The following is a 46715-nucleotide window of genomic DNA, read 5'->3' as shown; positions in this document are numbered from 1 at the left end:
CTGGGCCAAGGATGGCCCATCGCGGCGGCCCACGGATTCAAGCCGGAGTGAGGGCACACCGAGCCTAGGCGAGGTGCCGAGTGTTGGGGCGAAGCGTTTTTGGTTACTTTTTGCGCTCTTCAAAAAGTGACCCGCTGTAAGAGCGGAACCAATCGCAGCCGTTACCGCAGCAACGGATATGTACCCAAAAACGCCCTACTCAATCCCCACCTGATTCCGCCCATTATGCTTAGCCGTATACAACCCCTTATCCGCCGCCAAGATCACCTGCCGGCAATCCGTCCCCTGCTGCGGCGTCATGGTCGACAACCCAATGCTAATCGTCAGACTCGACCCCTCAGTCGGCGCGTTATGCGGAATCTTCAGAGCAGCCACCGCCATGCGCAGCTTCTCGGCCACCAACCGCGCCCCGCCCGGCGAGGTATTAGGCAGCACCAGGGCAAACTCCTCACCCCCATAGCGTGCCGGCAAATCCGAAGGCCGACTGCTCGCCTCACGAATGGCCGCCGCCACCTTGCGCAACGCCTCATCCCCTTCAACATGCCCAAAGCTGTCGTTATAGGTCTTGAAGAAATCCACATCAATCATCAACAACGACAACTGAGTCTGATCACGCATGGCCCTACGCCACTCCAGCTCCAGGTATTCATCAAAGTGACGACGGTTGGACAACCCGGTCAGGCCATCGGAGTTCATCAACCGTTGCAGCACCAGGTTGGTGTCCAACAGCTGTTGCTGGCTGACCCGCAACGCGCGATAAGCCGCATCCCGCTGCAACAGGGTCATGTAGGACCGCGAGTGATAGCGAATGCGCGCCACCAATTCGATGTTATCCGGCAGCTTGACCAGATAATCATTGGCCCCGGCAGAAAAGGCCGCGCTCTTGATCAGCGGATCTTCTTTGGTGGACAGCACGATAATCGGGATGTTCGCAGTGGCCGGGTGATTGCGGTATTCACGCACCAGGGTCAGGCCATCAAGGCCCGGCATCACCAGATCCTGCAGGATGACCGTCGGCTTGATGCGGATCGCCTGGGCAATTGCCTGGTGCGGGTCGGCGCAGAAGTGGAAGTCGATATTTTCTTCATGGGCCAGGCCACGCCGCACGGCTTCGCCGATCATGGCTTGGTCGTCGACCAGCAACACCATGGCGGCATTTTCGTCGGTCTTGATGTCGTCGATCTGTAAATCATTCATGTGCAGTCACCTGAATTACTACCTGCCAGCCAGCACCGCGAGAAGTCTTGTTCATTTTGCAAAGACCTCCAGCAATCGGGGTGCAATTCTATCCAGTGGGCGAATTTCAACAGCAGCATCAATTGCCGCCGCCGCTTTGGGCATGCCATACACCGCCGAGCTTTGCTGATCCTGGGCGATGGTCAAATAACCTTGTTCACGCAGCAACTTGAGGCCCTGAGCCCCGTCGCGCCCCATGCCGGTCAGCAATACGCCGACCGCATCGCCATTCCAGTGGCTGGCCACGCTTTCGAAAAACACGTCGATCGAAGGCCGGTAGATCTCGTTCACCGGCTCCGCGGTATAGGCTAGCGTGCCATTTTTCAACAGACGAATGTGGTGATTGGTGCCGGCCAGCAGCACCACGCCACTTTGCGGGGGTTCGCCTTCACGGGCCAGGCGCACCGGCAGGCCGGAGGCGCTGCCCAGCCACTCGGCCATGCCGGCAGCGAACACCTGATCCACATGCTGCACCAGCACAATGGCGGCGGGAAAGTCCCGGGGCAAGCCCTTGAGCAGGATTTCCAGGGCCGCCGGGCCACCGGCCGACGAACCGATCGCCACCAGGCTCTGGCGTTTACCGGTGATTCGCGGCGCAACGGTTTCAGCACGTACGCGGCTACCCCGTTGGCCGATCAACCAGCCAATGTTGAGGATCTTGCGCAGCAACGGCGCCGCCGCATCCTTGGGGTTGCCCACGCCCAGGGGCGGTGTGTCCACCACGTCCAGAGCACCATGCCCCATGGCTTCGAACACCCGGCTCACGTTGGCCTGGCGGTCGACCGTCACGATGACGATAGCGCACGGGGTCTGCGCCATGATCCGTCGCGTGGCCTCCACGCCATCCATTACCGGCATGATCAAGTCCATCAGGATCAGGTCCGGCGTCAGTTCTGCACACTGCTGCACCGCCTCCAGGCCATTGGCAGCCACCCAGACGACTTGATGCGCAGGCTCGAAGCTCAAGGCACGGCGCAAGGCTTCCACCGCCAGGGGCATGTCATTGACGATCGCAATCCTCATGCCCTCGCGCCTCCGATCAGTTCCACCACGGCGTCCAGCAGGGCGTCATCGTGGAAACTGGCTTTGGCTAAATAATAGTCGGCGCCGGCGTCCAGTCCACGACGTCGGTCTTCTTCGCGATCCTTGTAGGACACCACCATCACCGGCAACGATTGCAGGCGACTGTCACGGCGCAAGAGTGTGACCAATTCAATACCGTCCATACGAGGCATATCAATATCAGTGATCAACAGGTCAAAGTCTTCGGAGCGCAAGGCGTTCCAACCGTCCATGCCATCGACCGCTACGGCCACTTCATAACCACGATTGAGTAACAATTTGCGTTGCAGTTCACGCACGGTCAGCGAGTCATCCACCACCAGCACCCGTTTGCGCGGCGTTTCGGTGGCCTGCTGGCTACGCCGTGCGATACGTTCCAGGCGGCCGGTGTTGAGCAGTTTGTCCACCGAGCGCAGCATGTCTTCGACATCGACGATCAACACCACCGAGCCGTCATCGAGCAACGCGCCTGCGGAAATATCCTGGACTTTGCCCAGGCGATCATCCAGCGGCAGCACCACCAGTGTACGCTCGCCGATGAAACGCTCCACGGCAATCCCATACACGGCATCGCGCTCGCGGATTACCACGACCTTCAAGGTGTCCGACGGACTCTGCCCTGCTGGCCTCTGCAGCAACTGGCTCGCGGCGACCAGGCCGACATGCCGGCCTTCGTGCCAGAAATGCTGGCGACCTTCCAGTTGCACGATATCGTCCGGCGCCAGGTCGCACATGCGCTCAATGTGGGCCAGTGGGAACGCGTAGGCTTCCTCGCCGACTTCCACCACCAGGCTGCGCACCACCGACAGGGTCAAGGGCACTTCCAGGTGGAAGCGACTGCCCTGCCCCGCCGTCTGCTCCAGCACCACCGCGCCACGCAGTTGGCGCACCATATGCTGCACCGCGTCCAGGCCGACGCCGCGCCCTGACACTTCGGTGACCTTGTCGCGCAGGCTGAACCCTGGCAGGAACAGGAACGTCAGCAACTCTTCTTCGCTCAGGCGCAGAGCGGTTTCCAGCGGCGAAAGATGCCGGTCGACGATGGTGCCGCGCAGGCGTTCCAGGTCGACGCCATTGCCGTCATCGCTCAATTCCAGTACCAGCAAGCCGGCCTGATGGGACGCGCGCAGGCGGATCAGGCCTTCAGCCGGCTTGCCTGCGAGCAGACGTTGCTCAGGCATTTCGATGCCGTGGTCGACCGCATTGCGCAACAAATGGGTGAGCGGCGCTTCGAGTTTTTCCAGCACGTCGCGGTCGACCTGGGTCTTTTCGCCCTCGATCTCCAGGCGCACCTGCTTGCCGAGGCTGCGGCCAAGGTCGCGCACCATGCGCACTTGCCCGGCCAGGACATCGGCAAACGGACGCATGCGGCAGGCCAGCGCCGTGTCATACAGCACCTGGGCGCGCTGCCCGGCCTGCCAGCCGAACTCATCCAGCTCGGCGGTTTTTTCCGCCAGCAGGGCCTGGGCTTCGCTGAGCAGGCGGCGGGTGTCAGCCAGTGCTTCCTGGGCTTCCAGGTTCAGATTCTGGGTCTTGAGTTGCCCGTCCAGCGTATCCAGGGCCCGCACGCTCTGGCTTTGAATACGTTTGAGGCGTTGCAGGCTGGCCAAATACGGCTTGAGCCGCTGGGTTTCCACCAGGGATTTGCTCGACAGGTCGAGCAGGCTGTTCAAGCGCTCAGCGGTTACCCGCAGCACGCGCTCGCCGCCTTCGGTCATGCGTTTGTTCTGCCGCGGCGGCTCAGCAGCCACTGGCGGTGCGGGCTCGGGCTCCGGCGGCTGCTCTTCAACGACAGCCGCCGGTTCTGGTGGCGGCGGCGCAGGCTTGACCGGCGCCTGGGATGGATCCAACAGGCGCTCCATCAACGCCACATAGGCTTCGATATCCGCCGGCCCCACGTCATTGCCGGGCGTAGCGATGCGCATCAACAGGTCGGTGCCTTGCAGCAACGCATCAATATGTTCAGGTTGCAGGTATAGGCGGCTTTCCTGGGCACTGACCAGGCAATCTTCCATCACATGGGAGACGCTGACCCCGGCGTCTACCCCGACGATACGCGCCGCGCCCTTGAGCGAGTGCGCAGCGCGCATGCAAGCCTCAAGCTGGTCGGCCTGGGTCGGGTTGCGTTCCAGGGCCAGCAGGCCCGCGCTCAGGACCTGGGTCTGCGCATCGGCTTCCAGGCTGAACAGTTCCAGCAGCGAGGCATCACGCATCTGGTCGGGGGTCATGTGAGGCTCCGGGTCACGGCGGACAACAATTGCGCCTCGTCCAGCCACCGCAGGCTGCGGCCTTTCCACTGCAACACGCCTTGGGTGTAGCGCGCGCTGGCCTGGGTGCCGGAGGCCGAAGCCGCCTTCAAGGTGCGCTCATCGATGGCGTGGATCCCGTCGACTTCATCCACCGGCACCACCACCGGGCCATCCTGCGCGGCGATGATCAGCATGCGCGGCATGATGCGGCCACCGCTGGCGCCGTTGCTGGTGACGTCCAGGCCGAGCAGTTCCACCAGCGACAGGCACGCCACCAGCGCTCCCCGCACATTGGCCACGCCGAGCAAGGCGCGCGAGCGTTGGTGCGGCAGGGAATGAATCGGTTGCAGCGGCGCCACCTCCACCAGGCAACGGGTGGCAATGCCCAGCCATTCTTCGCCGAGACGGAACATCAGCAAAGAGCGGGTGACCACATCTTCACCCAGCTCGACAGCCGCATGCGGGCGATGCGCGTCTTGCTGCAAGGCGTAGCGGTCCAGCAACCGCGTGGCTGCTGCCGAGTACACCGAGCAATTGCGGCAATGGATATGGTCCGCCAGCAACGGGCAGGATTTGTCGCCATGGATGCCGATGCGGTTCCAGCAGTCGTCGATGGCTTGGGTGTCGGCCAGGGTCAGGTCCAGGCCGGCGGTGTCGAGCGCCTCGGTGTTACTCATCGTTTGGACTCACTGTCAGCTCGCTCGCTACGGGCGGCCCGCGCCTGCAAGCGGCGCGCTCCCGCACTGTCGCCCTGGGATTCGAGCAACGCGGCCAGGTGCATCAAGGCCTGCGGGTGCTGGGGTTCCAGGTACAAGGCTTTTCGATAATAACCCTGGGCTTCCAGGGCGCTGCCGGCCACGTCGCTGAGCAGCCCGAGCCAGTAGAACACCTGGGCGGCCGGCGGGTGGTTGCTCAAATACTGCTCGCACGCGGCGCGGGCTTCAGCACTCTTGCCTTCATTGGCCAAGGTGGCGATGCGACTGAGCAGGTCACCCGCATCGGTGTGCGGCGCCTTGATCGGCACCACTTGGGCGCTGACCGTGCTGAACGGCCGTGGCTTACTTGGAATCGGCGCTGCACTGCGTTGCGGGATGGGCGCGGCGATCGGCACAAACACGGGCGCTGGTGTTACCGGTTCGGCATGCCGACTGAAGGCAAACGACTGCGGCACCCCAATCGAACGCATGCCGTGACGCCCCAACAGGCTGCCCTCAGCCGGGCCGATAAACAGCACGCCGTCCACATGGGTCAGGCCCTTGAGCACGTCGAACACTTGCTTCTGCGTCGGTTGGTCGAAGTAGATCAGCAGATTGCGACAGAACACGAAGTCGTAGCTCGCTTCATTGGCCAGCAAGCCCGGATCGAGCAGGTTGCCCACTTGCAGGCGCACCTGCTCGCGTACTCGGTCGGCAATGTGGTAACCATCGCCATACTCGGTGAAATGGCGGTCGCGAAAGGCGATATCGCCCCCACGAAACGAGTTCTTGCCATACACCCCGCGCCGCGCACGCTCCACCGACAGCGGGCTGACATCCAGGCCCAGCACCTTGAACTGGTGCGGCGCGAGGCGTGCGTCCAGTAATGCCATGGCAATCGAATAAGGTTCTTCACCGGTGGAGCACGGCAGGCTGAGGATGCGCAGGGCGCGCATCTGCTTGATTTCGATCAGGCGCGCCTTGGCCAGGCGGGCCAGGGTCGCAAACGATTCCGGATAACGGAAAAACCAGGTTTCCGGGACGATCACCGCTTCGATCAGCGCCTGCTGCTCATCCTCGGAACTTTGCAGGTGCTGCCAGTACTCGCCGGCCGTTTGCGCACTGACGGCCTGGCTGCGCTGGCGCACCGCGCGTTCGATGATGGCTTCGCCCACCGAGGCGACGTCCAGGCCGATGCGCTCTTTAAGGAAGGCAAAGAAACGCGGATCGCTGCTCATAGGCTCAGCTCGGCAGAAAACAGTACAGCGCGCACCTCATCGGTGAGCAGGTCTTTCACGCCAATCCATTGCATCAAGCCCAACGCGTCTTCGCGCACCGGCCCCAGATACGGCGCCTGGCGGTTGTCGAGGCCGTAGGGCTGAAACTCCGCCGGATCACAACGCAACGTGTCGGTGGCCTGCTCCAGGATCAGTCCGAGCCAGCGCGCTTCAATCCAGGGCTCGGGCTGGTAATTGACCAGTACCAGCCGCGTGCTGGTGCGCGCCTGGGCGGCGGTGCCGAAGGTCAAGGCACTGAGGTCGATTACGGGCACCAGCGCGCCACGGTGGGCAAAAATGCCTGCCACCCACAGCGGCGCATGGGCGATGGGTTTCAACGGCAGGCGCGGCAGCACCTCGGCCACTTCGGTGGCCTTGAGGGCGTAACGTTCGTTGCCGATGCGGAACACCAGGAACAACGCCTTTTTCGCTGCCGGGACGGCACCGCGTTTAGCCGCGAGGTCGCTCATCAGACTTTGAAACGCGACACGCCGCTGCGCAGACCGACCGCCACCTGGCTCAGCTCATCAATGGCAAAGCTGGCCTGGCGCAGGGACTCGACGGTCTGGCTGCTGGCATCCCCCAGTTGCACCAGGGCGTGGTTGATCTGCTCGGCGCCGGTGGCCTGGGCCTGCATGCCTTCATTGACCATCAACACGCGCGGTGCCAGGGCCTGCACCTGATGGATGATCTGCGACAACTGCTCGCCGACTTGCTGCACTTCGAACATGCCACGACGCACTTCTTCGGAGAACTTGTCCATGCCCATCACGCCGGCGGACACCGCCGACTGGATCTCGCGCACCATCTGCTCGATGTCGTAGGTAGCCACGGCAGTCTGGTCGGCCAGGCGGCGCACTTCGGTGGCGACCACGGCAAAACCGCGACCGTATTCACCAGCCTTTTCGGCCTCGATCGCGGCGTTGAGCGACAGCAGGTTGGTCTGGTCGGCGACCTTGACGATGGTCACCACCACCTGGTTGATGTTGCCGGCCTTCTCATTGAGGATCGCCAGCTTGGCGTTGACCAGATCCGCCGCGCCCATCACCGAGTGCATGGTTTCTTCCATGCGCGCCAGGCCTTGCTGGCCGGAACCGGCAGCCACCGAGGCCTGGTCGGCGGCGGTGGACACTTCAGTCATGGTGCGCACCAGGTCTTTGGACGTGGCGGCGATTTCGCGGGAGGTGGCGCCGATTTCGGTGGTAGTCGCAGCCGTTTCAGTGGCGGTGGCCTGTTGCTGCTTGGACGTGGCGGCAATCTCGGTGACCGAGGTAGTAACCTGCACCGAAGAACGCTGGGCCTGGGACACCAAGGCCGTCAGCTCGGTCATCATGTCGTTGAAGCCGGTTTCGACGGCGCCGAACTCATCCTTGCGCTCCAGGTTCAAGCGTTTGCTCAGGTCGCCGTCGCGCATGGTTTCGAGGATGTCGACGATGCGCTGCATCGGCGCCATGATCGCGCGCATCAGCAGCAGGCCGCACAGGCCGGCGGCGAGAATGGCGACGACCAGCGATACAAACATGCTGATTTTCGCGGCGGAAACTGCATCATCGATTGCGTTGGTCGCACGGTCGGCGACGTTTTTGTTCTCGGTGATGATGTCGTTGAGCTTCATGCGGCCTGCGGTCCAGGTCGGCGTCAACTGCGTATCGAACTCTTTGCGTGCGGTCGCCAGGTCACCGCGTTGCAGGCTGTCGAGCACCGTGGACAGGCTCTTGTTGTAGGCCTGGTGCAGGGCTTCGAATTTGTCGAACTCGGAACGGTCTTCACTGCCGGCAATGGTTTTATCGTAGTTGCTCATCTGCTGCAGGATGCGCGCTTCAAAGGACTTGAATTCCGCCCGATCAGCGTCACTCAGCTGCTTGTTCTCACGCAGGCCCAGCAATTCCAGGGTCTGCAGGTAGCTGTCGACCCACGCGCTGCGAATCATGGAACTGAGATAGACCCCCGGCACTGCATCATCGCGCACCGCGACTTCGCTGGTTTCGATCTTCAGCAACCGTGAATAGGAGACCACAACCATTAACAGCATGATGGCGATAATGACCGCAAAGCTTGCCAAGATCCGTTGGCGCAAGGTCCAGTTCTTCACAGTAATTCCTCGAAGGGCCGATCAAATGCGGGGGAGTATAGCTGAGCAGAAGCCCTCATTTATCAACGGGTTTTGATGTAGCGCTCACAGAATGCAAAAACACCCCGGGCCTTTAAGGCATCCGGGGTTTTTTCGATATAGCGATAGGGTCAGAGTGAGGCCTGGCGCACCTGTTTTTCCAGTTCCAGCTTCAAGCCTGGCTCCAGTTTCAGTTGGCGCGCCAGTTCATCGAGGTAGGCCTTTTCCATGAAGTTTTCCTCGTCCACCAGCATCACGCTGGCGATGTACATCTCGGCGGCCATTTCCGGCGTACCGGCCGCCCGCGCCACGTCAGCCGGGTCCAGGGGCTTGTTGAGCTCGGCGTGCAGCCAGCTTTGCAGCTCGCGGTCGTTGTCCAGCTTGGTGAATTCGCCTTCAATCAATTCGCGCTCGCGCTCATCCACATGGCCGTCGGCCTTGGCGGCGGCGACCAGCGCCTTGAGAATGCCTTGGCTGTGTAGCTCAACCTGGGCCGGTGGCAGGCGGTCAATGGTCTGCGGCTCACCTTTCGGGGCGTTGGCCTGTTGCGCCTGCCAGTTGCCATAGGCTTTGTAGGCAATGACACCCAACGCCGCCAGACCGCCGTAGGTCAGGGCCTTGCCGCCGAATTTGCGGGCTTTTTTGTTGCCCAGCAACAGGCCCATGGCGCCGGCTGCCAGGGCGCCGCCACCTGCGCCACCGAGCAGGCTGCCCAGGCCGCCTCCGCCGAGCAAACCGCCCAGTGCACCTTTGTCGTCCTGCTTACGCTGGCCGCCAGCCTTGTTCTGCAACATGTCCTGGCCAGACTTGAGCAACTGATCGAGCAATCCACGGGTATTCATTCGTAGCCTCCAGACACTAGGGTTCATAGGACCAATAGGCTCCCAGCGTAAAACTAAGTGCCAAAAAGCCTCGATCTAGAGTGCTTCCAGATGTAACGCGGTCGCCCTTCGCTTAAATCGATATACACTCGAACAAATCTATAAAAACACCCCACTGGTAATTCCAGCATGATGACCTTGCGTCAAATCCGGCATTTTATCGCCGTGGCCGAGACCGGCTCGATCTCCGCCGCCGCGCAGACGGCGTTCATTTCCCAGTCCACCCTGACCCTGGCGATCCAGCAACTGGAGCAGGAAATCGGCGTCAACCTGTTCAACCGTCACGCCAAGGGCATGACCCTGACCCACCAGGGCCATCAATTCCTGCGTCAGGCGCACCTGATCCTTGCCACCGTCGACAACGCCAAGCGCAGCCTGCAACAGAGCACCGACCAGGTCGCCGGGCAATTGATCATTGGCGTAACCAGCCTGGTGGCCGGCTATTACCTCGCGGACCTGCTGACGCGATTCCAGCGCGCCTACCCCAATGTGGAAATCCGTGTGATGGAAGATGAGCGCCCTTATATCGAGCATTTGCTGGTCAGCGGCGAAATCGATGTGGGCGTACTGATCCTCTCCAACCTTGAAGACCGCCACGCCTTGCAGACCGAAGTCCTCACCCACTCCCCGCATCGCTTGTGGCTACCGGCACAACATCCACTGTTGGAACACGACAGCATCAACCTGGCCGATGTGGCGCGTGAACCGCTGATTCAGCTGAATGTGGACGAAATGGGCCACAACGCCCAGCGCATGTGGACCGGCGCAGGCCTGCAACCGCGCGTGACGTTGCGTACCGCCTCCACCGAAGCCGTGCGCAGCCTAGTGGCCGCGGGCCTCGGCGTGTCGATCCAGCCGGACATGACCTACCGGCCTTGGTCGCTTGAAGGCGACATTATTGAAGCGCGGCCGATTGCCGACCTCAGCCAGACCCTCGACGTGGGCCTGGCCTGGCGCCGTGGCACCGCGCGCCCAGCGCTGGTGGACCCGTTCCTGACCGTCGCCCGCGAACAGCCGCACCCACGCAAGCCATCTATTTAATCGAATGCTGCATTCAGTATTTAGTATTTGTTGACCTCGCGCCTGACCTCTAGTCTCTGTGCATCCATAAGAGAAAGGTCAGGCCCTCGTAAGAGAACGCCCATGGCCACACAAGAAAAGAGATCGCGAAAAATGTCCGGCGCGCCCACCCCGCTGCTCACTGCGTTGCTGATCGACGGCGAACTGGTCCAGGGCCAGGGTTTTGCCGAGCCGATCCTCAACCCGGCCACCGGTGAAGTCCTCACCCAGATCGCCGAAGCCAGCACCGAGCAAGTCGAAAGCGCGATCCTCGCCGCCCACCGCGCCTTTGCCGGTTGGTCGCGGACCACGCCGCAACAGCGCTCGAACATCTTGCTCGGCATCGCTGACGCCATCGAAAAACAAGCCGATTACCTGGCCCGCCTGGAATCCCTGAACTGCGGCAAGCCGTTGCACCTGGCGCGTCAGGATGACTTGAGCGCCACCGTGGATGTGTTCCGCTTCTTCGCCGGTGCGGTGCGTTGCCAGACCGGCCAGCTCAGCGGCGAGTACCTGCCGGGCTACACCAGCATGGTGCGCCGCGATCCGATTGGTGTGGTCGCCTCGATTGCGCCGTGGAACTACCCGCTGATGATGGCCGCATGGAAAATCGCCCCGGCCCTGGCCGCCGGCAATACCCTGGTGTTCAAGCCTTCGGAACACACGCCGCTGTCGATCCTGGCCCTGGCGCCCGTGCTTAAAGAGCTGCTGCCACGTGGCGTGATCAACATTTTGTGTGGCGGCGGCGAAGGCGTCGGCAGTCACTTGGTCAGTCACGCCAAGGTACGCATGGTCTCGTTGACCGGCGATATCGTCACCGGGCAGAAAATCCTGCAAGCCGCCTCCAAGACGCTTAAGCGCACGCACCTGGAACTGGGCGGCAAGGCGCCGGTAATCGTCTGCAACGACGCCGACCTGCAAGCCGTGGTCGAAGGCGTGCGCGCCTACGGTTATTACAACGCCGGCCAGGATTGCACCGCCGCGTGCCGCATCTACGCCCAGGCCGGTATCCACGACAAACTGGTGGCTGAGCTGGGCGCAGCGGTCAGCAGCCTGCGTTTTGCCGGCAAACGCGATGCCGACAATGAACTCGGCCCGCTGATCAGCACGCGCCAGCGCGACCGCGTCGCCAGTTTTGTCGAGCGCGCCCTCGGCCAGCCGCATATTGAACGCATCACCGGCGCCGCCGTGCATTCCGGCGCGGGCTTCTATTACCAGCCCACCTTGCTCGCTGGCTGTAAACAGAACGATGAAATCGTGCAGCGCGAAGTGTTCGGCCCGGTGGTCACCGTGACCCGCTTCGACGAGCTGGAACAAGCAGTGGACTGGGCCAATGACTCCGAATACGGCCTGGCCTCCTCGGTGTGGACCCAGAACCTGGACAAGGCCATGCAGGTGGCGGCGCGCCTGCAATACGGCTGCACCTGGATCAACAGCCATTTCATGCTGGTCAGTGAAATGCCCCACGGCGGCTTGAAGCGCTCTGGGTATGGGAAGGATCTGTCCAGCGATTCGCTGCAGGACTACAGCGTGGTGCGCCACATCATGGCGCGCCACGGTCAGCATCTTTAAAACAACAACTAAGCTGTTGCGTTACCGGCTTCAAACACTGCCCCGACCATAATTAAAGAAGAGGGAACCCCCATGTCTGCGCACAAGACCGCACTGCTCAGTGCCCTGACTACCGCGCTGCTGGCCAGCGCCAGCCTCCAGGCCGCCGAACCGCTCAAAGCGGTGGGCGCCGGTGAAGGCCAGTTGGATATCGTCGCCTGGCCCGGTTATATCGAACGTGGCGAAAGCGACAAGGCCTACGACTGGGTCACCGGTTTCGAGAAGGAAACCGGCTGCAAGGTCAACGTGAAAACCGCCGCCACCTCGGACGAAATGGTCAGCCTGATGGCCAAGGGCGGGTATGACGTGGTGACCGCATCGGGCGATGCGTCGCTGCGGTTGATCGTCGGCAAGCGGGTGCAGCCGATCAACACCTCACTGATCCCCAATTGGAAGAACATCGACCCGCGCCTGAAAGATGCGCCGTGGTATGTGGTCGGCCAGCAAACCTACGGCACCCCGTACCAGTGGGGCCCGAACGTGTTGATGTACAACACCAACGTGTTCAAGACCGCGCCCACCAGCTGGAACGTGCTGTTCGACGCGCAGAACCTGCCGGACGGCAAGCCGAATAAAGGCCGTGTGCAGGCGTATGACGGCCCGATCTACATTGCCGATGCGGCGCTGTACCTCAAGTCGACCAAGCCGGAACTGGGCATCCAGAACCCCTATGAACTGACTGAAACCCAGTACAAGGCCGTGCTCGAACTGCTGCGCGCACAACAGCCGCTGATCCACCGCTACTGGCACGACACCACCGTGCAAATGAGTGACTTCAAGAATGAAGGCGTGGTGGCCTCCAGCGCCTGGCCGTATCAGGTCAACGGCCTGCAGAACGAGAAACAGCCGATTGCCTCGACCATTCCAAAGGAAGGCGCCACCGGCTGGGCCGACACCACCATGCTGCACACCGAGGCCAAGCACCCGAACTGCGCCTACAAGTGGATGGACTGGTCGCTGCAGCCGAAGGTCCAGGGCGATGTCGCCGCCTGGTTCGGTTCGCTGCCGGCCGTGCCTGCGGCGTGCAAGGAAAGCGAACTGCTCGGCGCCGAGGGGTGCAAGACCAATGGTTTCGACCAGTTCGAAAAGATCGCCTTCTGGAAAACCCCTCAGGCTGAAGGCGGCAAGTTCGTGCCGTACAGCCGCTGGACCCAGGATTACATCGCGATCATGGGCGGCCGCTAGTTCCTGAACTGAAAGAGAACCCTGTGGGAGCTGGCTTGCCTGCGATGGCATCACCTCGGTGCAACAGACACACCGAGGCGCCTGCATCGCGGGCAAGCCCGTCTCCCACAGAAAAGCTCCCACATTTCATTTGCGTTAACAGATTCCCAGATTTTTCAGAAGTCCAGGCCGGGCCGCTGCGACGACCCGCGCCTTTTTGGAGCACCGCACCATGACGCTTGCAGTCCAATTCACCCACGTTTCCCGTCAGTTCGGCGAAGTGAAAGCCGTTGACCGGGTTTCCATCGATATCCAGGACGGCGAGTTCTTTTCCATGCTCGGCCCTTCCGGCTCGGGCAAGACCACCTGCCTGCGCCTGATCGCCGGGTTCGAGCAGCCGAGCGCAGGCTCGATCCGTATCCATGGCGAGGAAGCCGCCGGCTTGCCGCCGTATCAGCGTGATGTAAACACTGTGTTCCAGGATTACGCGCTGTTCCCCCATATGAATGTGCGCGACAACGTGGCCTACGGCCTCAAGGTCAAGGGCGTGGTCAAGGCAGAACGCCTGAACCGCGCCGAAGAGGCGCTGGCCATGGTCGCCCTCGGCGGCTACGGCGACCGCAAGCCGGTGCAACTCTCCGGCGGGCAACGTCAACGGGTCGCCCTGGCCCGCGCCCTGGTCAATCGTCCACGGGTGTTGCTGCTGGACGAACCCCTGGGCGCCCTCGACCTCAAGCTGCGCGAGCAGATGCAAAGCGAGCTGAAGAAGCTGCAACGCCAGTTGGGCATCACCTTTATCTTCGTGACCCACGACCAGACCGAAGCGCTGTCGATGTCCGACCGCGTCGCCGTGTTCAACAAAGGCCGCATCGAGCAAGTCGACACCCCGCGCAACCTCTATATGAAACCGGCCACGTCGTTCGTCGCCGAGTTCGTGGGCACCTCCAACGTGATTCGTGGCGAACTGGCCCAGCGCCTCAGCGGCACTGCGCAACCCTTCTCGATCCGCCCGGAACATGTGCGATTTGCCGAAGGCCCGTTGGGCGTTGGCGAAGTGGAAATCAGCGGCTTGCTCCACGACATCCAGTACCAGGGCAGCGCCACACGCTATGAACTGAAACTGGAAAACGGCCAGGCCCTGAACATCAGCCGCGCCAACAACCAGTGGCTGGACACCAGCGCCGGCCACCAGGTTGGCCAGACCCTCACCGCGCGCTGGGCCCGTGAAGCCATGGTGCCGCTGACCGACATCGCAGGCGAGGTGTGACATGAGCCTGGCCCTTTCCCAACCGCCGATGCGCAGGTTTTCCAACCTGCTGTACCGCAAGCCCAACCTCTACCTGGCGATGCTGCTGGTGCCGCCGCTGATCTGGTTCGGCGCGATCTACCTCGGTTCGCTGCTGACCCTGCTCTGGCAAGGCTTCTATACGTTTGACGATTTCACCATGGCGGTCACCCCAGACCTGACCCTGGCCAACTTCGCCGCGCTGTTCCAGCCGTCGAACTTCGACATCATCGTGCGCACCCTGAGCATGGCGATCGTGGTGTCGATCGCCAGCGCCGTCGTTGCGTTCCCGATCGCCTACTACATGGCGCGCTACACCACGGGCAAGACCAAGGCGTTCTTCTACATCGCGGTGATGATGCCGATGTGGGCCAGCTACATCGTCAAGGCGTATGCCTGGACCTTGCTGCTGGCCAAGGGCGGCGTGGCGCAATGGTTCGTGCAGCACTTGGGTTTGGAGCCGGTGTTGCAGTTCGTGCTGGGCATTCCCGGCGTGGGCGGCAGCACCTTGAGCACCTCGCACCTGGGGCGCTTCATGGTGTTCGTCTATATCTGGCTGCCGTTCATGATCCTGCCGATCCAGGCGTCGCTGGAACGTTTGCCGCCGTCGTTGCTGCAAGCCTCGGCGGATCTTGGCGCCAAGCCGCGCCAGACCTTCATGCAGGTGATCTTGCCGCTGTCGATTCCGGGGATTGCCGCCGGCTCCATCTTCACCTTCTCGCTGACCCTGGGCGACTTCATCGTGCCGCAGCTGGTGGGCCCGCCGGGTTACTTCGTCGGCGGCATGGTCTACGCCCAGCAAGGCGCCATCGGCAACATGCCCATGGCCGCAGCGTTCACCCTGGTGCCGATCGTGCTGATCGCGGTTTACCTGTCCATCGTCAAACGCCTGGGGGCCTTCGATGCACTCTGAAAAATCTTCCATGGGTCTGAAGATCGCAGCTTGGGGTGGACTGGTTTTTCTCCACTTCCCGATCCTGATCATCTTCCTCTACGCCTTTAACACAGAAGAAGCGGCGTTCAGCTTCCCGCCACAGGGCTTCACGTTGAAGTGGTTCAGCGTGGCCTTCGCCCGGCCGGATGTGCTGGAAGCGATCAAGCTGTCATTGCAGATCGCGGCCATCGCCACACTGATCGCCATGGTGCTCGGCACCCTGGCCTCAGCGGCGCTGTATCGCCGTGAGTTTTTCGGCAAGCAAGGCGTGTCGTTGATGCTGATCCTGCCGATTGCGCTGCCGGGGATCATCACCGGTATCGCGTTGCTGGCGACCTTCAAGACGCTGGGTATCGAGCCGGGGATGTTCACCATCATCGTCGGCCACGCGACCTTCTGCGTGGTGATCGTCTATAACAACGTCATCGCCCGCTTGCGCCGCACCTCCCACAGCCTGATCGAAGCCTCGATGGACCTGGGCGCCGACGGCTGGCAGACCTTCCGCTACATCATCATGCCCAATCTGGGCTCGGCGCTGCTGGCCGGCGGCATGCTGGCCTTTGCGCTGTCATTCGACGAAATCATCGTCACCACCTTCACCGCCGGCCACGAACGCACCTTGCCGTTGTGGCTGCTCAACCAACTGAGCCGCCCACGGGATGTGCCAGTGACCAACGTGGTCGCGATGCTGGTGATGCTGGTGACGATGTTCCCGATTCTCGGTGCCTATTACCTGACACGCGGCGGTGAAAGCGTGGCCGGGAGTGGCGGTAAATAATTGTTTGAAGAGGACATGGCGATGCAAACCAAACTGCTGATCAATGGCCAACTGGTCGAAGGCGAAGGCCCGGCCCAGGCGGTATTCAACCCGGCGCTCGGCCGCGTGCTGGTAGAGATCAACGAAGCCAGCGAAGCCCAGGTCGACGCCGCCGTGCGCGCAGCCGATGCGGCTTTCGAAAGCTGGTCGCAAACCGCGCCCAAGGACCGCTCGCTGCTGCTGCTGAAACTGGCGGACGTGATCGAAGCCCATGGCGAAGAGCTGGCCAAGCTGGAATCGGACAATTGCGGCAAGCCCTACAGCGCCGCGCTGAACGATGAGATCCCGGCGATTGCCGACGTATTCCGCTTCTTTGCCGGCGCCAGCCGTTGCATGAGCGGCTCGGCCGGCGGCGAATACCTGCCCGGCCATACCTCGATGATCCGCCGCGACCCGGTGGGGGTGATTGCGTCCATTGCACCGTGGAACTACCCGCTGATGATGGTCGCCTGGAAAATCGCCCCGGCCCTCGCCGCCGGTAATACCGTGGTGCTCAAGCCGTCGGAGCAAACCCCGTTGACCGCGCTACGCATGGTCGAATTGGCCGCTGAAATCTTCCCGGCCGGTGTGCTCAACCTGGTGTTCGGCCGTGGGCCAACCGTCGGTAGCCCGCTGGTGAACCACCCGAAAGTGCGCATGGTGTCGCTGACCGGCTCCATCGCCACGGGCGCAAACATTATCTCCAGCACCGCCGACAGCGTGAAGCGCATGCACATGGAGTTGGGTGGCAAGGCGCCAGTGATCATCTTCAACGACGCGGACATCGACGCCGCCGTGGACGGTATTCGTACTTTTGGCTTCTACAACGCCGGTCAGGATTGCACGGCGGCCTGTCGGATTTATGCGCAAGCGCAGATCTACGACAAGTTTGTCGAGAAGCTCGGCGCGGCGGTCGCCAGCATCCAGTATGGCTTGCAGGATGATCCGGCTACCGAATTGGGCCCGTTGATTACCGCGCAGCATCGCGACCGCGTCGCGGGCTTCGTCGAACGCGCCGTGGCGCAGCCGCACATTCGCCTGGTCACCGGTGGCAAGGCCGTGGAAGGCAATGGTTTCTTCTTTGAGCCGACCGTGCTGGCTGACGCGCAGCAGGACGATGAGATCGTGCGCCGCGAAGTGTTCGGGCCGGTGGTGTCGGTAACCAAGTTCAACGATGAAGCACAGGTACTGGGCTGGGCCAATGATTCGGACTACGGCCTGGCGTCGTCCGTATGGACCGCCGATGTAGGACGCGCCCACCGCTTGGCCGCACGCCTGCAGTACGGCTGCACCTGGGTGAACACCCACTTCATGCTCGTCAGCGAAATGCCCCACGGCGGTCAGAAACTGTCCGGTTATGGCAAGGATATGTCCGTGTACGGGCTGGAGGACTACACGACCGTGCGCCATGTGATGTTCAAGCACTGACGATTTAACCCGGCATCCTCCCTGGATGCCGGGAACCTATAACAATAATTTTCAGGATCCCCCATGGATATCACCCGCCGCGACTTCCTCAACGGCGTCGCCGTCACCATCGCCGCCGGCATGACCCCACTGCAACTCCTGCAAGCCGCTCCCGATGGCCGTTACTACCCACCCGCCCTCACCGGCCTGCGCGGCAGCCATGCCGGCTCGTTCGAAGTGGCGCACCAGATGGGCTGGGAAAAGAAGGGGTTCGACACCGACACACTGCCAATCACTGAGGACTACGACCTGGTGGTCGTGGGCGGCGGCTTGAGTGGTTTGTCGGCGGCCTGGTTCTACCGCGAGAAGCACCCCAAGGCGAAGATCCTGATCCTGGAAAACCACGACGACTTCGGCGGCCACGCCAAGCGCAATGAATTCCAAGCCGGAGGTCGCATGATCATCGGCTACGGCGGCAGCGAGGCGCTCCAGTCGCCCAACCACCTGTACAGCCAGGAAGTGAACGGGCTGTTGAAAAAGCTCGGGGTGAACATCAAGCGCTTCGAAACCGCCTTCGACCGCCAGTTTTATCCGGGCCTTGGGCTGTCGCGCGGGGTGTTTTTCGACAAGGAAAACTTCGGCGAAGACAAACTGGTGACCGGCGATCCGACGCCAATGGTGGCCGACGATATTGCACCCGACCAGTTGAATGCCCGCGCCATCCACGACTTCATCAATGACTTCCCCTTGCCAGCGGCAGACCGCCTGGCCCTGATCGAACTGCACACCGCGCCCAAGGATTACTTGCCGGGCAAGACGGCCGAAGAAAAGGCCGACACCCTGGCGGCTACCAGCTACCGCGATTTCCTGCTCAAGAACGTAGGATTGTCGGAGGGCGCAGTGAAGTACTTCCAGAGTCGCACCAATGACTTCATGGCGTTGAGCATCGATGCCGTCGCTGCTGCTGACGCTTATAGCGTGGGTTTCCCAGGCTTTGCCGGGATGAACCTGGCGCCGATCAGCGAAGAAACGGCAGCGGAAATGGAAGAGCCCTACATCTACCACTTCCCGGATGGCAATGCGTCGGTGGCGCGGTTGCTGGTGCGCAGCCTGATTCCGGGCGTGGCGCCAGGGCACACCATGGACGATATCGTGCTGGCGGCGTTTGACTACGCCAAGCTCGACCAGCCCAAGGCGGCCGTGCGCTTGCGCTTGAACAGCACGGCGGTCAGCGTGCGTAACGTCGGCAGCAGCGTGCATATCGGCTACAGCCGTGGCGGACAACTCGCACAGGTGCGCGGCAAACGCTGCATCCTGGCCTGCTACAACATGATGATCCCGTACCTGTTGAAGGACCTGCCGGCGCCACAGGCTCAAGCCCTGAGCCAGAACGTGAAGTACCCGCTGGTGTACACCAAGGTGGTGATCCGCAATTGGCAGTCGTTCCAGAAGTTGGGGGTGCATGAAATCTACGCGGCGACCCAGCCTTACAGCCGCATCAAGCTGGATTACCCGGTGAGCATGGGCGGCTACGACCACCCGCGCGACCCGACGCAGCCGATCGGCTTGCACATGGTCTACGTACCCACCAGCCCCAACAGCGGCATGAACGCCCGCGACCAGGCCCGCGCCGGGCGGGGCAAGCTCTATGGGCAGACGTTCGAGCAACTGGAAGCGCAGTTGCGTGACCAGTTGCAACGCATGCTCGGGCCGGGTGGGTTCAACCATGAGACCGACATTCTGGCGATCACTGTCAACCGCTGGTCACACGGTTATGCGAGCTTCTCCAACAGCTTGTTCGACGATGCGGACCAGAGCGAGGCGTGGATGAACCTGGCGAAAAAGCCGGTGGGGCATGTGAGCATCGCCAACTCGGACGCGGCGTGGAGTGCGTATGCGCATGCGGCGATTGATGAGGCTTACCGGGCTGTGGGCGAAGTGAGCTGAAATACAGTCTAAATGTGGGAGCGGGCTTGCTCGCGAATACGGTGGATCAGTGAAAGCTGTATCAGCTGACACACCGCATTCGCGAGCAAGCCCGCTCCCACATTTGATCGTCATAAGGTTCAAGGAAAGTGTTCGGCCACAGCGCTGGAAATGTCTTGTCGCACTTGCAACGCCATCACCCCGCTATCAATCAATTTTCCTACGTCATCGAACCGCTTAAGCTATCCGGCGTCTGTTTAATGTCCGTTGCGTTTGGTCGAAGGCATGTCCGAACCGTAATTTCTGATCCGATACGTGCCAGGAACGGCGCGGGATTTGCTCACGACAGGTTGTCTCTATGCACCGCAGGAATTTGCTCAAAGCGTCCATGGCCATTGCGGCTTACACCGGTTTGTCGGCCAGCGGCCTGCTTGCCGCCCAGGCCTGGGCCGGGAACCGTGCCGCTGATGGCAAGGCCGTGGCGTTCGATTTCGACTCGCTCAAGGCCCAGGCCAAACAACTCGCCGGGACCGCTTACAAGGACACCAAACAGGTGCTGCCGCCAACACTGGCGACCATGACCCCGCAGAATTTCAACGCCATCGGCTACGACGGGAACCATTCGTTGTGGAAGGAATTGAACGGCCAACTGGACGTGCAGTTCTTCCACGTCGGCATGGGCTTCAAGACGCCGGTGCGCATGCACAGTGTCGACCCCAAGACCCGCGAAGCCCGCGAAGTGCATTTCCGTCCATCTTTGTTCAACTACGAAAAGACCACGGTCGATACCAAGCAATTGACCGGTGACCTGGGTTTTTCCGGCTTCAAGCTGTTCAAGGCGCCGGAGCTGGACCGCCATGACGTACTGTCGTTTCTCGGCGCCAGCTACTTCCGCGCGGTGGACAGCACCGGGCAGTACGGTCTTTCGGCCCGTGGCCTGGCCATCGACACCTACGCGAAAAAGCGCGAGGAGTTCCCCGACTTCACGCAGTTCTGGTTTGAAACGCCGGACAAGAACGCCACACGCTTCGTAGTCTACGCCCTGCTCGATTCGCCGAGCGCCACGGGTGCCTACCGTTTCGATATCGACTGCCAGGCCAACCAGGTCGTGATGGCGATCGACGCACACATCAACGCGCGCACCACCATCGAACAACTGGGCATCGCGCCGATGACCAGCATGTTCAGTTGCGGCACACACGAACGGCGCATGTGCGACACCATCCACCCGCAGATCCACGATTCGGATCGCCTGGCCATGTGGCGCGGCAACGGCGAGTGGATCTGCCGCCCGCTGAACAACCCGGCCAAGCTGCAATTCAACGCGTTCGCCGACAAAGACCCGAAAGGCTTCGGCCTGGTGCAGACCGACCATGAGTTCGCCAGCTACCAGGACACCGTGGACTGGTACAGCAAGCGCCCGAGCCTGTGGGTAGAACCGACCACTGCATGGGGCGAGGGCTCTATCGATCTGCTGGAAATCCCTACAACCGGTGAGACCCTGGATAACATCGTGGCCTTCTGGACCCCGAAAAAACCCGTGGCGGCCGGCGACTCGCTCAACTATGGCTACAAGCTGTACTGGAGCGCCCTGCCGCCGGTGAGCACGCCGTTGGCGCAAGTCGACGCGACTCGTTCAGGCATGGGTGGTTTTACCGAGGGCTGGGCACCGGGCGAGCACTACCCACCGGTGTGGGCGCGCCGTTTTGCCGTGGACTTCAAGGGCGGCGGCCTGGATCGCCTGCCACCGGGCACCGGGATCGAACCGGTGGTGACCTGCTCCCATGGCGAAGTGAAAGACTTCAGCGTACTGGTGCTGGATAACATCAAGGGCTACCGCATCCTGTTTGACTGGTACCCGACCAGCGACAGCGTAGAGCCGGTAGAACTGCGCCTGTTCATACGCACCCAGGACCGCACCTTGAGTGAAACCTGGTTGTACCAGTACTTCCCGCCGGCTCCGGACCAGCGTAAGTACACCTGATTGACCGCGTTCCCACGCATGCGTGGGAACGTTCCCCCTGCGGCTCAGAACCGCGACACACTTTTCATCGCCCCAATCAAATAGCGCATCGCCACCTGATCGTTCTCGGTCAGGGCGCGGTACTGCGCCAGCAATTCCACTTCATCCGAACTCAGCCTTCGGCCACGCAAAGACACCCTGCGGGCCAGAAATGACGCCACCACACCCGCTACACCATAGGAACTGGCCATGGACTGCTTCTCCTGATATCCATCAAATACTCCCGTTGCCCATAACTGCCTCCCATGAAGCGCAATGCCTCAGTGAGTAAACCAACTGACTTCCTGGGCCAGAAATCAGGCTTACCCTAAGCGTAGAAACCTTATTGCCGAGCGTGGGACTTTTTTAGAGTAATCACTTAAATATTTGCTTCGGTAACAAAGACCTACAGCCTTTTCTCACCTATCGGTCGGTAGAGATGAATGTCATGGGGCTCTTGCGCAAACAGTTCAGGATCAGGTTGCGGCAGTAACAGGCAGCCTTGGCGTAGGTAAAAGTCCACGGTATTGCGCGATTCCGTGGCCGAGATATACAACGCATCCACTCCGGCTTGACGGCCGTGCTCACAAGCCAGCGCAAACAAACGCCCGCCCAACCCCAAGCCACGCGCCGCATGACTGACGTGCAGGAACTTCAGTTGGCGCATGCGCAGCTGCTGGTTATGGAGGGTGCGATTGTCCACCACCGCCGCCGCGACCAACGCGGGACCGTCGAATACACCCAGCAACCACCCGCCGCGTTTCAGGCAGGCATGCAACGCCACGGCGTCCTGTTCAGCTTCACCTTCGGGCCAACCGCGCATGTCGTGGTAAGCGGCGTACAACACCAACTGACCACCGTCCACGCGATAGCATTGGTGGATCAGCTCCGTGCGGTCGATGGTTGCCAGCAACGGGATATCACTTTCAGTTAACGCACGTTCCACCAGCATGATGGCCTCCTGCTTTTAGGCAACCAAGGATCAGGCTTGTGTTAAACACGAGCAAGAAAAAACCCACCGGATCAGGGTGGGTTTGGTGGGCACATCAGGCAGGTTCAGTCACGCAGGTCCGACTCATGAATCGGCTGATCCCGGTGCGTGGCACGCTGGTACTGAGCTGGCCAGATGGCCTTGCGTCCGCCCAGGTCATCGTCGGCATGCAACGGCCAGTACGGATCACGCAACAGCTCACGGGCCAGGAAGATAATATCGGCCTGGCAGGTGCGCAGGATGTGCTCAGCCTGGGCCGGCTCGGTGATCATGCCAACGGTGCCGGTGGCCATGCCCGACTCTTTGCGCACGCGCTCGGCGAAACGGGTCTGGTAACCGGGGCCGGTAGGGATCTCGGCGTTGGCCGCGGTGCCACCGGAGGAGACGTCGATCAGGTCCACCCCCAAGTCCTTCAGGCGACGCGCCAGCTCCACGGTTTCATCGGGGTTCCAGCCGTCTTCCACCCAATCGGTGGCCGACACCCGCACAAACAGCGGCAACTCCTGGGGCCAGACATCACGCACGGCCTGGGTCACTTGCAGCACCAGACGGATGCGGTTTTCGAACGAGCCGCCGTACTGGTCCTGACGCTGATTGCTGATCGGTGAGAGAAATTGATGCAACAGGTAACCATGGGCCGCGTGGATTTCCACCACTTCGAAGCCTGCGGTCAACGCGCGCTTGGCGGCGGCGACAAAATCGGCGATCACTTGCTGGATCTGGCCTTCGTCCAATGGCTTGGGCTGGGTGTGCTGAGGGTCGAAGGCAATCGGCGATGGCCCTACCGGCGTCCAGCCGCCGTCCTCCGGCTTGACGCTGCCGTGCTTGCCGATCCAAGGCCGGTGAGTGCTGGCCTTGCGCCCGGCGTGAGCCAGTTGAATGCCGGCCACCGCGCCTTGGGCCGCGATGAAACGCGTGATGCGTTGCAGCGGTTCGATTTGAGCGTCGTTCCACAGGCCCAGGTCCTGGGCGGTGATGCGGCCATCGGCAGTCACGGCGGTGGCTTCAGTGAAGATCAACCCGGCGCCGCCGACGGCACGGCTGCCGAGGTGTACCAGGTGCCAGTCATTCGCCAGGCCATCGACGCTTGAGTATTGGCACATGGGCGACACGGCGATGCGGTTGAGCAGGGTCAATTGACGGAGAGTATAAGGTTCGAGCAGCTGACTCATGGCGCACCTCTTCTGGTTCTGTGGGCACTATTCAAACAGTGCTTAGAGCCTAGTCGACAACGCTGGATTGCACAGGGTTCAGAAGGAAAAGCGGGGACCGATTGCCGGCCCCCGTATTGCAATAGCTTACATTTCGACCTGGGTGCCCAGCTCGATCACCCGGTTTACCGGGAGTTTGAAGAAGCGCAGGTTGCCGTTGGCGTTCTTCAACATAAAGGCGAACAAAGCTTCGCGCCAACGGGCCATGCCCTTGATCCGCGAGGCGATGACCGTTTCGCGGCTGAGGAAGTAGGTGGTGCGCATCGGGCTGAAGTCCAGGTCATCCAGATGGCACAATTTCAGCGCCTCCGGTACATCCGGCTCATCGGTGAAACCGAAGTGCAGGATCACGCGGAAGAAGCCTTCGCCGTAGGCATCCACCTCGAACCGCCGTGCAGCAGGTACGCGCGGAATATCCTCATAGACCACTGTCAGCAGCACCACTTGCTCATGCAATACCTGGTTGTGCAGCAGGTTGTGCAACAGCGCGTGAGGCACAGCGTCCGGGCGCGCGGTGAGGAACACGGCGGTGCCCTGCACGCGATGAGGCGGCTGCACGCGGATACTGCTGATGAAGATCGGCAGCGGCAGGCCACCTTCGTCGAGGCGTTCCACCAGCAATTGCTTGCCGCGCTTCCACGTGGTCATCAGCACGAACAGCACGATCCCCGCCAGCACCGGGAAGGCGCCGCCCTGGATGATCTTCGGCACGTTGGCGGCAAAGTACAGGCCGTCCACTAACAGGCAGCAGATCAGAACCGGTACTGCCAGGATCGGCGGCCATTTCCACAGCAGCAGCATCACTGCCGACACCAGAATGGTGGTCATCAACATGGTGCCCGTCACCGCCACGCCGTAGGCCGATGCCAGCGCGTTGGACGACTCAAAGCCCAGCACCAGCAGGATTACGCCCACCATCAGCGACCAGTTCACCGCGCCGATGTAGATCTGGCCCTGCTCGGCGCTTGAAGTGTGCTGAATGTGCATGCGCGGGATGTAACCCAACTGGATCGCCTGGCGTGTCAACGAGAACGCACCGGAAATCACTGCCTGGGAGGCAATCACCGTGGCCAGGGTAGACAACACCACCAGCGGGATCAGCGCCCAGCTCGGCGCCAGCAGGTAAAACGGGTTGCGCGCGGCCTCCGGGTCACCGAGCAGCATGGCGCCCTGGCCGAAATAATTGAGCACCAGCGCCGGCAGCACCAGCATGAACCAGGCGCGGGCGATGGGTTTGCGGCCGAAGTGGCCCATATCGGCGTACAGCGCTTCGGCGCCGGTCAGTGCCAGCACCACCGCGCCCAGGATGGCCACGCCAATGCCAGGATGCGCCTCGAAGAAGCGCACCGCCCACATCGGGTTCATCGCACTGAGTACTTCAGGGTGCAGGGTGATGCCATACACACCGAGGCCACCCAGCACCAGGAACCAAGTCACCATCACCGGCCCGAAGAGCTTGCCGATGTGGTCGGTGCCATGTTTCTGGATCAGGAACAGCGCCACGAGCACGACCAGGGCGATGGGCACGACCCATTTCTCCAGGCCGTCGAAGGCCAGTTCCAGGCCTTCAACCGCAGACAACACGGAGATCGCCGGGGTAATCATGCTGTCGCCGTAGAACAGCGCCGCGCCGCACAGGCCGCACACCACCAGGAAACTGCGCAACTTCTTGCGCTCCCCCGCCGCCCGTCGTGCCAGTGCCGTGAGCGCCATGATGCCGCCCTCGCCCTGGTTATCGGCACGCAGCACGAACAGCATGTACTTGATCGACACCACCCAGATCAGCGACCAGAAGATCAGCGCCAGGATCCCCAGCACACCGTCATGATTGACCTGAACCCCATAACCGCCGTTGAACACCTCTTTAAGGGTGTAGAGCGGGCTGGTCCCGATATCGCCGTAAACCACCCCGACCGCTGCCACCAGCATGCCAATCGGCTTGGCGTTTGACTGCTCGGCACCTGCTGCCTGACTACTCGCGTGACCCATCAACTACTCCTGCCCTTTGACCTGCGGTCTTTTATTAACAACGCGTCTAAGCTGACCCTAGCATGCGCTGTTTTACTTCTCGTAACAGACGTTTTGTTGACCTTAGGACTTTACCTACGCACAACGGCGCGAAGCATAGCGCAGCACTCGTCGCATTTCCCTGCTCAAGTGATTCGGGTTAGTTTTTCTGATGCCATTAAAAGAGATCAGGGCATTTTGGCGCCTATTTGCCTCCATTGATCACATCACGGCTGGCCGTATATTTTCGCCCGGCTCAATGTTGCTGCCTTAGCGGCGCATGCAGGCAGTCCCCGCAGGCTTATCCGATCAATAAACCATGCTCCTGCATGGCCCGCCCTGTCGATATAGAAACTCAATCATCGACCTGTCTCTTTTAAGGTACATTCCTCATGTACGAAGTGAAACACGTACTCTCCGTCAATGGCGTGGATATCTACCAAGCCTGGCTAGATACCGTGCAAGACACGCGTTCAAAAGCAAGAATCACCACAAGAGTGGACCGAGCGGCCCTTGGTCACTTTGGCATTACGGAGCCAGTGGGTGATGGCGTGTTTGAGATGACGCTCGACTTTGGGCCCGGATTTCGCGTGTATTACGCGATCCAGGATCGAAAAAATTGTTTTCCTGTTGGGCGGTGGCTCAAAGGCCAGACAGCAGAACGACATCCATCAGGCCAAGGCTCTCTGGAAATCTTACAAGGTGCAGCAAAAATGACTATTCGTACTCGCTCTCATGAAGACAGCGTCCTTGAAATGCTTCGAAACGACGAAGCCTTCGCCCTCGAATACCTTTCTGTCGCGCTTGAGGAAATCGATGAGGCAGGGGGGGAGGATGCATTCCTGGTCGCTGTCCGTCGAGTGGCAGAAGCGCGCGGCGGGATGCTCAGCTTGTCGCAGAATACGGGGCTCAATCGAGCAAATCTCTACAGATCCATCGCCGTTGGCGGCGACCCTAAGCTCTCCACCCTTCTGAAAGTGCTTCAGGCGTTAGGTGTAGGCATGTCTAAAGTTGTATCGCACCGCACGGAGCAAGACGTTCGGGCTTAAGAGTGGAGCAGCGGTTGTGGGAATGCATCCATGCAGCACTCGTCGCATTTCCCTGCATAAAGCTGGTCAAGTGCGTTGCCCGTCGCTAGAATTGCGCACTTTTTGATCAGAGGCGCACCAAGCGCCCGTCCGCAGCCTTGTCGTGCCCGACTGGCGGCGTCATTCAATACCGAGGTTAGACATGTCCACCACCATCGCAAAAGCCAACCCCAAGGTTGGCTTTGTTTCCCTGGGTTGCCCGAAGGCTCTGGTCGACTCCGAGCGCATCCTCACGCAACTGCGTATGGAAGGCTATGACGTTGTGTCCACTTACCAGGATGCCGACGTGGTGGTGGTCAACACCTGCGGCTTCATCGATTCGGCCAAGGCGGAATCCCTGGAAGTGATCGGCGAAGCGATCAAGGAAAACGGCAAGGTCATCGTGACCGGCTGCATGGGCGTGGAAGAAGGCAATATCCGCAACGTGCACCCGAGCGTGCTGGCGGTGACCGGTCCGCAGCAATACGAGCAGGTGGTCAACGCCGTGCACGAAGTGGTACCGCCGCGCCAGGACCACAACCCGCTGATCGACCTGGTGCCGCCGCAAGGCATCAAGCTGACCCCGCGCCACTACGCATACCTGAAGATTTCCGAAGGCTGCAACCATAGCTGCAGCTTCTGCATCATCCCGTCGATGCGCGGCAAGTTGGTCAGCCGTCCGGTCGGTGACGTGCTCGACGAGGCCCAGCGCCTGGTCAAGTCGGGCGTCAAGGAGCTGCTGGTGATCTCCCAGGACACCAGCGCCTACGGCGTCGACGTGAAGTACCGCACCGGCTTCTGGAACGGCGCGCCGGTGAAAACCCGCATGACCGAACTGTGCGAAGCCTTGAGCAGCCTGGGCGTATGGGTACGCCTGCACTACGTCTACCCGTACCCGCACGTGGACGAGCTGATCCCGCTGATGGCCGCCGGCAAGATCCTGCCGTACCTGGACATCCCGTTCCAGCACGCCAGCCCGAAAGTGCTCAAGGCCATGAAGCGCCCGGCGTTCGAAGACAAGACCCTGGCGCGTATCAAGAACTGGCGCGAAATCTGCCCGGAACTGATCATCCGTTCGACCTTCATCGTCGGCTTCCCCGGCGAAACCGAAGAAGACTTCCAATACCTGCTGGACTGGCTGACCGAAGCCCAACTGGACCGCGTCGGTTGCTTCCAGTACTCGCCGGTGGAAGGCGCTCCGGCCAACCTGCTGGACCTGGCCGTGGTGCCGGACGACGTCAAGCAAGACCGTTGGGAGCGTTTCATGGCGCACCAGCAGGCTATCAGCTCGGCACGCCTGCAACTGCGCATCGGCAAGGAAATCGAGGTGCTGATCGACGAAGTCGACGAGCAAGGCGCGGTCGGCCGTTGCTTCTTCGATGCACCGGAGATCGACGGTAACGTGTTTATCGACGATGCCAGCGGTTTGAAGCCGGGCGACAAGGTCTGGTGCACCGTGACCGATGCCGACGAATACGACTTGTGGGCTGAAAAGCGCGACTAAGCCGTAAATAAACCGAAAAAGCCCCGCCTCTGGACAAGATGCGGGGCTTTTTTAGGTCTATCGTTTTGCCCATCGACGCCAATCATCGGCAAGGGGCAGCGGGCATGCGTCAGCATTCGGTTATCCACACACCTAAAACCAGCGACTACATACAGTTGGCACAAATATGGGAAGACTCGGTCCGTGCGACCCACGACTTTCTACCGGACAGTTACATCGTATTGCTGAAGAACCTGGTGCTGACGCGTTACCTGGACGCTGTGATGTTGATCTGTACCAAAGACCCGCGCCAGCGTATCACCGGGTTTGCCGGCGTGGCGTCGGGCAAGGTGGAGATGCTGTTCATCGCCCCGCTGCATCGGGGCGAAGGCCTGGGTCGGCAACTGCTACGCTATGCGATCGAGCACCTGAACGCCGATGAGCTGGACGTCAACGAACAAAACCCCCAGGCCCTGGGTTTTTACTTCAAACAGGGGTTCGAAGTGATCGGACGCACGGAGCATGACGGCCTCGGGCAGCCCTATCCGTTGTTGCACATGCGTTTGCGCCAGGTGCAGCCGCAAGTGCGTCAAGGCTAAATGAAATGGGGCCGGGATTAACCGCGCCCACACAGGTACAATAGCTGCCCCCTTTTGCTACGGCCCTTGTCATGACTGACCCCATACGCCTCTCCAAACGCCTTATCGAACTGGTCGGTTGCTCCCGTCGGGAGGCTGAGCTGTTCATCGAAGGCGGCTGGGTCTCGGTGGACGGTGAAGTGATCGACGAACCACAGTTCAAGGTCACCACCCAAAAGGTCGAGCTGGATCCAGAGGCCAGGGCCACCGCACCCGAGCCGGTGACCCTCCTGCTGCACGCCCCGGCTGGGGTAGATGCCGAAACGGCCATGGCGTCGATCAGCGCCGATACCCTCTCGGAAGAACACCGCTTCGGCAAGCGCCCGCTCAAGGGCCACTTCCTGCGTCTGACCGCCAGCGCTGACCTGCAAGCCAAGGCCAGCGGCCTGCTGGTGTTTACCCAGGACTGGAAGATCCTGCGCAAGTTGACCGCCGATGCCGCCAAGATCGAGCAGGAGTACGTGGTGGAAGTGGAAGGCGACATGGTTGCCCACGGCCTCAATCGCCTGAACCACGGCCTGACCTACAAAGGCAAAGAGCTGCCGGCGGTCAAAGCCAGCTGGCAGAACGAAAACCGCCTGCGTTTTGCGATGAAAAACCCGCAGCCAGGCGTGATCGCGCTGTTCTGTGAAGCGGTTGGCCTCAAAGTCATTGCCATTCGTCGTATCCGCATTGGCGGCGTGTCCATCGGCAAGGTGCCGGTTGGCCAATGGCGTTACCTGTCCGGCAAAGAGAAGTTCTAAGCCGCTGCCCTTTTTCCCGATACCGCCTCTTTTGCGCGGTGTCCTCAGTTGAATACCAGGATTGCCCACCATGATTCACAATGACGTACTGCGCAGCGTGCGCTACATGCTCGACATCAGTGACAACAAGATGGTCGAGATCATCAAGCTCGGCGGCATGGACGTGACCAAGGACGACCTGCTGACCTACCTCAAGAAAGATGAAGAAGAAGGCTTCGTGTTCTGCCCGGATGACGTCATGGCGCACTTCCTCGATGGCTTGGTGATCTTCAAGCGCGGCAAGGACGAAAGCCGTCCGCCGCAGCCGATCGAGACCCCGGTGACCAACAACATCATTCTCAAGAAGCTGCGCGTGGCCTTCGAACTGAAGGAAGACGACATGCACGCCATCCTCAAGGCCGCCGAGTTCCCGGTGTCCAAGCCGGAACTGAGCGCGCTGTTCCGCAAGTTCGGCCACACCAACTATCGCCCGTGCGGCGACCAGTTGTTGCGCAACTTCCTCAAGGGTCTGACGCTGCGAGTTCGCGCGTAAGCCATGAGTTACAACGTCTCGCCCGTCGGCTTCGTGCGCTCCTGCTTCAAGGAGAAATTCGCCATCCCGCGCCAGCCGCAACTGGCACCCGCCGCCCGCGGCGTGCTGGAGCTGGTGGCGCCGTTCGACGGTGGCGAAGCTGTAGAGGGCCTGGAGCAGGTCAGCCATGTGTGGCTGCTGTTCCTGTTTCACCAGGCGCTGGAAGACAAGCCACGCCTGAAAGTGCGCCCGCCGCGCCTGGGTGGCAACACGTCCATGGGCGTGTTTGCCACCCGCGCCACCCACCGACCCAACGGCATTGGCCAGTCAGTGGTGAAATTGGACAAGGTGGAGCCTGGGCGGCTGTGGATCTCCGGGATTGATCTGCTGGACGGCACGCCGGTGCTGGATATCAAGCCGTATGTGCCGTATGCCGACATGGTCGACACGGCGACCAACGACATCGCGAGCGCCGCGCCGCAGCTGATTCCGGTGCAGTGGCTCAAGACCGCCCTGCAACAGGCACAAGGCCATGCGCAGCGCCTGGGCGAGCCGTTGGTGGCATTGATTGAGCAGTGTTTGGCGCAAGATCCGCGGCCGGCTTACCAGGTTCCTACGTCCGAACGTGAATACGGGGCGCAATTCTGGGACGTGGATGTGCGCTGGCACTATCCGGAACCGGGGATGATTTGTGTGCTGGAAGTGGTTCCCGCGCAGTAACCCTGCAGAAACGAAAAAGCCCCGCTTCTCGTAAGAGAGCGGGGCTTTTTTATGTTTTTGTAGGAGCTAGCTTGCTCGCGAAAAACGAACAGGCACCGCGTTGATTCAGGGCGCTGGCGTTATCGTTGACGTTCTTCGCGAGCAAGCTAGCTCCTACAAGTGACCCGAAGTCACTTCTCGACGAACGCACGCTCGATCAAGTAATCACCCGGCTCACGCATCCGTGGCGAAACTTTCAGGCCGAAGCTGTTCAACACTTCGCTGGTTTCGTCCAGCATGCTTGGGCTACCGCACAGCATGGCGCGGTCATCCTCGGGGTTGATCGGCGGCAGGCCGATGTCGCTGAACAGCTTGCCGCTGCGCATCAGGTCGGTCAGGCGGCCTTCGTTTTCGAACGGCTCGCGGGTCACGGTCGGGTAGTAGATCAACTTGTCACGCAGGGCCTCGCCGAAGAATTCGTTTTGCGGCAGGTGCTCGGTGATAAATTCGCGGTAGGCGACTTCGTTGACGTAACGCACGCCGTGGCACAGGATCACTTTTTCAAAGCGCTCGTAGGTTTCCGGGTCCTGGATTACGCTCATGAACGGCGCCAGGCCAGTACCGGTGCTGAGCAGGTACAGGTGTTTGCCCGGCTTCAAATCGTCAAGCACCAGGGTGCCTGTCGGTTTTTTGCTGATGATGATCTCGTCGCCTTCCTTCAAGTGCTGCAATTGGGAAGTCAGCGGGCCATCCGGGACCTTGATGCTGAAAAACTCCAGATGCTCTTCCCAGTTCGGGCTGGCAATGGAGTAAGCGCGCATGAGCGGGCGGCCGTTGGGCTGTTGCAGGCCGATCATCACGAACTGACCGTTCTCGAAGCGCAGGCCCGGATCGCGGGTGCACTTGAAGCTGAACAGAGTGTCGTTCCAGTGATGAACACTGAGGACACGCTCGTGGTTCATGTTGCTCATGTACGGGGGACTCCTGGAAATGGGTCTGCGCCAAAGATGGGATGCGCAATTGCACAGTATTCTAATGGCGGCGACAATATCTGTTAACTGGATTATTAAGATAAGGGTTATCGGTTATATCGATATGCGATTTACTCTCCGTCAACTGCAAGTCTTCGTCGCCGTCGCCCAGCAGGAAAGCGTCTCGCGCGCTGCTGGCCTTCTGGCCTTATCTCAATCCGCCGCCAGCACCTCGATCACCGAGCTGGAGCGCCAATCCAGCTGCCAATTATTCGACCGCGCGGGCAAGCGCCTGAGCCTCAACGCCCTCGGTCATCAGTTGCTGCCCCAGGCGGTGGCGCTGCTCGACCAGGCCAAGGAGATCGAGGACCTGCTCAACGGCAAGTCCGGCTTCGGTTCCCTGGCGGTGGGCGCCACCCTCACCATTGGTAATTACCTGGCGACCCTGTTGATCGGCAGCTTCATGCAGCAACACCCCGAGAGCCAAGTGAAGCTGCATGTGCAGAACACTGCGCATATCGTGCACCAGGTAGCGCACTACGAAATTGACCTGGGTCTAATCGAAGGAGACTGCAGCCACCCGGATATCGAGGTGCAAACCTGGGTGGAGGATGAACTGGTGGTGTTTTGCGCACCACAGCATCACCTGGCCAAGCGTGGCGTGGCGACCATGGACGAGTTGACCCACGAAGCGTGGATCCTGCGGGAACAAGGCTCAGGCACACGCCTGACCTTTGACCAAGCCATGCGCCATCACCGAAGTGCGCTCAATATCCGCCTGGAGCTGGAACACACCGAGGCGATCAAGCGGGCGGTGGAGTCGGGGTTGGGAATTGGCTGCATTTCGCGGCTAGCGCTGCGCGACGCATTCCGGCGTGGCAGCCTGGTGCCGGTGGAAACCCCGGACCTGGACCTGGCCCGGCAGTTCTACTTCATCTGGCATAAACAGAAATACCAGACCTCGGCGATGCGCGAGTTCCTGGAACTCTGCCGCGCCTTCACCGCTGGGGTTCAGCGCAGCGACGAGATCGTGCTGCCGAGCATTGCCTGAGGGTTAGATCAGGATCACGGCCCAGACCAGGGTGATCATGGTCAGCGCGACAAACTGCGCGGCGCTGCCCATGTCCTTGGCGTTTTTCGACAGCGGGTGGCGGTCCAGGGAAATGCGGTCGATTGCCGCTTCGACTGCCGAGTTGAGCAACTCGACAATCAACGCCAGCAAACACACCGCGATGAGCAACGCACGCTCGACCCGGCTCACATTCAGGAAGAAGCTCAATGGGATCAGGATCACGTTGAGCAACACCAACTGACGGAATGCCGCCTCGCCAGTGAAAGCTGCACGCAGGCCATCCAGGGAATACCCCCCCGCATTGAAGATACGTTTGATACCGGTTTGACCCTTGAAAGGCGACATAGACGTAGGCAACTGAACCAAAGAAGTGGGGAAACTAGATCACGCCAAGTCAAAAAAGCGTGAATCGATGACAGCTTAATGCTGCGAAATTGACTCAAGTTGTTGCAAGAGCAGCGCCGCCTGGGTGCGTGTCCGTACGCCCAGCTTGCGGAAGATCGCCGTGACGTGGGCCTTGATAGTGGCTTCCGACACGCTCAACTCGTAGGCAATCTGCTTGTTCAACAAGCCTTCACAGACCATGGTCAGCACCCGGAACTGCTGCGGTGTCAGGCTGGCAAGGCCATCACGGGCGGCCTTGGCTTCGTCGGACACGTTGATTTCTTCAAACGCTTGCGGCGGCCAGGACACATCGCCATCCAGCACGGTGCGTACAGCCTTCTGGATATCTTCCATCGCACTGGACTTGGGAATGAAACCGCTGGCGCCGAACTCCTTGGAGCGCACCACCACGTCGGCTTCTTCCTGGGCCGAGATCATTACCACGGGGATTTGCGGATATTGCCCGCGCAGCAGAACCAATCCGGAGAAACCGTAGGCACCGGGCATGTTCAGGTCGAGCAGCACCAGGTCCCAGTCGGATTTTTCGGTGAGGCGGGCTTCCAGCTCGGCAATGCTGGCCACTTCGACCAGGCGGACGTCCGGCCCAAGGCCCAAGGTCACGGCCTGGTGCAGCGCACTGCGAAACAACGGGTGGTCATCGGCTATCAGGATTTCGTATGTGGCCATTGATTAAATGATCCTGTTTTTTAGGGGTGCCCTGATCGGCGCCCAGCATGCCCAGCGTAGCCTGGAGGGTCAAGCACTACGCCCGTGGGCATTTTAGCGGGTTGCGGGTGCGTGGTGCCATCATGCAAACGTCGTCTGGTTATACCGTCGTAATATAGGGAGCAAGACGCGTGTGAACAGTATCCGTCGGATCCAGAGGCATCTGGAACTTGGCGGCCAGGTAGTGGGTGCTGAAGACATCCAGGTAGGCGTCCAGGACTTCACTGGCCACCCGATCATCGGCCAGTTCCAGACACAGCGCGGCGACCTCGGCGGTGCAAAAATGATCATCGCGTTTGGAACGACGCAGTTTGTAGCGCGATAGCTGCTCAGGCGCCAGGCTGAGCACCGGCAAATGCTCCAAGTAGGGGCTTTTGCGGAACATCTTGCGCGCTTCACTCCAGGTGCCGTCCAGCAGGATGAACAGTGGGCGCTTGCCCTCCGCCACCTTCACTTCGCTGACAACACGCTGCGGCGCGACGAATTCGCCAGGGAACACGATATAGGGCTGCCACTGCGGGTCGGCCAGCAAGGTCAGCAGTTCAGGATCGACCTCGGTGCGCGACCAGGCGAACGCCGTGGTGTCATCAATTACATCGGCGATCAGCCACCCTGTATTGCTGGGCTTCATCGGCTCGACGTCGTGCATCAGCAGGCACATGGCGGAATGGGCTTTGACCTTGGGCCGCCAGGCGCACAGGCAATATTCGGGGATGACACGGCAACCGGGACAGCGTTCGGCACGCGAACCACGGTTGAGGAACGGGCGGACGGCACGGGCCAGGCGCTGGGTGCGCAGACGGGAAACGGCGTGGCTCATCGGATGCGCCGGCAGGACGGGTAAATCGACACGGTGAAAACTCGTGGACGGCTGAAGTGGCGGCAGTTTACCAGCGATACGCCTGGCTGTAGTGGCAAGGGCTCACCTATAATTGCGCGCCACTGAACGCACAGCGCAGTGGCTGGTCTATGCACCAGTAACCGAATCAGGAGAGTTTCATGCTGCGTTCCATGCTGCGCCTTGTCGCCCCATCCGTCGCCCTCGCGCTGGTATTGCCCGTGTGCGCCCAGGCGGCCTCGCTGCTGGAGGCCCAAATGAACCGGAAGCTGCAAAGCGTCGCGGCTGAGAGCAACAAAGACCTGCCCCGGGAAATCGACGAAAAGACCCTGGAAGTGGCCTACACCGTTGAAGGCATGCAACTGATCGATCACCTGAGCGTCTTGCCCGACCGCGCCGAACAGATGCGCGCCAACCCCAAGGCGGTGTATTTCCAGCTCGGCCAGAGCGTGTGCCTGAACAAAGGCTACCGCGAGCTGATGGCCAAGGGCGCGGTGATGCGTTATGAAATTACTGAGAACAAGACCAACCGTCCTGTGGCCTCGGTGAAGTTCGTGGAAGCGGATTGCCCAGCACCGGCAAAAAAGAAAAAGTAATGGCTTGACCTCCGCGCGCTGCCGTCCGGTGGCGCGCACTCCCCCCCGCTTCAACGCCTTCAAGGCAGCTAGACTCTGTAGTGAGCAACCAATAAGTGGTTGCCAGCCAAGGGTTTTCCGGCCCATGATCAAGCCATCCTGACCGTTCATTCACAGCGTTTTTCATGCTGTTCTGTAACATTTTCAGGGCAAAAGAAGGTTGCCCCCTGCGGCAAACACCGACACAAGCAGTGTCGTCGCCTGCGGCGAAGGTGCCCTGCAAGAAGGAGAAGTTGAATGCCTTACGAACCGAATGACCGCCTGCTCCGACATTTCGAAGAACACGGCACCGACCTCACCCAGCAGGTCGACGCACAACTCCAGCTGATCGCCCCCAACAGCCCGAATATCCCCCTGTATCGCGACATGATCCTCACCGTGCTGCGCATGGCCCAGGACGACCGCAACCGCTGGAACGCCAAGATCACCCTACAAGCCATCCGCGAGCTGGACAATGCCTTCCGCGTGCTCGAACAGTTCAAGGGTCGCCGCAAGGTGACGGTGTTCGGCTCGGCACGCACCCCGGTAGAAAGCCCGTTGTATGCACTGGCCCGAGAAGTCGGCGCGGCACTGGCACGTTCAGACCTGATGGTGATTACCGGCGGCGGTGGCGGCATCATGGCCGCCGCCCACGAAGGCGCGGGCCTGGAACACAGCCTGGGTTTCAACATCACCCTGCCGTTTGAACAGCATGCCAACCCGACCATCGATGGCACCGAGAACCTGCTGTCCTTCCACTTCTTCTTTACCCGCAAGCTGTTCTTCGTCAAGGAAGCCGATGCCTTGGTGCTGTGCCCAGGCGGTTTCGGCACGCTGGATGAAGCGCTGGAAGTGTTGACACTGATTCAGACCGGCAAGAGCCCGCTGGTCCCGGTCGTGCTGCTGGACGCGCCAGGCGGCGGATTCTGGCAGGGCGCCCTGGACTTCATCCGCAGCCAGTTGGAAGCCAACCGCTACATTCTGCCCACCGACCTCAAGCTCATACGACTGGTTTACAGCGCCGAAGAGGCTGTGGACGAGATCAACCAGTTTTATGCCAACTTCCACTCCACGCGCTGGCTGAAACGCGAGTTTGTGGTGCGCATGAATCACCCGCTCAGTGAACGGGCATTGGCCCATTTGCAAGGCGAGTTCGCCAGCCTGCGACTGAGTGGAGAGTTCCAGCAGCTCGCGTACACCGGCGAGGAACATGATGAGCCGAGGTTCAGTCATTTGACGCGGCTGGTGTTCAATTTCAACGGGCGTGACCAGGGCCGGCTGCGGGAGTTGGTGGATTACATCAACCTGCCGGAGAACTGGGCGCAGGCTCAGGGCAAGGCGCAGCAGCGGGTGGCGCCGGAGCCGGCGTGATTTTTTGAGGGCAAAAAAAAGACCCACTATTTTCATAGTGGGTCTTTTGTTTGTTCGGTCGATCAGTCGTCCATGTCCCGACCGCTCAATAAACGACTGATCATCTCCATCGAAAACCCGCGATAGCTGAGGAATCGTCCCTGCTTCGCTCGTTCCCTGGCATCAATCGGAAGATGACCAGAGAACTTGCGCCGCCAGGTGTCCTCCAACTGCGCCTGCCAACTGATCCCGCACTCGCGAAGGGCAAGATCGATATCAGCACGTTGCAGACCACGCTGGCTCAACTCTTCGCGAATACGCGCAGGGCCGTAGCCGGAGCGGGCTCGGTAGGAAACAAAACTTTCGAGGTATCGGGCTTCGGAAAGCAGCCCCTCTTCCGTCAAGCGGTCGAGGGCGCTTTCGATCATCTCGGGCTCTGCGCCGCGCTGACGCAATTTACGCGTCAGCTCGACTCGACCATGCTCGCGGCGAGCGAGCAGGTCCATTGCAGTGCGCCGAACAGCGACGAGTGTATCCAGTACAACTGTCATCGCGCGCTTCAGATGTCAGTGTCAGCTTCTTCCACTTCTTCAACCGGCTCGCGGTTGGCGGCAGCTTTCACGTCTGGAGCGGCGGTCAGCAGCTTGTCGCGAATCTGTTTTTCAAGCGTGGCGGCGATGTCCGGGTTGTCTGCCAGGAACTTGGCCGAGTTGGCCTTGCCTTGGCCGATCTTACTGCCGTTGTAGGCATACCAGGCACCGGATTTCTCGACGAAACCGTGCAGCACGCCCAGGTCGATCATCTCGCCGTTCAGGTAGATGCCCTTGCCGTAGAGAATCTGGAACTCGGCCTGACGGAAAGGCGGGGCCACTTTGTTCTTCACGACTTTAACGCGGGTTTCGCTACCGACAACCTCGTCACCTTCTTTCACCGCGCCGGTACGGCGGATGTCCAGACGGACCGACGCGTAGAACTTCAGCGCGTTACCACCGGTGGTGGTTTCCGGGCTGCCGAACATCACGCCGATCTTCATACGGATCTGGTTGATGAAGATCACCAGGCAGTTGGCGTTCTTGATGTTACCGGTGATCTTACGCAGTGCCTGGGACATCAGACGGGCTTGCAGGCCCACGTGCATGTCACCCATTTCGCCTTCGATTTCAGCCTTGGGCACCAGGGCGGCCACGGAGTCGACCACGATCACGTCGATGGCGTTGGAGCGCACCAGCATGTCGGTGATTTCCAGGGCTTGCTCACCAGTGTCCGGCTGGGAAACCAGCAGGTCGTCAACGTTGACGCCCAGTTTGCCAGCGTACTCAGGGTCCAGGGCGTGCTCGGCGTCGACGAACGCACAGGTGGCGCCCATTTTCTGCGCCTGGGCAATCACCGACAGGGTCAGGGTGGTTTTACCGGAAGATTCAGGGCCGTAGATTTCAACGATACGGCCTTTTGGCAGGCCGCCAATGCCGAGAGCAATGTCCAGACCCAGAGAGCCAGTAGAAATAGCCGGGATCGCCTGACGGTCGTGATCGCCCATACGCATTACGGCACCCTTGCCGAATTGACGTTCGATCTGACCCAGGGCCGCAGCCAAGGCTTTCTTCTTGTTGTCGTCCATTAAAGTCCTCACGTAATCAATAAGGCCGGGGCGGCCAACACCTGTATAAGTAGACAGTATTGTTCCACAAAGATCGGAGATCGCCTACCCCTGATTTTCTATTTCTGCTGCAGCTCGTCGCAACAAGCCCTCTAGCGCGGCCTTTACCGTTTGTCGGCGGACCTCGTCGCGGTTGCCGGTGAAGTGCTCAAGCTCGGCTGTGACCTCATCGCCGACGCCGAAAGCCAGCCACACCGTGCCCACCGGTTTGTCCGGCGAACCGCCATCAGGGCCCGCGACGCCACTGACCGCCACGGCAAAGCGCGCCAGGCTTTTTTCCTGTGCACCACGCACCATTGCCTCCACCACTTCCTGGCTGACGGCGCCGGCTTTTGGAAACAACGTTTCCGGCACATTCAACTGGCGGGTCTTCTGGCGGTTGGAATAGGTGACATACCCCGCCTCGAACCAGGCCGAGCTTCCCGGAATCCGCGTGATAGCTTCCGCGATTCCGCCGCCGGTGCAGGACTCGGCGGTGGTGACGTGGGCATTGAGCACCTGCAAACGGCGCCCTAGTTCAGCAGCCAGTTGAGTGATTTCCTTCACGGTCGTCTCCAGTCGTGGGCGGGGGTTCGCCTACCCTACAGGAGACAATCTCACACGCAAGTGACGGACTGTCTCAAGACACTAACGGGCGACGGCTCGCACATACGCCTGGCAGGCACGCAAGGCAATCAGGGCGCTGTCGCCGTCGTCGGTGATGCGGATAATTCGCTGAGCATGCGCTGGGTCAAGTCGGGCTCGCGGGGCTGCATGAACCACGCTGCCGGCGGCGGTGGCGGTGGCGGCTGGCATTGGGCAGCCACTGGGAGCGTCGAGAAGGACTGACAGCCGCACATCAGCACTGGCAATGCGGTCACGCAAAGCTGCTTGAGTACGTTGGGCATCGCTCAACTCCCGGGCATGTTGTTGGTCGATGGCACTGAGCTGTTGCTCAAGGGCCAGCCGTCTGTCTTGCTCGGCCTGCTGTAGATGCAGGGCTTTCTGGGTCTGTACGGCCGACAAGCGTTCAATCTGTGTCCCGTACCGCCACGCCTGCACCTGCCAGACAACGACCACCAGCACGCATACGCCAATCGCAACTAAGAAACGCATAACACCGCCTTCGCCCGCGCCCACAACTGCAAACGGTCCTCCAGGCCATTGAGCCCGCCGTTGATACGCCGGGTGATGGTGGTGAACTGGTCCTTGTCGGCGAGTTCATTCAAGCCATTGCTTTGCCAGAACCAGGCGGCGGATTCACAGGCCCATTGTGGTTGCTCCAGTAATTCGGGTTGTTGCAGCAAGCGATCATCGCCGAACAACGCTTGGCTGCATGCCAGGTAGTTGCGGCGACCGGTGACCTGGATCAGCCCCCTGCCCCGGTACTTCTGGCCGTCGCCGTCCGCTTCAGGCGTATTGCCCAGGCGCGCTGCCAACGTACCGGTGTCGTACTTGCTCAAATAAGTATCGCTGCCGAGTTCGCGCACGTAGTGCAGTTCGCCGGATTCGTGGCCGATCTGCGCGAGAAAAGCAGCAGCGCGCAGTACGCTGTTGATTTCGTACCGAACAAAAGTCGCATTCAGCGCGGTTGAAAAAAGGCCCGCCATACGGCGAGCGCCTGGCATGATTTGAATCAATTGAGGCTGCGTTATCAACACCACAGTCACCTTGAAAGCCCCTCTAGGTAGACAAACCAACGTCCGTGTTGGAACTGCGATAGGCACTGACCATTCCAGCCAGGTGCAACGAACTCGCGCCCCCAGTGATTGAGAAGATCACCCAGGTACGCCAATTCGCCAGGTCGTCCTTGTGCCACCAACTGGCGATCACCGCCCCAACGAGGCCCGCAATCAACAATTCGAACCTGTCGATCTTGTCGAGCAGGCGCTGTAAATACTCCATGCGCTCGACTCCGTGGGGCATGACTTGAATTGGAACGGACCCAGCAGCACTCCCAGCTCGGAGCAATGGGTGTGGTGGAGCCGAAAACGAAAAGGCCCCGATCATGTCGAGGCCCTGAATAGGTGCGCGGTCTTTCCCGCTGTCAGCCAAAGACCAGCCCAGCGTCGACGCCCCAATGCATCGATCTCGCCAATCCAGTCTCGCGCCACTCTGGAAGTCTGGTGTGAACAGAGCGCACGGGCTGCCGGTTTTTTTCCGTAGCGCTGCACTACCGGCTTATCAGCGTCCAGGCATCCCCCGAAGGGCCACCCTGGCTGTGGCGAGCCTGAATCAGAAATGAAAAAGCCCAGCGCGACGGCTGGGCTCTATTACGCAGGGAGGTAGAAGATCATGGAGTCCAGTAAGCAATCTTGCCGCCTGCACCAACAGCTACAAAATTGCCGTTGCCGTAGGCGACGCTCCGGATATCGGTTCCTGCGAAAGTGTTGGCTTGCTGAACCCAGCCGATCCCATCCTCGGAAACGGCTGTCTTGCCGCCGTCGCCGACAGCTACATACTTGCCATTACCGTAAGCAATGTCGCGGATGATGGTTCCACCGAAACTGGTATCTCCAACAGCAGTCCAGTTAAGCCCATCGGATGAATATGCCATCTTGCCATCCGCACCAACGATAAACATTTTCCCGTTGCAAAGCTTCATGGAAAGGATGGTGCTAGTGCCGAAGGTGCTGATTCTGCTCCCGAATGATTGCGAATCACCCGTCGCCATCTTCACAGCGCTAAGCAGCTTCCCATTCGATCCCGCAACCAACACAAAAACGCCAATGACGTTGACGCAGTGCACAGTCTCGCCAGAAGTGAAGGTCGTAGTGCGCTCCACCTGGCCTGACCAATCGCCATAACGGGAAAAGACTTTACCGTTAGACCCAACCAGTATCCAGGTCGCGTCGGTGCCGGAAATTGGCTGATAATACACAATGCCTTGCAAGTCTCCGGACACGCGAACAGTTGCCGTAATGTTTGTCCAAGCCCTTTCAGGGCGTGCTGTGCTGCCGTAGACCACATTGCCGGATTGAGAAAGGGCTTGAAGCTGTGTCCCAAGACCGTTCCAGTACAGATCGTTGAGGACCTTTCCGCTATCAGAGGTGACGACGTCCTTAAGCTTGGTCCACGCTGTACCAGTCGCGCCTCCGCTGACAACCTGAGTGGTTGTGGGAAGACCGTTGCCACCAGCCGCATAAAACTTGCCGTCCCCAAAAACCACGCGCCTAAGCATGCCGGTGTTATCCACCGGTTGCACTTGGGTCCAAAGATCTTGCAAGGTTTGAGACGCCGAATTTGCGTTTTCCATTTTAAACTCCGTTACTGAGCTGATTTAAGTTCAGGCCTCTATATTGGGCGTATGGCGCTCATCGGCGATTGCTCGAGGCTCGCGGCCTTCACATGATTCAGCGTCCCACATCGGGAACATTTGATCTGGAGCTCTGTAAACCCACCCGTGCGGGCGAGAAGTCGGTTGCAGTTACCGCATCTGAATTCTTTCAACATCTGCAAATTCCTTTTACTGAACCACCTTTTCCGTGTGATTGAGTAGGAAGCGGCGTTACATTCGCCGCCCTCTCACACCCACCTACACACAGGTCCGTAGACGGCGGCATGCCTGCGGGATCTTTGAGCAGAGACAGTCCGAGGTAGAAGTTCTGGGCGAAGGATACAATCCAAGTGTCATAGTCCGTTTCCGCGCTGGTGAGCACGGAAGGTGCCGCGACAATCGCGGTGGGCAGGTCACATTGATCGGGCGGCAGGCCCCAGCGGTTATCCAGGGCCAAATCCATCAGTCGGCTGGCCAGGTCGCAGGCGTCAAAGGGCGCCGAGCCACTGACGACCGTGGCCCTGAGTGAAACCGACAAGGCATGCGCCTTGCGCCCGGCAAGGGAGCGAACGCCCGGGCCATTGCGCTCCACGCTGATCAAAATGCCGGTTTTGTCGCCCGAGTCGGAGAGGTCATGGTGATTACCGACCCGTAGTTGTGGGAACGCGCGCTTCAGCGCGTCGCCAATCGCCACAGGCAGTTGGGAAGGTTTTTCGAGAAGTGTCATCTGCTTGCATCCTTGCAGCGGTTACTGCTGATCCGGGCGAGAGGTTGGGGTCTCGTTGACCCCGATGCGCTTGGCTGCCCAACGCTCATAAAGGCCGATGGCCACGTCCGCACCGGCCATGGCGGTCAGGCAACCAATGGCCCCGGCGGTCCAGATCGACATGCCGGCGGCGTAGCACAGCATCAATGCCGATACCCCGCAGACCATGCACGCCCCAGACCGCAGCGCCAGGCGCCGGATCAGCGACCAACCACGGGCGCCCTCCTTATCGGCGCGCCACATTTCGCCGGATACACCGCCGATCAGCGCCAGTACGATTACCAGCCAGATAGGCATTTCCGCTAACGCTTGCTGCTCGTTTGTCATGTCACGCCTCCTGGCTGAGCACTACCGGCACAGGGCCGGCTCTTGGGTAATCCATGTAGGTAGGCATTCCAAAAAGCCCGGTTACCCGGGCCTTTCAGTAATGCGGTCCAAACTTGATCTTTCGGCGCTACTGGCGCGGTACGGATCTTTCCTCGATGTTTTTCCGACCACGATCCCTGTCTGCCGGATAACTGCTTCTGGTGCTTTACGCTGCACACCCGGGTCAGTTGCCAACCCTCTGAACCATTAAGGCCGGTTCATCGCTGCCTGTTTGTTAAGCGGTGAAACTAAAGAGCGTCGGCATCCTTGCCGGTGTTGCTGGCGTCCTTGCCATCGCTCGGATGGCGTCCTTGCCGGTGCTGCGTGACTTCCTTGTGTTGACTGGCAGCATCCTTGCCGCCTCCACCAGACCTTGTTGGCTGGCTTGAGATGAAGAATATGCATGTATGCATATACAGTCAATGCACAAATGCATTTATTTTTGATATGCAAATGCATGAATGCATTTTTGTCCTTATGGGCAGCGGGTTTGGTGGTTTTTCCCAGGCGAAAAAAAGCCCGCTCGTTGGCGGGCTTTGTCTTACAGAAGAAGGTTAACGGGCGTACATACCCCACCAGAACACATGACCCAGGATACTGATCTGCTCATCCTGGATATCCTGGAAGCTGTAGTCCTCATCCGGGTGCTCATCGCGATTGAAACTGCGCAGGCGAATCCCGGAAGGCAGGCGGTAGAGCTGTTTCACCCGCAATTGGCCGTTGTGGTTGATGGCATACAAGTCACCATCGACGATGTCACCAATGCCACTCTTGCCCGCATTCACCCCGACCGTCGCGCCATCGCGCAGCACCGGCAACATGCTGTTGCCGCGTACCGTCACGCACTTGGCCTGGTCGAACTGTACACCGTTATGCCGCAGGCTGCGCTTGCCGAACCGCAGGCTGGCTTTCTCGCTTTCCTCGATGACGAATCTTCCTGATCCAGCAGCCAATTCAACCTCGCGCAGAAAGGGGATCGACACCTCGTCATCATTAACGGGGGTGTCATCGTCCCACAGGCTTATGTCCTTGAGTTCCGAATGCATCGGGTCGCGCCCGTCCTCCCGCGAAACGCCCACCGCCACGCGCCCGCGCAGTTGGTCGGTGCTCACGCGGAAGTACTCGGCGATGCGGGAAATGTGCTTGTCCGACGGATCAACGATCTTGCCGCTGAGGATCCGGGACAGCGTGGATTGAGGCACGCCGGTACGCCGGTGAAGCTCCGTGGGGGAGATCCGGTCGCGGTCCAGCAGTTCGCGTAAGACGATAGAAACGTTGCGTTTTTGCATAACGGGGATAGTGACGAGAGATTTCGGGGTTGGCAAATGCTAATTTGCATTATTTATGCATAACCGATGCATTTCTTGGGCCCTTTTAAGTGTGATGATGTGGACTGCGAACCGCAGACCTCGCGTGTTAACCTTGCGCCCATCGCAAAATCGCAGGGCGGAATGCCCCACCTTTGCCCCACTCCTTTCAACGAATTTGCCTACGACCCAATGAGTAAAACCACTTCAGACCTGTCCTCCCACACTCCGATGATGCAGCAGTACTGGCGGCTCAAGAACCAGCACCCTGATCAGTTGATGTTCTACCGCATGGGCGACTTCTACGAGATTTTCTACGAAGACGCGAAGAAGGCCGCCAAGCTGCTGGATATCACCCTGACGGCGCGTGGGCAATCGGCGGGGCAGTCGATTCCGATGTGTGGGATTCCTTACCACTCGTTGGAAGGTTACCTGGTCAAGCTGGTGAAGTTGGGCGAGTCGGTGGTGATCTGTGAGCAGATCGGCGACCCGGCCACCAGCAAGGGGCCGGTGGAACGTCAGGTGGTGCGTATTATCACGCCGGGGACGGTGAGTGATGAGGCGCTGCTGGATGAGCGTCGCGACAACCTGATTGCGGCGGTGTTGGGCGATGAGCGTCTGTTTGGCCTGTCGGTGCTGGACATCACCAGCGGCAACTTCAGCGTGCTGGAGATCAAGGGCTGGGAAAACCTTCTGGCGGAGCTGGAGCGTATCAATCCGGTGGAGTTGTTGATCCCGGATGATTGGCCAAAGGATTTGCCGGCAGAAAAACGCCGTGGGGCCAAGCGCCGTGCGCCGTGGGATTTCGAGCGTGACTCGGCGCTGAAAAGTCTGTGCCAGCAGTTTTCGGTGCAGGACCTTAAAGGCTTCGGTTGCGAAACCCTGACCCTGGCCATCGGTGCCGCCGGTTGCTTGCTGGGTTACGCCAAGGAAACCCAACGCACGGCCTTGCCGCATTTGCGCAGCCTGCGCCATGAGCGTCTGGACGATACCGTGGTGCTCGATGGCGCGAGCCGTCGCAACCTGGAGCTGGACACCAACCTGGCCGGCGGGCGTGACAACACCCTGCAATCGGTGGTCGACCGTTGCCAGACCGCCATGGGTAGCCGTTTGCTGACCCGTTGGTTGAACCGTCCTCTGCGCGACTTGAGCGTGCTGCAGGCGCGTCAGACCTCTATTACCTGCCTTCTGGACGGTTATCGCTTTGAAAAGCTGCAGCCACAGCTGAAGGAAATCGGCGATATCGAGCGCATCCTGGCGCGGATCGGCCTGCGTAACGCGCGTCCGCGTGACTTGGCGCGCCTGCGTGACGCCCTCGGTGCCTTGCCACAATTACAAGCGGCGATGACCGAACTGGACACGCCACACCTGCAACAGCTCGCGGTCACCGCCGGTACTTACCCAGAACTGGCGGCGTTGCTGGAAAAAGCCATCATCGACAACCCGCCCGCGATCATCCGCGACGGCGGCGTCTTGAAGACCGGTTACGACAGCGAGTTGGACGAACTGCAAGCTCTGAGCGAAAACGCCGGGCAGTTCCTGATCGACCTGGAAGCCCGCGAAAAAGCCCGTACCGGCCTGGCCAACCTGAAAGTCGGCTACAACCGCGTGCACGGTTACTTCATTGAGTTGCCGAGCAAGCAGGCCGAGTCGGCGCCCATCGACTATCAACGTCGCCAGACGCTCAAAGGTGCAGAGCGGTTTATCACCCCTGAGCTGAAAGAGTTCGAAGACAAGGCACTGTCGGCCAAGAGCCGTGCCCTGGCTCGAGAAAAGATGCTCTATGAGAACCTGCTGGAAGACCTGATCAGCCAGTTGGCACCGCTGCAGGATACCGCCGCCGCCCTGGCCGAGCTGGATGTGCTGAGCAACCTGGCCGAGCGCGCGCTGAACCTTGACCTGAACTGCCCGCGCTTTGTCAGCGAGCCGTGCATGCGCATCGTGCAAGGTCGCCACCCGGTCGTAGAGCAGGTGTTGACCACGCCGTTCGTCGCCAACGACCTGTCGCTGGGCGACGATACCCGCATGCTGGTGATCACCGGTCCGAACATGGGCGGTAAATCCACCTACATGCGTCAGACCGCTTTGATTGTGCTGTTGGCGCACATCGGCAGCTTTGTGCCGGCGGCCAGTTGCGAGCTGTCCTTGGTGGATCGCATTTTCACCCGGATCGGCTCCAGCGATGACCTGGCCGGTGGCCGTTCGACCTTTATGGTGGAGATGAGCGAAACCGCCAACATCCTGCATAACGCCACCGAACGCAGCTTGGTGCTGATGGACGAAGTGGGCCGCGGCACCAGCACCTTCGACGGCCTGTCCCTGGCTTGGGCGGCGGCCGAACGCCTAGGGAAACTCTGAAAAAGA

Annotated in this window: 44 protein-coding genes and 3 pseudogenes; 20 read left to right on the top strand and 27 right to left on the bottom strand. The window is 60.5% G+C overall.

Going from position 1 to position 46715, the window contains the following annotated elements:
* Window positions 1-195 precede the first annotated feature (195 nt).
* The 8 genes from HX793_RS12620 to HX793_RS12585 form a co-directional block, all read right to left on the bottom strand.
* Window positions 196-1197 carry a diguanylate cyclase domain-containing protein gene (locus HX793_RS12620; RefSeq protein ID WP_016977907.1) on the bottom strand — a complete coding sequence of 334 codons (1002 nt, stop codon included), beginning with the start codon at window positions 1195-1197 and terminating at the stop codon, window positions 196-198.
* A gap of 51 nt (window positions 1198-1248) precedes the next feature.
* Window positions 1249-2259: a chemotaxis response regulator protein-glutamate methylesterase gene (locus tag HX793_RS12615; RefSeq protein ID WP_016977908.1), complete on the bottom strand. Its 1011-nt coding sequence runs from the start codon at window positions 2257-2259 to the stop codon at window positions 1249-1251.
* A complete protein-coding gene (locus tag HX793_RS12610) occupies window positions 2256-4526 on the bottom strand; it encodes a hybrid sensor histidine kinase/response regulator (protein WP_177053331.1) in 2271 nt (756 codons plus the stop codon). The genes HX793_RS12615 and HX793_RS12610 overlap by 4 nt, the downstream gene beginning before the upstream one ends.
* Window positions 4523-5224: a chemotaxis protein CheW gene (locus tag HX793_RS12605; RefSeq protein ID WP_016977910.1), complete on the bottom strand. Its 702-nt coding sequence runs from the start codon at window positions 5222-5224 to the stop codon at window positions 4523-4525. The genes HX793_RS12610 and HX793_RS12605 overlap by 4 nt, the downstream gene beginning before the upstream one ends.
* On the bottom strand, window positions 5221-6480 hold the full coding sequence (locus tag HX793_RS12600) for a CheR family methyltransferase (RefSeq protein WP_177094818.1): 1260 nt from the start codon (window positions 6478-6480) through the stop codon (window positions 5221-5223). The genes HX793_RS12605 and HX793_RS12600 overlap by 4 nt, the downstream gene beginning before the upstream one ends.
* Entirely contained in the window at window positions 6477-6989 is a 513-nt protein-coding gene (locus tag HX793_RS12595; protein ID WP_177053329.1) for a chemotaxis protein CheW, read from the bottom strand. Before HX793_RS12595 ends, HX793_RS12600 begins: the two co-directional genes overlap by 4 nt.
* Window positions 6989-8611, bottom strand: coding sequence for a methyl-accepting chemotaxis protein (locus HX793_RS12590; RefSeq protein WP_177053328.1), 1623 nt, complete (start codon window positions 8609-8611; stop codon window positions 6989-6991). The genes HX793_RS12595 and HX793_RS12590 overlap by 1 nt, the downstream gene beginning before the upstream one ends.
* Before the next feature lie 149 nt (window positions 8612-8760).
* A complete protein-coding gene (locus HX793_RS12585) occupies window positions 8761-9471 on the bottom strand; it encodes a tellurite resistance TerB family protein (RefSeq protein ID WP_028619109.1) in 711 nt (236 codons plus the stop codon).
* Window positions 9472-9639: 168 nt separating this feature from the next.
* On the opposite strand from HX793_RS12585, the gene HX793_RS12580 reads away from it, so the two are divergent.
* The 9 genes from HX793_RS12580 (at window position 9640) to HX793_RS12540 (ending at window position 21676) form a co-directional block, all read left to right on the top strand.
* Window positions 9640-10551, top strand: coding sequence for a LysR family transcriptional regulator (locus HX793_RS12580; RefSeq protein WP_003209548.1), 912 nt, complete (start codon window positions 9640-9642; stop codon window positions 10549-10551).
* A 132-nt stretch (window positions 10552-10683) separates the two neighbouring features.
* Window positions 10684-12141: a gamma-aminobutyraldehyde dehydrogenase gene (locus tag HX793_RS12575; protein ID WP_177053327.1), complete on the top strand. Its 1458-nt coding sequence runs from the start codon at window positions 10684-10686 to the stop codon at window positions 12139-12141.
* 72 nt (window positions 12142-12213) lie between these two features.
* Window positions 12214-13365: a putative ABC transporter substrate-binding protein YdcS gene (gene ydcS, locus HX793_RS12570; protein ID WP_177094820.1), complete on the top strand. Its 1152-nt coding sequence runs from the start codon at window positions 12214-12216 to the stop codon at window positions 13363-13365.
* 211 nt (window positions 13366-13576) lie between these two features.
* Window positions 13577-14611 (top strand): ABC transporter ATP-binding protein, encoded by a 1035-nt coding sequence (locus HX793_RS12565; RefSeq protein WP_016977917.1) that lies wholly within the window; start codon window positions 13577-13579, stop codon window positions 14609-14611.
* Between the two features lies 1 nt (window position 14612).
* Window positions 14613-15542: an ABC transporter permease gene (locus tag HX793_RS12560; protein ID WP_016977918.1), complete on the top strand. Its 930-nt coding sequence runs from the start codon at window positions 14613-14615 to the stop codon at window positions 15540-15542.
* Window positions 15532-16341: an ABC transporter permease gene (locus tag HX793_RS12555; RefSeq protein WP_012722540.1), complete on the top strand. Its 810-nt coding sequence runs from the start codon at window positions 15532-15534 to the stop codon at window positions 16339-16341. Before HX793_RS12560 ends, HX793_RS12555 begins: the two co-directional genes overlap by 11 nt.
* A gap of 21 nt (window positions 16342-16362) precedes the next feature.
* Window positions 16363-17787 carry a gamma-aminobutyraldehyde dehydrogenase gene (locus tag HX793_RS12550; protein ID WP_177094822.1) on the top strand — a complete coding sequence of 475 codons (1425 nt, stop codon included), beginning with the start codon at window positions 16363-16365 and terminating at the stop codon, window positions 17785-17787.
* Between the two features lie 63 nt (window positions 17788-17850).
* Entirely contained in the window at window positions 17851-19713 is a 1863-nt protein-coding gene (locus tag HX793_RS12545) for an NAD(P)/FAD-dependent oxidoreductase (protein WP_177094824.1), read from the top strand.
* A 337-nt stretch (window positions 19714-20050) separates the two neighbouring features.
* Window positions 20051-21676: a glucan biosynthesis protein D gene (locus HX793_RS12540; RefSeq protein ID WP_016977922.1), complete on the top strand. Its 1626-nt coding sequence runs from the start codon at window positions 20051-20053 to the stop codon at window positions 21674-21676.
* 44 nt (window positions 21677-21720) lie between these two features.
* Here HX793_RS12540 and HX793_RS12535 read toward each other — a convergent pair whose 3' ends face one another.
* From HX793_RS12535 to HX793_RS12520, 4 genes are all read right to left on the bottom strand, one after another.
* Window positions 21721-21906 (bottom strand): hypothetical protein, encoded by a 186-nt coding sequence (locus tag HX793_RS12535; protein WP_095014919.1) that lies wholly within the window; start codon window positions 21904-21906, stop codon window positions 21721-21723.
* Window positions 21907-22100: 194 nt separating this feature from the next.
* Complete coding sequence (locus HX793_RS12530) at window positions 22101-22646, bottom strand: GNAT family N-acetyltransferase (protein WP_177053324.1); 546 nt, start codon at window positions 22644-22646, stop codon at window positions 22101-22103.
* 104 nt (window positions 22647-22750) lie between these two features.
* On the bottom strand, window positions 22751-23857 hold the full coding sequence (locus HX793_RS12525) for an NADH:flavin oxidoreductase/NADH oxidase (RefSeq protein WP_016977925.1): 1107 nt from the start codon (window positions 23855-23857) through the stop codon (window positions 22751-22753).
* A gap of 126 nt (window positions 23858-23983) precedes the next feature.
* Window positions 23984-25885 (bottom strand): potassium transporter Kup, encoded by a 1902-nt coding sequence (locus tag HX793_RS12520; RefSeq protein WP_016977926.1) that lies wholly within the window; start codon window positions 25883-25885, stop codon window positions 23984-23986.
* 410 nt (window positions 25886-26295) lie between these two features.
* Here HX793_RS12520 and HX793_RS31555 point away from each other — a divergent pair.
* The 7 genes and pseudogenes from HX793_RS31555 (at window position 26296) to tsaA (ending at window position 31065) form a co-directional block, all read left to right on the top strand.
* Window positions 26296-26620: pseudogene (locus HX793_RS31555) on the top strand (type II toxin-antitoxin system RelE/ParE family toxin).
* Window positions 26617-26952 carry an addiction module antidote protein gene (locus HX793_RS12510; RefSeq protein ID WP_133074474.1) on the top strand — a complete coding sequence of 112 codons (336 nt, stop codon included), beginning with the start codon at window positions 26617-26619 and terminating at the stop codon, window positions 26950-26952. The pseudogene HX793_RS31555 and the gene HX793_RS12510 overlap by 4 nt, the downstream one beginning before the upstream one ends.
* 181 nt (window positions 26953-27133) lie before the next feature.
* Window positions 27134-28474: a 30S ribosomal protein S12 methylthiotransferase RimO gene (gene rimO / locus HX793_RS12505; RefSeq protein WP_003231334.1), complete on the top strand. Its 1341-nt coding sequence runs from the start codon at window positions 27134-27136 to the stop codon at window positions 28472-28474.
* A 104-nt stretch (window positions 28475-28578) separates the two neighbouring features.
* Window positions 28579-29052, top strand: coding sequence for a GNAT family N-acetyltransferase (locus HX793_RS12500; RefSeq protein WP_016977927.1), 474 nt, complete (start codon window positions 28579-28581; stop codon window positions 29050-29052).
* A 71-nt stretch (window positions 29053-29123) separates the two neighbouring features.
* Window positions 29124-29834, top strand: coding sequence for an rRNA pseudouridine synthase (locus HX793_RS12495; protein ID WP_177059359.1), 711 nt, complete (start codon window positions 29124-29126; stop codon window positions 29832-29834).
* 70 nt (window positions 29835-29904) lie between these two features.
* Window positions 29905-30366 carry a YehS family protein gene (locus HX793_RS12490; RefSeq protein WP_016977930.1) on the top strand — a complete coding sequence of 154 codons (462 nt, stop codon included), beginning with the start codon at window positions 29905-29907 and terminating at the stop codon, window positions 30364-30366.
* A 3-nt stretch (window positions 30367-30369) separates the two neighbouring features.
* Window positions 30370-31065 (top strand): tRNA (N6-threonylcarbamoyladenosine(37)-N6)-methyltransferase TrmO, encoded by a 696-nt coding sequence (tsaA, locus tag HX793_RS12485; RefSeq protein WP_177059360.1) that lies wholly within the window; start codon window positions 30370-30372, stop codon window positions 31063-31065.
* 170 nt (window positions 31066-31235) lie between these two features.
* Here tsaA and fpr read toward each other — a convergent pair whose 3' ends face one another.
* Entirely contained in the window at window positions 31236-32015 is a 780-nt protein-coding gene (gene fpr, locus HX793_RS12480) for a ferredoxin-NADP reductase (RefSeq protein ID WP_003189055.1), read from the bottom strand.
* 124 nt (window positions 32016-32139) lie between these two features.
* Between fpr and HX793_RS12475 the strand changes: the two genes are divergently transcribed.
* On the top strand, window positions 32140-33066 hold the full coding sequence (locus HX793_RS12475) for a LysR family transcriptional regulator (RefSeq protein WP_003189054.1): 927 nt from the start codon (window positions 32140-32142) through the stop codon (window positions 33064-33066).
* Between the two features lie 3 nt (window positions 33067-33069).
* Here HX793_RS12475 and HX793_RS12470 read toward each other — a convergent pair whose 3' ends face one another.
* The 3 genes from HX793_RS12470 to HX793_RS12460 form a co-directional block, all read right to left on the bottom strand.
* Complete coding sequence (locus HX793_RS12470; RefSeq protein ID WP_003172176.1) at window positions 33070-33432, bottom strand: diacylglycerol kinase; 363 nt, start codon at window positions 33430-33432, stop codon at window positions 33070-33072.
* Between the two features lie 75 nt (window positions 33433-33507).
* Window positions 33508-34158 (bottom strand): response regulator transcription factor ErdR, encoded by a 651-nt coding sequence (gene erdR / locus HX793_RS12465; protein ID WP_177094826.1) that lies wholly within the window; start codon window positions 34156-34158, stop codon window positions 33508-33510.
* Window positions 34159-34297: 139 nt separating this feature from the next.
* Window positions 34298-35017 (bottom strand): tRNA-uridine aminocarboxypropyltransferase, encoded by a 720-nt coding sequence (locus tag HX793_RS12460; protein WP_177053284.1) that lies wholly within the window; start codon window positions 35015-35017, stop codon window positions 34298-34300.
* 179 nt (window positions 35018-35196) lie between these two features.
* On the opposite strand from HX793_RS12460, the gene HX793_RS12455 reads away from it, so the two are divergent.
* Window positions 35197-35631 carry a PA3611 family quorum-sensing-regulated virulence factor gene (locus tag HX793_RS12455; RefSeq protein WP_016977934.1) on the top strand — a complete coding sequence of 145 codons (435 nt, stop codon included), beginning with the start codon at window positions 35197-35199 and terminating at the stop codon, window positions 35629-35631.
* A gap of 276 nt (window positions 35632-35907) precedes the next feature.
* The gene (locus HX793_RS12450; RefSeq protein ID WP_177094828.1) at window positions 35908-37020 is read left to right on the top strand and encodes an LOG family protein; all 1113 of its coding nucleotides are present in this window, start codon (window positions 35908-35910) and stop codon (window positions 37018-37020) included.
* A 62-nt stretch (window positions 37021-37082) separates the two neighbouring features.
* Here the strand turns inward: HX793_RS12450 and recX are convergent, their stop codons facing one another.
* The 11 genes and pseudogenes from recX to HX793_RS12395 all read right to left on the bottom strand — a co-directional run bounded on the left by recX (window position 37083) and on the right by HX793_RS12395 (window position 44333).
* Window positions 37083-37550, bottom strand: a complete 468-nt coding sequence (recX, locus tag HX793_RS12445) for a recombination regulator RecX (RefSeq protein ID WP_177059361.1) — start codon at window positions 37548-37550, stop codon at window positions 37083-37085.
* Window positions 37551-37558: 8 nt separating this feature from the next.
* Window positions 37559-38617 carry a recombinase RecA gene (gene recA, locus HX793_RS12440; protein WP_003189042.1) on the bottom strand — a complete coding sequence of 353 codons (1059 nt, stop codon included), beginning with the start codon at window positions 38615-38617 and terminating at the stop codon, window positions 37559-37561.
* 84 nt (window positions 38618-38701) lie between these two features.
* Window positions 38702-39202, bottom strand: a complete 501-nt coding sequence (locus HX793_RS12435; protein ID WP_016977937.1) for a CinA family protein — start codon at window positions 39200-39202, stop codon at window positions 38702-38704.
* Window positions 39203-39283: 81 nt separating this feature from the next.
* Entirely contained in the window at window positions 39284-39751 is a 468-nt protein-coding gene (locus HX793_RS12430; protein ID WP_177094830.1) for a lysis system i-spanin subunit Rz, read from the bottom strand.
* Complete coding sequence (locus HX793_RS12425) at window positions 39739-40296, bottom strand: glycoside hydrolase family 19 protein (RefSeq protein ID WP_016977939.1); 558 nt, start codon at window positions 40294-40296, stop codon at window positions 39739-39741. Before HX793_RS12425 ends, HX793_RS12430 begins: the two co-directional genes overlap by 13 nt.
* A 58-nt stretch (window positions 40297-40354) precedes the next feature.
* Window positions 40355-40540, bottom strand: a pseudogene (locus tag HX793_RS12420) (MFS transporter); the annotation flags it as partial.
* A gap of 388 nt (window positions 40541-40928) precedes the next feature.
* On the bottom strand, window positions 40929-41891 hold the full coding sequence (locus HX793_RS12415) for a DUF6242 domain-containing protein (RefSeq protein WP_177094832.1): 963 nt from the start codon (window positions 41889-41891) through the stop codon (window positions 40929-40931).
* A gap of 38 nt (window positions 41892-41929) precedes the next feature.
* On the bottom strand, window positions 41930-42088 hold the full coding sequence (locus tag HX793_RS12410) for a zinc finger domain-containing protein (RefSeq protein WP_080589265.1): 159 nt from the start codon (window positions 42086-42088) through the stop codon (window positions 41930-41932).
* Window positions 42082-42639: a hypothetical protein gene (locus HX793_RS12405; protein ID WP_177053279.1), complete on the bottom strand. Its 558-nt coding sequence runs from the start codon at window positions 42637-42639 to the stop codon at window positions 42082-42084. Before HX793_RS12405 ends, HX793_RS12410 begins: the two co-directional genes overlap by 7 nt.
* Before the next feature lie 21 nt (window positions 42640-42660).
* Window positions 42661-43005, bottom strand: coding sequence for a phage holin family protein (locus tag HX793_RS12400; RefSeq protein ID WP_016977943.1), 345 nt, complete (start codon window positions 43003-43005; stop codon window positions 42661-42663).
* Between the two features lie 593 nt (window positions 43006-43598).
* The gene (locus HX793_RS12395; RefSeq protein WP_016977944.1) at window positions 43599-44333 is read right to left on the bottom strand and encodes a LexA family transcriptional regulator; all 735 of its coding nucleotides are present in this window, start codon (window positions 44331-44333) and stop codon (window positions 43599-43601) included.
* Window positions 44334-44543: 210 nt separating this feature from the next.
* Here HX793_RS12395 and mutS point away from each other — a divergent pair.
* Window positions 44544-46703: pseudogene (gene mutS, locus HX793_RS12390) on the top strand (DNA mismatch repair protein MutS); the annotation flags it as partial.
* Between the last annotated feature and the right edge of the window lie 12 nt (window positions 46704-46715).

Origin of the sequence: Pseudomonas reactans (assembly GCF_013387025.1) — a bacterium.
Taxonomy (GTDB): Bacteria; Pseudomonadota; Gammaproteobacteria; order Pseudomonadales; family Pseudomonadaceae; genus Aquipseudomonas; species Aquipseudomonas reactans.
The sequence above is the reverse complement of the archived record's forward strand: the minus strand, read 5'-3'. Positions and strand labels throughout refer to the sequence as shown.

Coding starts and splice junctions, on each gene's coding strand:
- HX793_RS12620 (WP_016977907.1), bottom strand. CDS start 1,197: ATGAATGATTTACAGATCGACGACATCAAGACCGACGAAAATGCCGCC.
- HX793_RS12615 (WP_016977908.1), bottom strand. CDS start 2,259: ATGAGGATTGCGATCGTCAATGACATGCCCCTGGCGGTGGAAGCCTTG.
- HX793_RS12610 (WP_177053331.1), bottom strand. CDS start 4,526: ATGACCCCCGACCAGATGCGTGATGCCTCGCTGCTGGAACTGTTCAGC.
- HX793_RS12605 (WP_016977910.1), bottom strand. CDS start 5,224: ATGAGTAACACCGAGGCGCTCGACACCGCCGGCCTGGACCTGACCCTG.
- HX793_RS12600 (WP_177094818.1), bottom strand. CDS start 6,480: ATGAGCAGCGATCCGCGTTTCTTTGCCTTCCTTAAAGAGCGCATCGGC.
- HX793_RS12595 (WP_177053329.1), bottom strand. CDS start 6,989: ATGAGCGACCTCGCGGCTAAACGCGGTGCCGTCCCGGCAGCGAAAAAG.
- HX793_RS12585 (WP_028619109.1), bottom strand. CDS start 9,471: ATGAATACCCGTGGATTGCTCGATCAGTTGCTCAAGTCTGGCCAGGAC.
- HX793_RS12580 (WP_003209548.1), top strand. CDS start 9,640: ATGATGACCTTGCGTCAAATCCGGCATTTTATCGCCGTGGCCGAGACC.
- HX793_RS12575 (WP_177053327.1), top strand. CDS start 10,684: ATGTCCGGCGCGCCCACCCCGCTGCTCACTGCGTTGCTGATCGACGGC.
- ydcS (WP_177094820.1), top strand. CDS start 12,214: ATGTCTGCGCACAAGACCGCACTGCTCAGTGCCCTGACTACCGCGCTG.
- HX793_RS12565 (WP_016977917.1), top strand. CDS start 13,577: ATGACGCTTGCAGTCCAATTCACCCACGTTTCCCGTCAGTTCGGCGAA.
- HX793_RS12560 (WP_016977918.1), top strand. CDS start 14,613: ATGAGCCTGGCCCTTTCCCAACCGCCGATGCGCAGGTTTTCCAACCTG.
- HX793_RS12555 (WP_012722540.1), top strand. CDS start 15,532: ATGCACTCTGAAAAATCTTCCATGGGTCTGAAGATCGCAGCTTGGGGT.
- HX793_RS12550 (WP_177094822.1), top strand. CDS start 16,363: ATGCAAACCAAACTGCTGATCAATGGCCAACTGGTCGAAGGCGAAGGC.
- HX793_RS12545 (WP_177094824.1), top strand. CDS start 17,851: ATGGATATCACCCGCCGCGACTTCCTCAACGGCGTCGCCGTCACCATC.
- HX793_RS12540 (WP_016977922.1), top strand. CDS start 20,051: ATGCACCGCAGGAATTTGCTCAAAGCGTCCATGGCCATTGCGGCTTAC.
- HX793_RS12535 (WP_095014919.1), bottom strand. CDS start 21,906: ATGGCCAGTTCCTATGGTGTAGCGGGTGTGGTGGCGTCATTTCTGGCC.
- HX793_RS12530 (WP_177053324.1), bottom strand. CDS start 22,646: ATGCTGGTGGAACGTGCGTTAACTGAAAGTGATATCCCGTTGCTGGCA.
- HX793_RS12525 (WP_016977925.1), bottom strand. CDS start 23,857: ATGAGTCAGCTGCTCGAACCTTATACTCTCCGTCAATTGACCCTGCTC.
- HX793_RS12520 (WP_016977926.1), bottom strand. CDS start 25,885: ATGGGTCACGCGAGTAGTCAGGCAGCAGGTGCCGAGCAGTCAAACGCC.
- HX793_RS12510 (WP_133074474.1), top strand. CDS start 26,617: ATGACTATTCGTACTCGCTCTCATGAAGACAGCGTCCTTGAAATGCTT.
- rimO (WP_003231334.1), top strand. CDS start 27,134: ATGTCCACCACCATCGCAAAAGCCAACCCCAAGGTTGGCTTTGTTTCC.
- HX793_RS12500 (WP_016977927.1), top strand. CDS start 28,579: ATGCGTCAGCATTCGGTTATCCACACACCTAAAACCAGCGACTACATA.
- HX793_RS12495 (WP_177059359.1), top strand. CDS start 29,124: ATGACTGACCCCATACGCCTCTCCAAACGCCTTATCGAACTGGTCGGT.
- HX793_RS12490 (WP_016977930.1), top strand. CDS start 29,905: ATGATTCACAATGACGTACTGCGCAGCGTGCGCTACATGCTCGACATC.
- tsaA (WP_177059360.1), top strand. CDS start 30,370: ATGAGTTACAACGTCTCGCCCGTCGGCTTCGTGCGCTCCTGCTTCAAG.
- fpr (WP_003189055.1), bottom strand. CDS start 32,015: ATGAGCAACATGAACCACGAGCGTGTCCTCAGTGTTCATCACTGGAAC.
- HX793_RS12475 (WP_003189054.1), top strand. CDS start 32,140: ATGCGATTTACTCTCCGTCAACTGCAAGTCTTCGTCGCCGTCGCCCAG.
- HX793_RS12470 (WP_003172176.1), bottom strand. CDS start 33,432: ATGTCGCCTTTCAAGGGTCAAACCGGTATCAAACGTATCTTCAATGCG.
- erdR (WP_177094826.1), bottom strand. CDS start 34,158: ATGGCCACATACGAAATCCTGATAGCCGATGACCACCCGTTGTTTCGC.
- HX793_RS12460 (WP_177053284.1), bottom strand. CDS start 35,017: ATGAGCCACGCCGTTTCCCGTCTGCGCACCCAGCGCCTGGCCCGTGCC.
- HX793_RS12455 (WP_016977934.1), top strand. CDS start 35,197: ATGCTGCGTTCCATGCTGCGCCTTGTCGCCCCATCCGTCGCCCTCGCG.
- HX793_RS12450 (WP_177094828.1), top strand. CDS start 35,908: ATGCCTTACGAACCGAATGACCGCCTGCTCCGACATTTCGAAGAACAC.
- recX (WP_177059361.1), bottom strand. CDS start 37,550: ATGACAGTTGTACTGGATACACTCGTCGCTGTTCGGCGCACTGCAATG.
- recA (WP_003189042.1), bottom strand. CDS start 38,617: ATGGACGACAACAAGAAGAAAGCCTTGGCTGCGGCCCTGGGTCAGATC.
- HX793_RS12430 (WP_177094830.1), bottom strand. CDS start 39,751: ATGCGTTTCTTAGTTGCGATTGGCGTATGCGTGCTGGTGGTCGTTGTC.
- HX793_RS12415 (WP_177094832.1), bottom strand. CDS start 41,891: ATGGAAAACGCAAATTCGGCGTCTCAAACCTTGCAAGATCTTTGGACC.
- HX793_RS12410 (WP_080589265.1), bottom strand. CDS start 42,088: ATGTTGAAAGAATTCAGATGCGGTAACTGCAACCGACTTCTCGCCCGC.
- HX793_RS12405 (WP_177053279.1), bottom strand. CDS start 42,639: ATGACACTTCTCGAAAAACCTTCCCAACTGCCTGTGGCGATTGGCGAC.
- HX793_RS12400 (WP_016977943.1), bottom strand. CDS start 43,005: ATGACAAACGAGCAGCAAGCGTTAGCGGAAATGCCTATCTGGCTGGTA.
- HX793_RS12395 (WP_016977944.1), bottom strand. CDS start 44,333: ATGCAAAAACGCAACGTTTCTATCGTCTTACGCGAACTGCTGGACCGC.